The 57,671-nt window shown below is 52.8% G+C and carries 49 protein-coding genes (2 of these 49 cut by a window edge); 16 read left to right on the top strand and 33 right to left on the bottom strand.

Annotation, left to right across the window (positions count from 1 at the left end):
• On the top strand, window positions 1-205 hold the final stretch of the coding sequence (locus SAR116_RS08100) for a HesA/MoeB/ThiF family protein (protein ID WP_013046437.1). Its footprint begins 578 nt before the window's first position; only the last 205 of its 783 coding nucleotides appear in the window; the start codon falls outside the window, past its left edge; it ends in the stop codon at window positions 203-205.
• Between the two features lie 25 nt (window positions 206-230).
• Here the strand turns inward: SAR116_RS08100 and SAR116_RS08105 are convergent, their stop codons facing one another.
• A complete protein-coding gene (locus tag SAR116_RS08105; RefSeq protein ID WP_013046438.1) occupies window positions 231-1,217 on the bottom strand; it encodes a 2-hydroxyacid dehydrogenase in 987 nt (328 codons plus the stop codon).
• A 139-nt stretch (window positions 1,218-1,356) separates the two neighbouring features.
• Between SAR116_RS08105 and SAR116_RS08110 the strand changes: the two genes are divergently transcribed.
• Window positions 1,357-1,890 carry an SH3 domain-containing protein gene (locus SAR116_RS08110; protein ID WP_041860860.1) on the top strand — a complete coding sequence of 178 codons (534 nt, stop codon included), beginning with the start codon at window positions 1,357-1,359 and terminating at the stop codon, window positions 1,888-1,890.
• A gap of 32 nt (window positions 1,891-1,922) precedes the next feature.
• On the opposite strand, the gene katG is transcribed toward SAR116_RS08110, so the two are convergent.
• Both katG and irrA read right to left on the bottom strand, forming a co-directional pair.
• Window positions 1,923-4,055, bottom strand: coding sequence for a catalase/peroxidase HPI (gene katG, locus SAR116_RS08115; protein ID WP_013046440.1), 2,133 nt, complete (start codon window positions 4,053-4,055; stop codon window positions 1,923-1,925).
• Between the two features lie 218 nt (window positions 4,056-4,273).
• Complete coding sequence (gene irrA / locus SAR116_RS08120) at window positions 4,274-4,756, bottom strand: iron response transcriptional regulator IrrA (RefSeq protein ID WP_013046441.1); 483 nt, start codon at window positions 4,754-4,756, stop codon at window positions 4,274-4,276.
• A 282-nt stretch (window positions 4,757-5,038) separates the two neighbouring features.
• On the opposite strand from irrA, the gene fabA reads away from it, so the two are divergent.
• From fabA to SAR116_RS08140, 3 genes are read left to right on the top strand one after another with little or no spacing between them, the layout of a single operon-like run.
• The gene (gene fabA, locus SAR116_RS08130; RefSeq protein ID WP_013046442.1) at window positions 5,039-5,557 is read left to right on the top strand and encodes a 3-hydroxyacyl-[acyl-carrier-protein] dehydratase FabA; all 519 of its coding nucleotides are present in this window, start codon (window positions 5,039-5,041) and stop codon (window positions 5,555-5,557) included.
• A gap of 1 nt (window position 5,558) precedes the next feature.
• Window positions 5,559-6,791, top strand: a complete 1,233-nt coding sequence (fabB, locus tag SAR116_RS08135) for a beta-ketoacyl-ACP synthase I (RefSeq protein WP_041860862.1) — start codon at window positions 5,559-5,561, stop codon at window positions 6,789-6,791.
• Between the two features lies 1 nt (window position 6,792).
• A complete protein-coding gene (locus tag SAR116_RS08140) occupies window positions 6,793-7,608 on the top strand; it encodes an enoyl-ACP reductase FabI (RefSeq protein WP_083775273.1) in 816 nt (271 codons plus the stop codon).
• A 17-nt stretch (window positions 7,609-7,625) separates the two neighbouring features.
• Here the strand turns inward: SAR116_RS08140 and galE are convergent, their stop codons facing one another.
• From galE to tsaB, 18 genes are all read right to left on the bottom strand, one after another.
• Complete coding sequence (gene galE, locus SAR116_RS08145) at window positions 7,626-8,615, bottom strand: UDP-glucose 4-epimerase GalE (RefSeq protein ID WP_013046445.1); 990 nt, start codon at window positions 8,613-8,615, stop codon at window positions 7,626-7,628.
• Between the two features lie 164 nt (window positions 8,616-8,779).
• The gene (gene pnp / locus SAR116_RS08150) at window positions 8,780-10,909 is read right to left on the bottom strand and encodes a polyribonucleotide nucleotidyltransferase (protein WP_013046446.1); all 2,130 of its coding nucleotides are present in this window, start codon (window positions 10,907-10,909) and stop codon (window positions 8,780-8,782) included.
• A gap of 346 nt (window positions 10,910-11,255) precedes the next feature.
• Window positions 11,256-11,525: a 30S ribosomal protein S15 gene (gene rpsO, locus SAR116_RS08155; protein WP_013046447.1), complete on the bottom strand. Its 270-nt coding sequence runs from the start codon at window positions 11,523-11,525 to the stop codon at window positions 11,256-11,258.
• Window positions 11,526-11,542: 17 nt separating this feature from the next.
• Window positions 11,543-12,481, bottom strand: a complete 939-nt coding sequence (gene truB / locus SAR116_RS08160) for a tRNA pseudouridine(55) synthase TruB (RefSeq protein ID WP_013046448.1) — start codon at window positions 12,479-12,481, stop codon at window positions 11,543-11,545.
• Between the two features lie 2 nt (window positions 12,482-12,483).
• Window positions 12,484-12,873 (bottom strand): 30S ribosome-binding factor RbfA, encoded by a 390-nt coding sequence (gene rbfA, locus SAR116_RS08165; RefSeq protein ID WP_013046449.1) that lies wholly within the window; start codon window positions 12,871-12,873, stop codon window positions 12,484-12,486.
• Window positions 12,874-12,989: 116 nt separating this feature from the next.
• Window positions 12,990-15,593, bottom strand: a complete 2,604-nt coding sequence (infB, locus tag SAR116_RS08170; protein WP_013046450.1) for a translation initiation factor IF-2 — start codon at window positions 15,591-15,593, stop codon at window positions 12,990-12,992.
• 84 nt (window positions 15,594-15,677) lie between these two features.
• Window positions 15,678-16,262, bottom strand: a complete 585-nt coding sequence (locus SAR116_RS08175) for a DUF448 domain-containing protein (RefSeq protein WP_013046451.1) — start codon at window positions 16,260-16,262, stop codon at window positions 15,678-15,680.
• A gap of 20 nt (window positions 16,263-16,282) precedes the next feature.
• Window positions 16,283-17,878, bottom strand: coding sequence for a transcription termination factor NusA (gene nusA, locus SAR116_RS08180; RefSeq protein WP_013046452.1), 1,596 nt, complete (start codon window positions 17,876-17,878; stop codon window positions 16,283-16,285).
• A 127-nt stretch (window positions 17,879-18,005) separates the two neighbouring features.
• Window positions 18,006-18,506 carry a ribosome maturation factor RimP gene (locus SAR116_RS08185; RefSeq protein ID WP_041861314.1) on the bottom strand — a complete coding sequence of 167 codons (501 nt, stop codon included), beginning with the start codon at window positions 18,504-18,506 and terminating at the stop codon, window positions 18,006-18,008.
• A 149-nt stretch (window positions 18,507-18,655) separates the two neighbouring features.
• A complete protein-coding gene (gene trmB, locus SAR116_RS08190) occupies window positions 18,656-19,453 on the bottom strand; it encodes a tRNA (guanine(46)-N(7))-methyltransferase TrmB (RefSeq protein ID WP_238531136.1) in 798 nt (265 codons plus the stop codon).
• Between the two features lie 54 nt (window positions 19,454-19,507).
• Entirely contained in the window at window positions 19,508-20,686 is a 1,179-nt protein-coding gene (metK, locus tag SAR116_RS08195; RefSeq protein ID WP_013046455.1) for a methionine adenosyltransferase, read from the bottom strand.
• Between the two features lie 60 nt (window positions 20,687-20,746).
• A complete protein-coding gene (lnt, locus tag SAR116_RS08200; protein WP_013046456.1) occupies window positions 20,747-22,258 on the bottom strand; it encodes an apolipoprotein N-acyltransferase in 1,512 nt (503 codons plus the stop codon).
• 10 nt (window positions 22,259-22,268) lie between these two features.
• Window positions 22,269-23,114, bottom strand: coding sequence for a hemolysin family protein (locus SAR116_RS08205; protein ID WP_013046457.1), 846 nt, complete (start codon window positions 23,112-23,114; stop codon window positions 22,269-22,271).
• Window positions 23,111-23,833 (bottom strand): rRNA maturation RNase YbeY, encoded by a 723-nt coding sequence (gene ybeY, locus SAR116_RS08210; RefSeq protein ID WP_013046458.1) that lies wholly within the window; start codon window positions 23,831-23,833, stop codon window positions 23,111-23,113. Before ybeY ends, SAR116_RS08205 begins: the two co-directional genes overlap by 4 nt.
• Window positions 23,830-24,798, bottom strand: a complete 969-nt coding sequence (locus SAR116_RS08215; protein WP_013046459.1) for a PhoH family protein — start codon at window positions 24,796-24,798, stop codon at window positions 23,830-23,832. Before SAR116_RS08215 ends, ybeY begins: the two co-directional genes overlap by 4 nt.
• Window positions 24,795-26,150: a tRNA (N6-isopentenyl adenosine(37)-C2)-methylthiotransferase MiaB gene (gene miaB, locus SAR116_RS08220; protein WP_013046460.1), complete on the bottom strand. Its 1,356-nt coding sequence runs from the start codon at window positions 26,148-26,150 to the stop codon at window positions 24,795-24,797. The genes SAR116_RS08215 and miaB overlap by 4 nt, the downstream gene beginning before the upstream one ends.
• 116 nt (window positions 26,151-26,266) lie before the next feature.
• Window positions 26,267-26,722, bottom strand: a complete 456-nt coding sequence (locus SAR116_RS08225; RefSeq protein WP_041861319.1) for a GNAT family N-acetyltransferase — start codon at window positions 26,720-26,722, stop codon at window positions 26,267-26,269.
• Between the two features lie 8 nt (window positions 26,723-26,730).
• On the bottom strand, window positions 26,731-27,570 hold the full coding sequence (gene tsaB / locus SAR116_RS08230) for a tRNA (adenosine(37)-N6)-threonylcarbamoyltransferase complex dimerization subunit type 1 TsaB (RefSeq protein WP_013046462.1): 840 nt from the start codon (window positions 27,568-27,570) through the stop codon (window positions 26,731-26,733).
• A gap of 152 nt (window positions 27,571-27,722) precedes the next feature.
• Here tsaB and SAR116_RS08235 point away from each other — a divergent pair, with 152 nt between their 5' ends.
• Window positions 27,723-28,754 (top strand): polysaccharide deacetylase family protein, encoded by a 1,032-nt coding sequence (locus SAR116_RS08235; protein ID WP_013046463.1) that lies wholly within the window; start codon window positions 27,723-27,725, stop codon window positions 28,752-28,754.
• A gap of 166 nt (window positions 28,755-28,920) precedes the next feature.
• On the opposite strand, the gene SAR116_RS13300 is transcribed toward SAR116_RS08235, so the two are convergent.
• The 6 genes from SAR116_RS13300 to mutS all read right to left on the bottom strand — a co-directional run bounded on the left by SAR116_RS13300 (window position 28,921) and on the right by mutS (window position 39,337).
• Window positions 28,921-30,171, bottom strand: a complete 1,251-nt coding sequence (locus SAR116_RS13300; RefSeq protein WP_013046464.1) for a glucosaminidase domain-containing protein — start codon at window positions 30,169-30,171, stop codon at window positions 28,921-28,923.
• A gap of 27 nt (window positions 30,172-30,198) precedes the next feature.
• A complete protein-coding gene (locus SAR116_RS08245; RefSeq protein ID WP_013046465.1) occupies window positions 30,199-30,762 on the bottom strand; it encodes a NifU family protein in 564 nt (187 codons plus the stop codon).
• A gap of 253 nt (window positions 30,763-31,015) precedes the next feature.
• Window positions 31,016-32,035, bottom strand: coding sequence for a tryptophan--tRNA ligase (gene trpS / locus SAR116_RS08250; protein WP_013046466.1), 1,020 nt, complete (start codon window positions 32,033-32,035; stop codon window positions 31,016-31,018).
• A gap of 77 nt (window positions 32,036-32,112) precedes the next feature.
• Window positions 32,113-33,657 carry a murein biosynthesis integral membrane protein MurJ gene (gene murJ / locus SAR116_RS08255; protein WP_013046467.1) on the bottom strand — a complete coding sequence of 515 codons (1,545 nt, stop codon included), beginning with the start codon at window positions 33,655-33,657 and terminating at the stop codon, window positions 32,113-32,115.
• The gene (locus SAR116_RS08260; protein ID WP_013046468.1) at window positions 33,654-36,572 is read right to left on the bottom strand and encodes a [protein-PII] uridylyltransferase; all 2,919 of its coding nucleotides are present in this window, start codon (window positions 36,570-36,572) and stop codon (window positions 33,654-33,656) included. The genes murJ and SAR116_RS08260 overlap by 4 nt, the downstream gene beginning before the upstream one ends.
• The gene (gene mutS / locus SAR116_RS08265; RefSeq protein ID WP_013046469.1) at window positions 36,569-39,337 is read right to left on the bottom strand and encodes a DNA mismatch repair protein MutS; all 2,769 of its coding nucleotides are present in this window, start codon (window positions 39,335-39,337) and stop codon (window positions 36,569-36,571) included. The genes SAR116_RS08260 and mutS overlap by 4 nt, the downstream gene beginning before the upstream one ends.
• A 154-nt stretch (window positions 39,338-39,491) precedes the next feature.
• On the opposite strand from mutS, the gene SAR116_RS08270 reads away from it, so the two are divergent.
• Window positions 39,492-41,756, top strand: coding sequence for an NADP-dependent malic enzyme (locus tag SAR116_RS08270; protein ID WP_238531138.1), 2,265 nt, complete (start codon window positions 39,492-39,494; stop codon window positions 41,754-41,756).
• A 26-nt stretch (window positions 41,757-41,782) separates the two neighbouring features.
• On the opposite strand, the gene SAR116_RS08275 is transcribed toward SAR116_RS08270, so the two are convergent.
• Window positions 41,783-42,766: an adenosine kinase gene (locus SAR116_RS08275; RefSeq protein WP_013046471.1), complete on the bottom strand. Its 984-nt coding sequence runs from the start codon at window positions 42,764-42,766 to the stop codon at window positions 41,783-41,785.
• 204 nt (window positions 42,767-42,970) lie between these two features.
• Between SAR116_RS08275 and SAR116_RS08280 the strand changes: the two genes are divergently transcribed.
• On the top strand, window positions 42,971-43,717 hold the full coding sequence (locus SAR116_RS08280; protein WP_013046472.1) for a hypothetical protein: 747 nt from the start codon (window positions 42,971-42,973) through the stop codon (window positions 43,715-43,717).
• Between the two features lie 32 nt (window positions 43,718-43,749).
• Here the strand turns inward: SAR116_RS08280 and nth are convergent, their stop codons facing one another.
• Window positions 43,750-44,394, bottom strand: a complete 645-nt coding sequence (gene nth, locus SAR116_RS08285; RefSeq protein ID WP_013046473.1) for an endonuclease III — start codon at window positions 44,392-44,394, stop codon at window positions 43,750-43,752.
• 195 nt (window positions 44,395-44,589) lie between these two features.
• Between nth and SAR116_RS08290 the strand changes: the two genes are divergently transcribed.
• The 7 genes from SAR116_RS08290 to cdd all read left to right on the top strand — a co-directional run bounded on the left by SAR116_RS08290 (window position 44,590) and on the right by cdd (window position 51,682).
• Window positions 44,590-45,534 carry a nucleoside hydrolase gene (locus tag SAR116_RS08290; protein WP_148212279.1) on the top strand — a complete coding sequence of 315 codons (945 nt, stop codon included), beginning with the start codon at window positions 44,590-44,592 and terminating at the stop codon, window positions 45,532-45,534.
• A 40-nt stretch (window positions 45,535-45,574) separates the two neighbouring features.
• Entirely contained in the window at window positions 45,575-46,405 is an 831-nt protein-coding gene (locus tag SAR116_RS08295; RefSeq protein ID WP_013046475.1) for an isopenicillin N synthase family dioxygenase, read from the top strand.
• Window positions 46,406-46,490: 85 nt separating this feature from the next.
• Window positions 46,491-47,486 (top strand): BMP family lipoprotein, encoded by a 996-nt coding sequence (locus SAR116_RS08300; protein WP_013046476.1) that lies wholly within the window; start codon window positions 46,491-46,493, stop codon window positions 47,484-47,486.
• Between the two features lie 20 nt (window positions 47,487-47,506).
• Window positions 47,507-49,156 carry an ABC transporter ATP-binding protein gene (locus SAR116_RS08305; protein WP_013046477.1) on the top strand — a complete coding sequence of 550 codons (1,650 nt, stop codon included), beginning with the start codon at window positions 47,507-47,509 and terminating at the stop codon, window positions 49,154-49,156.
• Window positions 49,153-50,292, top strand: a complete 1,140-nt coding sequence (locus SAR116_RS08310) for an ABC transporter permease (protein ID WP_013046478.1) — start codon at window positions 49,153-49,155, stop codon at window positions 50,290-50,292. The genes SAR116_RS08305 and SAR116_RS08310 overlap by 4 nt, the downstream gene beginning before the upstream one ends.
• A complete protein-coding gene (locus SAR116_RS08315; protein ID WP_013046479.1) occupies window positions 50,282-51,259 on the top strand; it encodes an ABC transporter permease in 978 nt (325 codons plus the stop codon). The genes SAR116_RS08310 and SAR116_RS08315 overlap by 11 nt, the downstream gene beginning before the upstream one ends.
• Window positions 51,260-51,682, top strand: a complete 423-nt coding sequence (cdd, locus tag SAR116_RS08320) for a cytidine deaminase (RefSeq protein ID WP_013046480.1) — start codon at window positions 51,260-51,262, stop codon at window positions 51,680-51,682.
• Window positions 51,683-51,963: 281 nt separating this feature from the next.
• On the opposite strand, the gene upp is transcribed toward cdd, so the two are convergent.
• Window positions 51,964-52,593 (bottom strand): uracil phosphoribosyltransferase, encoded by a 630-nt coding sequence (gene upp / locus SAR116_RS08325; protein ID WP_013046481.1) that lies wholly within the window; start codon window positions 52,591-52,593, stop codon window positions 51,964-51,966.
• 412 nt (window positions 52,594-53,005) lie between these two features.
• Between upp and SAR116_RS08330 the strand changes: the two genes are divergently transcribed.
• Window positions 53,006-53,614 (top strand): thymidine kinase, encoded by a 609-nt coding sequence (locus SAR116_RS08330; RefSeq protein WP_013046482.1) that lies wholly within the window; start codon window positions 53,006-53,008, stop codon window positions 53,612-53,614.
• Window positions 53,615-53,628: 14 nt separating this feature from the next.
• Here SAR116_RS08330 and dapB read toward each other — a convergent pair whose 3' ends face one another.
• The 3 genes from dapB to dnaK all read right to left on the bottom strand — a co-directional run.
• Window positions 53,629-54,456, bottom strand: coding sequence for a 4-hydroxy-tetrahydrodipicolinate reductase (dapB, locus tag SAR116_RS08335; protein WP_013046483.1), 828 nt, complete (start codon window positions 54,454-54,456; stop codon window positions 53,629-53,631).
• 95 nt (window positions 54,457-54,551) lie between these two features.
• Window positions 54,552-55,685, bottom strand: coding sequence for a molecular chaperone DnaJ (dnaJ, locus tag SAR116_RS08340; RefSeq protein WP_013046484.1), 1,134 nt, complete (start codon window positions 55,683-55,685; stop codon window positions 54,552-54,554).
• A 92-nt stretch (window positions 55,686-55,777) separates the two neighbouring features.
• On the bottom strand, window positions 55,778-57,671 hold the 3' portion of the coding sequence (gene dnaK / locus SAR116_RS08345; RefSeq protein ID WP_013046485.1) for a molecular chaperone DnaK. It continues 20 nt past the right edge of the window; the window shows 1,894 of its 1,914 coding nt (coding positions 21-1,914); the start codon falls outside the window, past its right edge; it ends in the stop codon at window positions 55,778-55,780.

The following is a 57,671-nucleotide window of genomic DNA, read 5'->3' on the forward strand; positions in this document are numbered from 1 at the left end:
AGTTGGCATTCTGGGGCCTGTTACTGGTATTATTGGGGCGATGCAGGCGCTTGAAACCATCAAGCTATGCCTTGGGCTTGGTACAAATCTGACCGGTAAGCTGGTGTTATTTGATGGCCGCGACATGCGAATGATGGAAATCGCCACCGCCAAAAATCCGCATTGCCCCTGCTGTGGAATCCAACCTTTGCACAACGAAGATTGATAGATGATCGCGCAGGCTGATTATGCTAGAGCATCGCCTCGATCACGCGGTCTGGCGGCGAATGCCCATCCCAGAAAGTCTGCACATTGATGATGACCTTATCACCCATTTCAAGTCGTCCCTCGATTGTCGCCGACCCGATATGCGGCAACAGCACAACATTCTTCAAATTGCGCAGGGTTTCGGGGATATGCGGCTCATTCGCATACACATCAAGTCCGGCACCGGCAATATCACGGGCATCGAGCAATTCGCCCAGCGCTTGTTCATCAACCACTTCGCCGCGCGACGCATTGACAAGATAGGCTGATGACTGCATCCGGCTAAGGCGCTCACGCGATAACAGCATATGGGTGGCAGGTGTATGCGGGCAGTTCACCGAGACAATATCGACACGCGAAAGCATCTGGTCAAGCGAGTCCCAATATGTTGCTTCCAGTTCGGCTTCGGTTTCGGGATGAACGGGTTTGCGATTATGGTAATGGATTGACAAGCCGAAACCACGGGCGCGGCGCGCTACCGCTTCGCCAATCCGGCCCATGCCGATAATACCAAGACGCTTGCCATTGATCCGGTGACCCAGCATGCCAGTAGGCGACCAGCCATGCCATTTGCCCGAACGCGCCAGCGCATCACCTTCGGCAATCCGGCGCGGCACTGCCAGAATCAATGCCATCACCATATCAGCGGTATCTTCGGTCAGCACGCCAGGCGTATTGGTAACCGTAATACCACGCGATTTTGCCGCCGCCAGATCGATATGGTCAACACCGGTACCAAATGAGGCTATTAAGCGTAGCTGTTCACCAGCATAGGCAATCAAATCGGCATCAATCTTATCCGTCACCGTCGGCACCAGCACATCGGCGGTTTTTACCGCTTCAATCAGCGCGTCATGGCTCAACGCCACATCGGTCTCATTTAATGTTGTGTCGAATAATTCCCGCATACGGGTTTCAATCGAATCAGGCAACTTGCGGGTCAAAACAACTTTTGGTTTCCTTTGACTCATTTTAAACCCTCTGGCACACCATTACATGATAGCGTGGTTGGTAACATTACTAAATTGGTCTAATATCTTTAGACGTCGCAACACAGACTTTGTGCTATTAACATCATATATTAACCTAAACTAGCAGAACTATTGTTTCATGACAAAACTTCTTGTTCATCTCCCTGTACTTTGTGTTCTCATGCTAGCGGGCATGCTGGGGCTTGCTATGCCTATATCCACAGCCACGGCACAAGAAGCCAAGCTTAGCGTGCGCGGCAGTGGCCATCCAATACCACGCTTTGTGACGATTAAATTCGAAAAGGCGAATTTGCGCGCCGGGCCAGGCAGTGAATATCCCGTTTTATGGCAATATCGCCGCCTAGGCCTGCCCGTTCTTGTCGATGCTGAATTTGGTGTATGGCGCAAAGTTGTCGATCATGAAGGCACATCCGGATGGATGCGCGGGTCATTGCTGGGTCTGAAACGAAATGCCTTTGTCACCAAGGGTGTGATCAAAATACGCGCCCAGGACAATCAAGAAGCGCGCGTCATCGCTGTCGCCGAACGCGGCGCACTTCTTGATCTTGAAACATGTCCGAAACAATGGTGCCGGGTTGCGCATGGCGACATCACCGGCTGGGTACCCCGCCATTCAATTTGGGGCATTATGGACGGCGAAGTCATCAACTAGGCCGTCCATAGTATAATGTCAAATCCCGCTATCTAGGCTAGATCAAAACGGTCGTTATTCATCACCTTTTCCCAGGCTGCGATAAAGTCAGCAACAAAGCTGTTATCGGCATCATCCGATGCATAGACTTCGGCAAGCGCACGAAGCTGGGAATTTGATCCGAAGACCAGATCAACGCGGCTTGCTGTTCTTACCTTTTCGCCGCTAATGCGGTCTGTGGCTTCATAGCTATTACTGCCTGTTGGCTTCCATTCAACGCGCATATCAAGCAATGTTTTGAAAAAGTCATTGCTTAGCTTGCCTGGTGTTTCAGTAAACACGCCATGTCCATTGGCACTAATGCCAAGCGCGCGCATACCACCAACAAGCACCGTCATTTCTGGCGCTGTCAGACCCAGCAGATGGGCTTTATCAAGCAGCATTTCTTCGGGGCTGAACGAGAAGTCAGCTTTCTGATAGTTACGGAACCCATCAGCATCTGGCTCAAGCACCGAAAATGACTCGATATCGGTTTGCTCTTGCGTGGCGTCACCACGCCCTGGCTTAAAGCCGACCTTGGCACCTGATGCCTGCTCGATACCCACATTACCAGCCAGCACAATCACATCGGCAATCGATGCCCCTGTATCGGCGGCAATGGCTGTCAGCACATCCAGCACACGGCCAAGCTGGTCTGGCTTATTGACTTCCCAGTCCTTTTGCGGGGCCAGACGGATGCGGGCACCATTGGCACCACCGCGCATGTCAGTTCCGCGATAGGTAGAGGCGCTAGCCCAGGCGGTTTCAACCATTTCCTGAACGCTCAGGCCACTATCAGCGATGCGGGCTTTCACCGCCTCTACGTCATAATTGCTGTTACCAGCAGGAACAGGATCCTGCCAGATCAGCTCTTCAGCAGGTACTTCCGGTCCCACATAGCGGGAACGCGGCCCCATATCACGATGTAGTAATTTGAACCACGCACGGGCAAAAGCATCAGCGAATTGATCTGGATTTTTATGGAACCGTTCAGAAATTTCACGATAGCTAGGATCTTCGCGCATCGCCATATCGGCTGTTGTCATCATAGTAGGAACGCGGATTGCGGAATCTTCGGCATCCGGTGCCATATCTTCTTGCTTCTGGTCAATCGCGTGCCAGATATGTGCACCAGCTGGGCTTTTCACCAGCTTCCACTCATAGCCAAGCAACAGATCAAAATAGCCATTATCCCACTGTGTCGGATTCGCCGTCCAGGCACCTTCGATTCCACTGGTGATGGTGTCACGGCCTTTACCTTTGCCATGCGCATTTTTCCAGCCAAAGCCCATCTCTTCAATCGGGGCACCTTCTGGCTCAACCCCAACAAGGGCAGCATCACCCGCACCATGCGCTTTACCGAATGTATGACCACCTGCGGTCAAGGCGACGGTTTCTTCATCATTCATCGCCATGCGGCCGAATGTTTCGCGGATATCTCTGGCGCTTGCCAACGGATCGGGATTGCCATCAGGCCCTTCCGGATTCACATAGATCAGACCCATCTGCACCGCCGCCAAAGGATGCGCCAGATCGCGATCACCCGAATAGCGACCATTCGCCAGCCAGTCCGTTTCAAGACCCCAATAGATATCTTCTTCCGGTGCCCAGATATCAGGACGACCACCACTATAACCAAAGGTCTTGCCACCCATAGATTCGATCGCAACGTTACCTGCCAGAATCAGAAGATCGGCCCAGCTGAGCTGCTTGCCATATTTCTGTTTGATCGGCCAAAGAAGACGGCGCGCTTTATCAAGATTGCCATTATCTGGCCAGCTATTAAGCGGGGCAAAACGCTGGGCGCCTGTACCGCCGCCGCCACGGCCATCACCAGTTCTATAGGTGCCAGCCGCATGCCATGTCATGCGGATAAAGAAGGGGCCATAATGCCCATAATCAGCTGGCCACCAATCTTGAGAATCAGTCATCAGATCGTTCAGATCTTGTTTCAGCGCTTTATAATCAAGCTTCTTGAATTCAGCGGCATAATCAAAATCCGCACCCATTGGATTGGATGCTGGCGAATGCTGATGCAGAATATTCAGATTGAGCGCGTTCGGCCACCAATCGCGGTTAGATGTGCCGCCCGCAGTTGCGTTTGATTGAGGTCCGTGCATTACCGGGCATTTGCTTTCGCCGTCCATTTGTCTCTCCGATAGGGTTGGTATTGTCAAAGTATCACGTAATAATCAGGCTAAAGAAACCATCCGCATATAAAATGCAGATCATCGCATGTTATTTCTTTAGAACGATTACAAAAAACATATGAGGCCAGACGGGCAAGGTCAAGCCTGTTTAGAACGAATATAAATAAACCGTATTTATATTCTTATGGTATTGGCACTACGCGCTGATACTAGGGCTATTTGCTGGTGATACTGATAACCACATCAACCGATGAAATTTCATGCCCGTCGGGCGCTTCCGGCAGTTGCGCCAATATCACATCATCCGATGCAATATCGGTCAGTTTGTCATTATCGGCATCGTAAAAATGATGATGATGGTCAACATTCGTATCGAAAATACTATGTTCATTATGCAGGGTGATACGGCGGAGCAAACCGGCCTCGGTAAACTGGTTCAGCGTGTTATAGACCGTGCCGCCAGCAACATGCGTTCCGGCCTTGGCAATTTCGGCAGTCAGCTGTTCGGGGGACACATGCCGATGGCGACCGTCAAGCAACAAGGCGGCGATCGCAATACGCTGGCGTGTCGGACGTAGCCCCGCTTCGCGCAGACGCGTCGTCAGATCCTGCCCACGATCACCCGTGGGGCCATGTTGACGCTTTTCTTGATCCTTGCCTGCCAGACGAGCACGCGCATTTGAATTTTTTTCAATCATTTGAACTGAAAATGAACCCTCCTAAATATTTTGTCAATATTACCTTGGCTTTGGGGCTTATTTCGTGCTTTCTTAGGCCTATTAATAAAGCCATAGCTAGGCTTGTTTTGACTTAATAATAGGGTTGGTAAATAGGCTGGGTAAATAGGCTGGCGCGTAATGTCACAGGCGTTTTCGGCGGGGTTTGCCAGATTATTGTGCCAGATTATAGTGAATGAAAGCGCCATCAGGCCTTACTGACAAGCCGGATAGTCTCCGGCATTCGTATAAGAGGAAGTTAACATGTCACCAAGCAATCAGAACTCATTCACCTATGACGAGCTTATAAGCTGTGCAAAAGGCGAAATGTTTGGGCCTGGCAATCCGCAATTACCGATGCCACCAATGCTCATGTGCGACCGGATTACACGCATTGATGCCGATGGTGGCGATTTTGGCAAAGGCCAGATCGATGCCGAATTCGATATCAATCCCGACCTTTGGTTTTTCCCCTGTCATTTTGAAGGTGATCCGGTCATGCCGGGCTGTCTTGGTATGGATGCCCTGTGGCAGCTTGTCGGCTTTTTCCTTGGCTGGTCAGGCGGGCTTGGCCGTGGACGCGCTTTATCGGTTGGCGAAGTCAAATTCACCGGCCAGATTCTGCCTAGCAACAAGCTGGTGACATTCCGTCTTGATATGAAGCGCGTTATCATGCGCCGTCTTGTTATGGGCATCGCCGACGGCAAGGTGCTGTGTGATGGCGAAGTTGTTTTTGAAGCCAATGACATCAGAGTTGGATTATTCCAGCCAGAAGGAGCCTGATATGCGCCGCGTTGCTATAACCGGAATTGGCATTGTGTCATCGATTGGCAATAATGTTGCCGAAGTTACCGAATCCCTGCGTGCTGGCACATCAGGCATCGTTGCCGCGCCGGAATATACCGAACTTGGCTTTCGCAGTCAGGTGCATGGCACCGTCAAGATGGATGTGGCCGAACATATTGACCGCAAACAGATGCGTTTTATGGGCGAGGGCGCGGCCTATGCTGTGCTGGCGATGGAACAGGCGATTGCCGATTCCGGCCTTGGCGAAGATGATGTTTCAAACCCGCGCACCGGTCTGATTGCGGGTTCGGGCGGGCCATCAACCGCCAATATGCTCACCGCCTTTGATACGACACGCGAAAAAGGACCAAAGCGCGTTGGCCCCTATATGGTACCACGCTGCATGTCATCGACCGTTTCAGCCTGTATCGCGACCTTTTTCAAAATCAAGGGACTGAACTATTCGATCACCTCGGCTTGTTCGACCTCGGCACATTGCATCACGTCGGGCGCCGATGCGATCCGTAGCGGCAGTCAGGACATTGTCTTTGCTGGCGGCGGCGAGGAACTGCATTGGACATTATCCGTATTGTTTGACGCTATGGGCGCGATGTCCTCAAAATATAATGACGCGCCGGAAAAAGCCTCGCGTGCCTATGATTCGGATCGTGACGGGTTTGTCATTGCCGGCGGTGGCGGCATGGTTGTGCTTGAAGATATGGATCGTGCGATCGCGCGCGGTGCCAAAATCTATGCCGAACTTGTAGGCTATGGCGCCAATTCGGATGGGCATGACATGGTCGCCCCATCGGGCGAAGGTGCGGTGCGCTGTATGCAGCTCGCACTGGACGGGTTCGATGGTAACAAGCTTGATGACAAAGTTGACTATATCAATGCGCATGGCACCTCGACACCAGTTGGTGATGCCAAGGAACTTGACGCGGTGCGCGAAGTGTTCGGCCCACGTGGCTATCTGCCTGTAGTGACCTCGACAAAATCGCTGACAGGTCATTCGCTTGGTGCCACCGGCGTTCAAGAAGCGATTTATACGATGATCATGATGCAGAATGGCTTTATCGCCGCCTCGGCTAATATCGATAATCCTGATCCGGCGATTGGGGATATTCCGGTACCGTCAACCCGCATGGATAATGTTGATATCACGCTGGCCTTGTCGAATTCATTCGGCTTTGGCGGCACTAACGCGACCTTGGCCTTGCGGAAAGTTTGATATGAGCGATACAGCCGATACAGCTATGATGGCACCGGGGTCACTTCTGGCTGGCAAACGCGGCCTGATCATGGGCGTTGCCAATGAACGCTCGATTGCGTGGGGCATTGCCGCCGCCGCCGCCAATCAGGGCGCCGAGCTGGCCTTTTCCTATCAGATGGAGGGTTTTGGCAAACGCTTGCGTCCACTTGCTGAATCAATTGGTTCGGATCTGTTGCTGGAATGCGATGTCGCGCATGAAGGTGCGGTGGCGTCATGTTTTGAAAGCTTGTCCAAAACCTGGTCATCGATTGATTTTGTTATCCATGCGCTGGCCTTTTCCGATAAGAACGAGCTCAAAGGCCGCTATATGGACACCAGCCGCCAGAATTTTGCCGATACGATGATGGTCTCGGCCTTTTCCTTTACCGAAGCGGCGCAGGCCGCGCGTCATATGATGCCGTCGGGCGGATCACTTGTGACCTTGAGCTATATCGGTGCCCAGCGTATCACCCCGAACTATAATGTCATGGGTGTTGCCAAAGCTGCGCTTGAAAGCTCGGTACGTTATCTGGCGGTTGATCTTGGCGGCCAGAATATCCGCGTCAACGGGCTGTCTGCGGGCCCCATGAAAACGCTGGCCGGTGCCGCGATCACCGGCGCACGTCATATCTATCGTCATTCTGAAGAAAATGCGCCGCTTGGCCGCAATCCGGATATCCATGAAGTTGGCCGTTCTGGCCTCTATCTGGTATCTGATTTATCATCCGGCGTTACCGGCGAGATACATTATGTCGATGGCGGATTTAACCATGTTGGCGTTCCGCCCGAGGTCTGATTAGTCCCGAAGCCTGATTAGTCAGGAAATCTGCGTTCCCAGTCGAGCGCGCTTTTGACAATCACATCAAGATCGTCATATTTCGGCACCCAGCCAAGTTTACGTTTCAGCAGACTCGAATCCGCCACCAGATAGACCGCATCGCCTGGCCGCCGCGGGGCTTCGGCAACATTCAGGTTTGATCCCGACACCCGCGCCACTGACGCCAGCACATCGCGCACCGAATTGCCGGTGCCATAGCCACAATTTGCGATCACTGGCGCGCCGCCATCCATCAGATGATCCAGCGCCACCATATGCGCCCCGATCAGATCACTGATATGGATATAGTCACGGATACAGGTGCCATCCGGCGTATCGTAATCAGTGCCGAAAATCTGCATCGCGTCACGTTTGCCACAGGCCAGCTCGCCCGCGATCTTTATCAGATGCGTTGCCGGTTTCGATAGCTGGCCTGATCGCCCCGCCGGATCAGCCCCCGCAACATTGAAATAGCGCAACACCACATAGGACAGATCATGCGCTTTGGTGGTATCTCGCAGGATTGTTTCCGACATTAATTTCGACGCCCCATAGGGGTTTTCCGGCACAGGTAATGCGGTTTCATCGATTGGTTCTTGCGCATGTTCGCCGTAAACCGCCGCCGTTGACGAAAAAATAAAGCGCTTAACCCCGGCCTTGACGCAGGCCGCGATCAGATGCGCCGTATTCAGCGTGTTATTGATATAATATTTCAACGGATCAGCCACCGATTCAGGCACCACAATCGACGCGGCAAAATGCGCGACCGCGTCAAAATCATGGGCGACGAGCAGGGCATCGGTCACCTGCCTATCACCAACATCACCGCGCACAACGGTAACGCCTGCGGGTACCAGCTGTTCATGTCCGGTGGAAAAATTATCCAGAATGACCACGTCATGACCCGCATCAAGCAAGGCCAGCACCATATGGCTACCGATATAGCCTGCCCCGCCTGTTACCAGAATCTTGCGCTTTCTTGTCATGATGGCCTTATCCCTTGGTCACGCGCACAGACAATTGGCATCCGCACTAAAACGGCGCGTCACCCTGCGTGCAAGCCACTTTATATCACATATTATGATTAACCATAGAAAAAGGCGGGGATCGCGCCCCACCTTTATCGTTATATATATTCTAAAGCTTTGGTCTATTCAGCCGCATCGCCTTCGGCCTCAGCCGCTTCTTCCAGATCAGCGCCTGTTTCCTGATCGACACGCTTCATTGACAGCTTGACCTTGCCACGATCATCAAAGCCGATGACCTTGACTTTAACGGTGTCACCTTCTTTACAGATATCGGTGGTTTTTTCGGTGCGGCCATTTTGCAGTTCGGAAATATGAACCAGACCGTCCTTGGCGCCAAGGAAATTGACAAACGCACCAAAATCGACTGTTTTCACAACCTTGCCATCGTAAATCACGCCCAGCTCAGGCTCGGCAACGATATCACGGATACGCGCCACCGCGGCTTCACCCGAAGCCCCTGTAACCGCCGCCACCTTGACCGTACCGTCATCTTCGATATCGATCTTGGCACCTGTGGTTTCACAGATTTCACGAATGATCTTGCCACCAGGGCCGATGATATCGCGGATCTTGTCGACAGGGATATTCAGGGTGGTGATTTTCGGCGCACTGTCAGCCAGCACTTCACGTGCCGAGGTCAGCGCTTTTGCCATCTCGCCCAGAATATGGATACGGCCATCACGTGCCTGATCCAGCGCAATCTGCATGATCTCAGGTGTGATTGACGTGATCTTGATATCCATCTGCAAAGATGTGATACCGGCATCCGATCCCGCCACCTTGAAGTCCATATCGCCAAGATGATCTTCATCACCCAGAATATCGGACAGCACGGCAAAATCGTCACCTTCCTTGATCAGACCCATGGCAATACCGGCAACCGGACGTGCCAGTGGCACACCTGAATCCATCAATGCCAGCGAACCACCACAGACGGTTGCCATTGATGACGAACCATTTGATTCGGTGATCTCGGATACCAGACGCACGGTATAGGGGAATTCTTCCTTAGACGGCATCAATGGACGGATCGCCCGCCATGCCAGCTTGCCATGTCCGATTTCACGACGTCCTGGCGATCCCACGCGGCCAGCTTCACCAACCGAATATGGCGGGAAGTTATAATGCAGCATGAAGTTCGAACGGCCTTCGCCAACCAGCGAATCAATGATCTGCTCATCCTGACCGGTACCAAGCGTGGCAACAACCATCGCCTGTGTTTCACCACGGGTGAACAAGGCCGATCCATGCGCACGTGGCAGAAATCCAGCTTCGGACACAATCGCCCGCACTGTTTTCGTGTCACGGCCATCGATCCGCACACCGGTTTTCAAAATCGCCCCACGGACCACATCGGCTTCCAGCCCTTTGATCAGACCACCAACCAGAACCGCGTCATAATCGTCACCAATTTTGTCCTTGGCTTCACTGCGTACAGCGCCAACAGCGGCTTGCCGTTCGGCTTTATCGGCAATTTTATAAGCTGCTTCAAAAGCACCTTCGAATTCTTTCAGAATATCACTGATGGTGCTGGTTTCAGCTGGTTCTTCAGGCAGGTCACGTGGCTCCTTGGCACATGATTCGGCCAGATCGATGATTGCTTCGATCACCGGCTTGATCGCATCATGCCCGAAATTCACCGCGCCAAGCATGACCTCTTCAGATAGCTCTTGTGCTTCTGATTCGACCATCAACACGCCTTCCATCGTACCGGCCATCACCAGATCAAGATCGCTTTCATCCATCTGCTCAACTGTCGGGTTCAGCACATATTCGTCATTGATCCAGCCAATACGTGCACCGGCAATCGGGCCAAAGAACGGCACGCCTGACAAAGTCAAAGCAGCCGAAGCGCCGATCATGGCGGCTATGTCTGGGTTGTTTTCCATATCATGCGACAGCACGGTACAGATGACCTGTGTTTCGCATTTGAATGATTTTGGAAATAGTGGGCGGATTGGACGGTCAATCAGACGACACACAAGGGTTTCGTTTTCTGATGGGCGACCTTCGCGTTTGAAAAAGCCACCTGGGATTTTACCGGCGGCAAAGGCTTTTTCCTGATAATTGACTGTCAGCGGAAAGAAATCCTGACCTGGCTTTGCTTGCTGTGCGGCAACTGCCGTACATAAAACTGTTGTTTCGCCAAGGGTAACCATAACGGCACCATCAGCTTGACGGGCAACTTTTCCGGATTCCAATACCAGTGGCGTGCCGCCCCAATCCAATTCTTTACGGAATATTTTAAACATTTAGATATATCTCTCTCGTACGTTCTTAAATCAGACACCAAGCTAGCTCTGCATAGGCCAAAGCCAAGCCAGAAAGGTCAGTCAGAAAAAGGTGAAGGTGGGGTTAATATCATGTGCCGTGCACCCAATGTGACAGCTTTACCAACATGGTAAAAGGCACCCACGGTCTCATCTTGTGCCTGATTTATGTTTTTCCTTTTTCGTAGGCATCTTTTGACATGCCATAAGTGAAAAAGCAAATAGAATTACAAAGACAAAACCGCCATCCAGACTGGATAGCGGTTTCACTTTGTTGAGACTGTGATCGCCAATTACATCAATATCTTAGTCGCATCTAATGATGTTGTTAGCGGCGCAGGCCTAGCTTTTCGATCAGCGCTTTATAAGCCGCCATGTCACCTGCTTTGATATAATCAAGCAAGCTACGACGCTGGCCAACCATCGACAGCAGACCGCGGCGTGAACCAAAGTCCTTTTTATGTGTCTTGAGATGCTCGGTCAGGTTGCGGATGCGCTCGGATAAAATCGCGACCTGTACCGCAGATGATCCGGAATCTTTATCATTTTTGCCGAATTCGGTAATCAGTTCAGCTTTGCGTTCATTCGTAATCGACATCAAAACCTCCTATGGTTTTATAGGTTTAAAACACGGACAGGGCATACAGCCCCTGCTTTGATCGCCACCAGCGCCACCGGTGTATCGCCATGCATGGCAATGCCGGTTTGTCCCCCGGCCAGGCCAGCGAACCGCAATTGTGCGGACTGACTCAACGCGCCAAGGGTTTGGCCATGACGAAGCAAGGATGCCTCATCCCCCGAAATGGGTAACGCCGGGATGTCGTCCAGCGCACTCACAACAGGATGTAAATGCTCGAAAGCGGGCGCACTATGCTCCAGATTTTCCAGAAAATCTAGTGAAATCGCCTTATCGGCGTGAAAGCTGCCCACCGACATGCGGCGCAGGCTTGTCACATGCGCGGCACTGCCAACCGCGCGGCCAATATCACGTGCCATCGACCGGATATAGGCACCTTTGCCACAGGCCACATAAAACCGTGCTTTGCTTTCATCATGCGATAGCAATTGGCATGTTTCGATAAAGATCGGACGTGGGGCCAGCTTCACCGCAGGCGCGTCATCATCGGCATCGGCCTTGCGTGCCAGTTTATAGGCCCGTTGCCCATCAACCTTGATCGCCGAATAGGCAGGCGGCACCTGTTCGATATGGCCGGTAAATTGCCCTAGCACAGCGGTAACGTCAGCATCGCTTGGGCGTTTTTCGGATCGATAGGTGACACTGCCTTCGCTATCATCGGTGCTGGTTTCAACACCCCATGCCAGGGTGAATTCATAAGACTTGTGACTACCCATGGCAAACGCCACCGTCTTTGTGGCTTCCCCCAGCGCGATCGGCAGCACCCCACTTGCCAGCGGATCAAGCGTACCACCATGTCCGGCTTTAGCAGCATTGAACACACGCCGCACAATCGCCACCGCCTTGGCCGAGCTGATCCCCACAGGCTTGTCCAGATTCACCCAGCCATGCACCGGCTGGCCATTGTTGCGCGGCATCTTTATTTATCCTGATGCAGGGCGTTGAACAGAACATTCATCCGCGCCGCATTTTCAAAACTTTCATCAAGCAGAAATTTTAACCGCGGCGCACGGCGCAAATGTACACGTTGCGCCACCATGCTTTGAATTTTAGGCGCTAGCCGGTTCAACGCAGGCAGAACAACTTCGACATTCACCCCACCAAGCGGCATCGTATAGACACGCGCATTGCTCAGATCGGGGCTAATCGAAATTTCGGAAATGGTGATTGACACATTTTCCAGATCGGGATCAAAGAAATCTTCCCGAAACAGAATATCCGACAGCGCATGACGCAAGGTTTCCCCAACACGTAGCTGGCGCTGGCTTGGCCCCTTTGCGTTGTGGCTGTTGCGTGGCTTTGATGACATGACAACTTCCTTTCACACAACACCATCTGTCGGTTTGCTTCAGATCACCTATCGGCTGGCAAATAATATCCCGAAGCCGTCCATCATGGTCGGCATGGCAATGTTACATCTAATAACTAGTCGAGGGTACGGGCAATCTCACGGATTTCAAAACATTCGATCATATCTTTTTCCTGAATGTCCGAATAGTTTTCAAAGCCCATACCACATTCAAAGCCTTCACGGACTTCTTTGACCTCGTCCTTGAAACGTTTCAATGTCTTTAGCGCGCCCTCATGGATCACGACATTATCGCGAAGCAAACGCACCTTACAGCCACGTTTGATAACGCCTTCAGTCACCATACAACCAGCAACCTTGCCGACTTTTGACACGCCGAATACCTGGCGGATTTCGGCATAGCCGATAAAGTCCTCTTGGGTATCCGGGCTCAGCAAGCCGCCCATCGCCGCTTTCACTTCATCGATCAGTTCGTAAATAATCGAATGATAGCGGATTTCAACACCATCGCGCTTGGCCAGATCACGTGCCTGCGGAATCGCGCGCACATTAAAACCGATCACAATCGCATTCGATGCCGCTGCAAGGCTGATATCCGATTCACTCAGCGCGCCAACGCCTGATGACAGCATCCGCACCTTGACCTGTTCGGTGCCCAGCTTTTCAAGCGCGACACGGATCGCTTCGAGTGATCCATGCACATCGGTCTTGATGACGACAGGCAATTCTTCGGCTTCACCGGCGGCAATTGCCGAGAGCATCTGTTCGACCGAACCACGCGCACCGCGGGCGGCATCATGATCCTTATTGCGACGTGTCCGGTATTCGGCAATTTCACGCGCGCGCGCTTCGGTTTCGACAACAACACAGTTATCGCCAGCCATCGGCGTACCATTCAAACCCAGTATTTCTACAGGCTGGCCTGGTCCTGCTTCTTTCAGCTTCTGTCCACGGTCATCAAGCAAGGCGCGAACCCGGCCGCTTTCCGCACCAATGACAAAAATATCGCCCTGACGCAACGTACCGCGTTGCACCAGCAAGGTGGCAACCGAACCACGGCCACGTTCGACCTTCGATTCGATCACGACACCATCGGCATTACGATCCGGATTGGCGCGTAATTCCAGAAGCTCGGATTGCAGCATGATCGCTTCTTCGAGTTTATCAAGGCCAAGTCCGGTATGTGCCGAAACATCAACACACAGCACATCGCCGCCGAAATCTTCGGTGACTATTTCCTGCTGTAACAGGTCATTACGCACACGCTGGGGATCGGCTTCGGGCTTGTCACATTTATTGACCGCGACAATAACCGGACAACCTGCCGCTTTGGCATGGTTAATCGCTTCGACTGTCTGTGCCATAACCGAGTCATCAGCGGCCACGACCAGCACGACAATATCGGTAATATTCGCACCACGCGAGCGCATCTCGGTAAAGGCTTCGTGGCCAGGCGTATCGATAAAGGTAATCACATTCTTATTCGCTGTGGTGATCTGATAGGCGCCAATATGCTGGGTAATGCCACCTGATTCTCCTGCCGCTACATCGGTACGGCGAATCGCATCAAGCAAGCTGGTTTTACCATGGTCAACATGACCCATAACCGTAACCACGGGGGGGCGGGGCTGCAGGTTGTCTTCGGCATCGTCATCACCTGTAAGGCCGATTTCGATATCTGATTCTGACACACGTTGCACCTTATGGCCAAATTCACTCACAACCAGTTCGGCTGTTTCGCCGTCGATTGTCTGTGTTGCGGTGGCCATAATGCCCAGCTTCATCAATTCCTTCACCACATCAGCCGTTCGTTCGGCCATACGGTTGGCCAGTTCGCTGACACTGATCGTATCTGGAATGATCACATCCCTGACCTGCTTGACCTGTGGCTGTTCTTCGCGCATCCGCGCCTTTTCGCGTTGTCGCTTGACCGACGCTAACGAACGCTGGCGACGGCTTTCATCACCGGAAAGCGCCTGATTGATTGTCATCTTGCCAGATTGACGCCGGTTATTGGTATCACGGCGCGAAGCCCCTGGACGGCGAGGTGCCATTTCATCAGCGGCCTTGCGGCGGCGTTGCTGGGCTTCACCAATCGGATCCGGCATTTGTGGCGCGGGGGCGGCTGGACTGCGCTCTGGCACCTCTTGGCGTCGGGCGTGCGTATCAGCATGTTTTTTGGCTTCAAAGGCCCGGCGTTCTTCCTCGCCAGCCTCGATTTCACGAAGTTCGGCCAATTCGGCGGCACGGCGCGCTTCAACCGGATCAAGTGGCACTTCTGGTTCGGGTGCGGGGGGAATTGCGGCTTCGGCTACTGGTGCCTCATCAGGCGCATTACCTTCAGGTACAGCTGGCGCGGCATTATCTCCATCTGCGGCCGGGGTTGGTTTCTTCATCCCTTCCTGCAGGGCGCGAACGCGGGCAGCGCGTTCTTGTGCGGTTAGCTTATCATCGGCCGCCGCTGGTGTCGCAGGCGTTGCCACCGGTGCTTCGCTCAACGCTGGTGTTTCGGGCGTTGCTGGCGGGGTCACGGCCTCGGCGCTAGGCTGGCCAGCGCGTGATGGTGCCGCAGGTGCGCGTTTACGGCGCACTTCAACCTGAACCGTTTTACGTCCGGCCACTGAGGGACCTGTCCGCATTTTGCCCGCATCCAAGTTACCCAGTGTTAACTTGCCGCTGGACAAACTCAGTTTCTTTGTTTTGCCACTCTCGTCGCTCATTTCTGACCCTTTCACCGAATCTATGTCTTTACCAATGAGGCAAGCCACAATTCGCAAACATGGCTAGGTGATACACCTGTCAGGCTAGTTCTGACAACCCGTAGCACCATAAAACCCGTCTAAACGCATGATCTCGTCATGCAAATTATCAATCAATGCCACCCCGCCACGCGCGGCTGCACCCCGAAGCCCTACATAGGCAATACTGTCTCGTCCGAAAACCTGGCCTAGTTCCTCGGCGGTCAGTGTCTGGCTGACCCAGGTGACGCCAAGCTTGCTTTCAAGCTTTCTACATTCGCGTTCAGACGCATCCTGAGCTGCCAGAAGTGCATCAAACGAACCATCTACAAGCAATTTTCCGGCTCCGGCAAAGGCAATGCCAGACCGCCGCGCCATCGCCAGCAATGATAATACGCGGCTACGCAACATCGACATGATATGGGTAATGCCATCGGCATCATCGGCCAGATCCACGCCAAGCGCACGCTTGAAATGGCCTTTACTATCAGCTTTGGAAATGCTGGCCGCATTGGCCATCACCCACGCCCCACGACCAGGCAAGCGTTCGGCAAGATCGGCAACCGCGACCCCATCCGGACTCGCAACAAAGCGAATCAGGCTATTGGTGGGAAGTGTTTGTCCCGTTGCGATGCAGGTGCGCGTAACCATGAGGCCGGTCCCAACATGATCTAGCTATCAGATGCGTCAGCAGATATCTCACCTGCTTCTGCCTCTGTATCGGGTGCATCACTATCGCTTGCATCAGCGGCTTGATCATCTTCATCATCAAACCAATGTGCCCGTGCAGCCATGATGATATCGCCCGCTTCAGCGTCGTCACTCAGGCCGTGTTCGCCTAACAGGCTGACCAGCTCCTCATTATCGAGGTCAGCTAGATCATCAAGGGTGAGAATATTATTCTCGGCAAGCGACAGCAGCATAGCCAGACTGATATATTCAAAGGCACGCAGATCATCAGCCACTTTCAGCTTATCAAGAGCTTCATTGATTCTGGTTGTTTCACGCTCGACATAATCAACCGCACGATTTTGCAATTCGGTTGCAATATCTTCGTCAAAGCCCTGAATATTAGCCAGCTCCTCGATTGTGCTTTCGGCGATTTCTTCCGGCAGGACAAAGCCTTCCGCCACCAGCAGATGCGCGATCACATCATCGATGTTCAGCGCTTCGATAAAGCCGGTCGAGCGCGTGCGGAATTCTTCCTGGCGACGTTCCGATTCTTCGGCCTCGGTCAGAATATCAATATACCAGCCTGACAATTGCGAGGCGAGGCGTACATTCTGTCCACGACGGCCAATCGCAAGGCTGAGCTGGTCATCAGGCACGACAACTTCCATCCGGCCAGCCACCTCATCCATCACCACCTTGGCAACTTCGGCTGGTGCCAGCGCATTCACGACAAAGGCAGCAGGGTCATCATTGAACGGGATAATTTCCACTTTCTCACCCTGCAATTCGCCAACAACCGCTTGCACTCGGCTACCCCGCATACCCACACAGGCGCCAACCGGATCAATGCCCGGATCATTCGACAGAACCGAAATTTTGGCACGACTACCAGCTTCACGAGCCACACCTTTGATTTCGATGATGCCATCATAAATTTCAGGCACTTCCTGTGTAAACAGCTTGGCCATGAATTCATTACAGGCACGCGATAGAAAGATTTGCGGGCCCCGCTGTTCTTCGCGCACATCGATAATATAGGCGCGCACGCGATCGCCTTGGCGCAGATTCTCACGCGGGATCATTTCTTCACGGCGAATCACCGCTTCGGCACGGCCCAGATCAACAGTGATCGAATAGCTTTCAGCACGTTTGATTGTCCCAACAACAATCTCACCAACGCGGTCTTTATATTCTTCAAACTGACGCGCACGCTCGGCATCACGCACTTTTTGCGAAATCACCTGCTTGGCAGTCTGCGCCGCAATCCGGCCAAATTCGATTGGCGGCAATGATTGCTTTGAAAATTCACCAAGACCTACTGCAGGGGTCAGTTTGGCACCTTCGTCAACGCTTATCTGGGTCTCATCATCTTCGACCTCTTCGACAACTTCCATCCAGCGTTCCAACCGGATCGCGCCTGATTTGCGATCAATCATGGCCCGGATATCACGCTCCAGACCATATTTTGCACGGCCAGCTTTTTGAATCGCTTCTTCCATGGCCAGCATGACTTCTTCGCGATCGATCGATTTTTCACGCGCCACCACATCGGCGACCTGAATGAGTTCCATACCCGGAATTGATGATGTATCCATTATCGTCTCGACTTATCTGTTTCAAGCCTTTGTCTAAATTCAAAAGCGGGCTTGGTTGTTTGCTGTTAAAGGGTGTGATGACATTGTCATGACCCCGATTATGTTAGTCACTATTTTTACGTGGTTTTTATTTAGCCTTTATTTGGTCTTTAGTTGACATCGCCAGAATTTCTGCTGGGTCGATACGCGCCGAATCTATTTCGTCAAATGCAAATGCAAAGCGTCCGAATGTTGTTTCCAGAACGATCTTGCCTTCATCGTCAAAGCCATTTAGGCGGCCATTAAAGCGGCGACGGCCATCACGCATCATCCGCAGATTTATTTTGGCCAGCTCACCTTCAAACCTTTCATAATCTTCGATTTTGGTCAGCGGCCGGTCAATTCCCGGAGAGCTGACCTCCAGAACATAGGCACTGGAAATCGGATCTTCAACATCAAGCAAGGCCGCAATATGCCGGCTCAGCTTTTTGCAATCCTCGACAGTCATCTCGCGATCTTCAACCGGTTCAGCCATAATCTGCAACTGGTTACGGCCTGAATTGCCGCCCATAAACAATACCCGCACCAGCTGAAAACCCAGGTCTTCAACCGCCGCTTCGATTATCTTGCTTACTTTTGTCTCTACCAAGCTGGTCTCGCTGTTGGTCCAATCGATCCACATATCAGCCAATAAAAAAGTGAGCCCGCGGCTCACTATCTATGCGACAGCTGATTTTGCATATTATATATAACGTAACACGCCAAATGACAAGCGTTTACGTCAGCACCTGTTTCAGCCTAGCTACGGGTAAAAATAAACCAGGCCGGATGGCGTGCTTCATTTTCGGCCTTTTTCATATAGCGTGTCGCTGGCAAGTCTGCTGGTCGTATCTGCCAGTCATCTGCACAGCGCGCGGTCCAGTCAAAGGCCGGATGCCGCATTGCCGCCTGTAACAGCCAGCTTTTTGCCGTTGGATCATCACTGGCCATCACAAGGCTGCCCCCTGGCCGGATCAGCCGCGCCAGCGAATTCATCACATCATCTTGCAGAATCCGGCGTCCAGCATGGCGCTTTTTTGGCCAGGGATCGGGAAACATAACATAGGCACCCGCCAGCGACGCATCGGCCAGCGACGCAAAGATCAGCCGCACATCATCATCCCAGATGCGGATATTATCGATATCGTCATCCTGCATATGCCGCAGCAGACTAGCGACACCATTTATAAAGGGCTCGGCACCAATGAAACCGGCATCAGGCCGTTGCGTCGCCAGTCCGGCGATATGCTCGCCGCCGCCAAACCCGATTTCCAGAAAAACATCCGCACAGGGACTACTGAATTGCGCGGCGGCGTGACGTTCTAGATCAAACCGTACTTCAGGCAATTTTTCAGCCAATAAAGTCTGCATTGTCTGCCGCAATGGACGACCTTTCCGCCGTCCGTAAAAGCGCGGGCCATAAAAACGCGAGGCAGAAAAATCCTGATTATCCATATTTGGTTTTTGAGCGCCTGGTTGTTGAGCATCTGTCTTTTTGGTGTCTGTCTTTTTGGCGCCTATCACTTTTATGACTGTCTCTTTTTTGTCTGATGTCATCGTCACAACCATTCCCAAATCACCAGACATCCTCGCTGTGGATACCTATAAATATTAGGCCAAAGCCGCCGTCAGTGCAGCTTTCAGATCGGTTGCTTCCCAGCTAAATGATCCCGCACCCGCTTCACCAGCCATACGGCCAAAATGGCCATAGGCAGCACTTGATGCGTAGATCGGCTTATTCAGGCCAAGATGTTCACGGATGCCACGTGGTGTCAGCTTCATCGACTGGCTCAAAGCCTGTTGCAAATCAGCATCACTGCCTGCACCGGTGCCGTGCGTATTCGCATAGACCGAAACCGGATCAGCAACACCAATGGCATAAGCAAGCTGAATCGTGCATTTCGTCGCCAGACCGGCGGCCACAACATTCTTCGCCAGATAACGCGCGGCATAGGCGGCAGAACGGTCAACTTTTGTCGGGTCTTTACCCGAAAAGGCGCCTCCACCATGCGGCGCGGCACCACCATAAGTATCAACAATAATCTTTCTGCCTGTCAGACCGGCATCACCATCGGGTCCACCAATAACGAAATTACCCGTTGGATTAACCAGCAGATCATCGGCACCCACCATCCAGCCATCTGGCAGGATATCGGCAATAACCGGTGTCACCAATTTACGTATATCATCTGTTGATGCGCCTTCGGCATGCTGGGTAGATAAAACGATCTTATGCGTACCAATGGGTTTACCATCATCATCATAAACCATTGTGATCTGGCTTTTCGAGTCGGGGCGTAAAATCGAATCCGCATTGCTTTTGCGCATTCCGGCAAGACGTTTTAGAATCTGATGCGAATAGTGTATCGGTGCTGGCATAAGAACGTCGGTTTCGTCACAGGCATAACCAAACATAAGCCCCTGATCACCGGCGCCTTCATCCTTGTTATCGCCTTCATCAACGCCCATTGCAATATCGGCTGATTGCTCATGCAAATAATTCTGAAATTCGAAATGGGCGTGATGGAATTTGTCCTGCTCATAGCCAATATCCTTAACCGCCGCCCGCACCGCAGGTTCAATCTGTTTCATAATACCGGCGATCTGGTCTTCGGGTGCCCGCACCTCACCTCCCAGAATGACGCGATTGGTCGTCGCCATGGTTTCGCACGCAACACGCGCTTCTGGGTCAGCTGTTAGAAACAGATCAAGCACCGTGTCTGATATGCGATCGCATACCTTATCAGGATGCCCTTCGGACACGGATTCAGACGTAAATAGATATGACATGAGAGCCTCTTTATTTTTCGACAGGGTTTTTTGCCTGAACTAGCGGCGCTGGTCAAGCCGTCAGTCAAGCCGCCGATCAAGCCAATATGCAAACCCGGCGGTCAGCATAAGCATAAAGACAAACAACATCTGCCCCATTTTGGCAAGTAACGTTGTTTCCAGCGCGGCAACCACCTGCACATCAAGACTATCGGCAATGCCAAGCTCGATCTGGCCAAGTGGCCGTCCTAGCGGATCAAACGCCCCGCTGATACCAGCATTCGCGGCGCGGATCAATGTCATGCCTTCCTCGACCGCACGCATCTGGCTTTGAGCCAGATGTTGCCAGGGACCTGCCGTATGACCGAACCACCCATCATTTGTCAGATTGACTATGAAATCCGGCTTGTTCTGGCGGTCAACGATCGCCCCCGAAAAAATCACTTCATAACAGATCAATATCTGCGCCCTGCCAACTCCTGGTACAGTGAACAGCTTATTTGTTGTTCCTTTACTGAAATCCTGCGGGCCAGCAATCACATCAATAAGCGGAACCAGGCCACGAAACGGCACATATTCGCCAAATGGCACAAGGTGGCGTTTGTCATAAATGCCTTTGAGCGCACCATTATGCGCATGCAAAACCGCCGCATTGAATAATCTATCCTGTTCGTCACGGCGCGGAATGCCGGTCAGCAGATACCCATCAAACGGCGTCGCTGATGCTACGGTTCGGCGCAACAGCTCCGGTTCGACGCTGGCAAAGCCGGCGAACGCCGTTTCCGGCCAGATCACCAGACGCGGCATGGGAATATGCTGATTTGATAAATCAACAAGTCGTTGCAGATGTTCTGGTCGTTTCGATCTCAGCCATTTTTCCTGTTGCGGTACGGATGGCTGAATGATGCGCACAGTTGGGCTTTGCGTGTTCTGCACCACATCTTGCAGGTGATCGATACGCACGATTCCCAGATATGACAGCAACAATGGCACGATCAGCAGGGCCACCGCAATCTGCCGCGCCCCCACCACCCATAGCGCCAGCACAAAGGCAAACAGAAAGGCGATGATATTCAGCCCGTAAATGCCAAACCAGCTAGCCGCTTGCAAGGCGCCAAGATGAAAGCTGAACAGATAGCCCGGCGCGTTCCATGGAAACCCGGTGGCAACAAAACCACGGGCATATTCTGCCAAACCCAGCATCATCACCAGCCAGATCAGACGGCCTTGTGCTGTGCGACCACAACGCCATGCCACCCATCCGGCTACCGCCCAGAATAAAGCCAGTACAGAGGCAAGGCCAAAAGCGGCAAACGGCATCAACAACCACAAGCCAGGGTCAGAGACATAAAGCGAATGTGCCACCCAATAGGTCGAAAACACAAACCAGCCAAGTCCGGCCAGCATCCAGATAGCAGCTGCCCGCCAGGCTGTGTGTGCCTTGGCTGACGTCAGCGCCGGGAAAGATAACGCAAAAATGGTAAATATAAACCCCAACGGCGGCAGGCACAGGCTGGCAAGGCAGCCAGCCAGAAATGACCCGACATAGGGATTACGGATCACGGCAGCCGCCTTATTCCAGAACCGCGCCATTCCGCGTCACCTAGCTTTGATCATGCTGCGGGACCCGCGCAAGCCCCCTGATTTTTACCAATGTGATACGCCGTGGATCACCTTCCAGCACTTCGAACTGCAACCCCTTTGCATGGCGAACAATTTCACCGCGCGTTGGCACACGTCCGGCTTCGGCACAGACCAGCCCGCCCAGCGTGTCAATCTCATCACGATCATCATCATCAAGCAGAATACCTGTTACGGTTTCCAGCGTTTCGATTTCAAGGCGGGCGTCGGCGATCGCGGTACCATCACCATTGATGTCAAACCGCAAGGCTATCGTTTCATCATATTCATCTTCGATGTCACCAACGATTTCCTCAATCAGATCTTCAATCGTAATCAGCCCGTCAACGCCGCCAAACTCATCGACAACCAAGGCCAGATGACGCCGCTTTAACCGCATCTCATGCAACAGATCCAGAAGCCGGATTGTCGGGGCAACAAACAAAGCCGGACGCAGAAGTGATTTAACTGGTGGCACCTCACCAGCTTGCAAGCTGGCAAAAATATCTTTGACGTGAATAAAGCCGGCAACATCATCCAACGTTTCGCGATATACCGGAATGCGGCTATGCCTGACCTGTGAAATTTGCTTGCTGATCTGGGAAAACTCATTGCGCATGCTGACCGAAACAATATCTGCCCGTGGGATCATCACATCCGATGCAATCTTATCACGAAGCCCAAGCAGATTGCGCAGCAAGGTACCTTCGTGACGGTCAAAAAGCTCACGGTCAGTTGCCGAATCTTCCAGCAATTCGGTCATTTTCTGGCGCCGTGATTCAGGGCGTTCGAACAAGGACTTTATCATGTTTAACAGCACATCGATCATGATGCAGACTCCGTCTTTGGCATTATGCTAGTGGCATCATCATCTGCGGCTTTATTATCCGCCATATCAACCCCGGCTTTATCAACCCCAGCTTTATCAACCCCAGCTTTATCAACATAGGGATTAGCGATGCCCAGCGCCTCTAGCAGGCTGATTTCCAGCGCTTCCATCGCATCGGCCTCGGCATCCTGATCGTGGTCATAACCCAAAAGATGCAACACACCATGCCCGAACAAATGCGTGATATGATCCGAGATTCTGATACTACTTTCTTCAGCCTCGCGCGCGCAAATGCCATAGGCAATGGCGATATCGCCTAGCTCCTGGCGTTGCGGCGCATTATCGTCGTCAGCATCCATAGCGCCCATAGCATAAGGCATATCATCGTCATCTGCGGCGGGAAAGGACAGCACATTCGTGGCTTTATCGATGCCGCGATGATCATGGTTTAACTGCCGTATTTTGGCGTCACTGCATAATAACAGGCTGACTGCACAATCTTTCATGTCATGCGCCGACAGCGCCCTATCGAGAATCTGGCAAAAATGCGCTTTCACATCACCGAGCATAGCCGCTGACCAGCAATCATGATCAGTCATAATATCAATCTGATGCGCGTCTGGCGTGTGCCATTGGCGTGCGTCAAAAGCTGACATGGTGTCACCATGATCAGCACCAGCAGAGGTTAAACTGTCAGGCTCCGGACTGGGGTCAATCATGGCGTTTGTCCCTTTTCATAGGCGTGCAGGATGCGCGCAACAACGGGGTGTCTTACCACATCTTTGCCTGACAGATGGATGATACCAACACCTTTAATATCAGTCAGAATAGATACGGCATCTGCCAAACCTGACGGGTGTCCAGCAGGCAGGTCAACTTGGCTCAGATCGCCGGTAATGACCATACGCGAATCCTGACCAAGCCGGGTTAGCACCATTTTCATCTGCACAGGTGTCGTGTTCTGCGCTTCATCGATAATCACATAGGACGCGCTCAGCGTCCGGCCACGCATAAAGGCCAGGGGCGCAATTTCGATCTCACCGCTGGTCAGCATCCGATCCACCTTATCGGCTGGCATCATGTCATAAAGCGCATCATAAAGCGGGCGCAGATAGGGATCGACCTTCTCTTTCATATCACCGGGCAAAAAGCCAAGCCGCTCACCCGCTTCAACCGCCGGACGTGATAGAACAATACGTTCGACTTCCCGTTTTTTCAGCGCTTCGACCGCGCGCGCAACCGCCATATAGGTTTTACCGGTGCCTGCAGGGCCCAGCCCGAACACCACCTCATCGCGGCGCAACAGATCCAGATACTGGTTCTGGCCAGAGGTTTTGGCGACGATTTTCTTTTTCCATGTATCAATCGATTCGAGTGCTTGTGGTTTTGGCGTGGCTTTGCTGTTGCTTTCCCAGCGTAGCGCATCACTGACCATCGATTTGTCAATTTCCTCAGCGCCCGCATCACGCACTGTCTTATACAGTGTTTCGATAACTTTGCGGGCTTCCTTGGATGCGGCAGAAGCACCAGATATTTTGATGCTATTGCCAAAAGAATCCAGCTTTACATCCAGCGCATCTTCGATCTGCATCAGATTCTGATTATGTTCGCCGAACAACAGCGCCACGGTGGCGTTATCTTCAAAGTCCATCCTGATGGTGAACTTGGCATTTTTGTTGCTCACGCTACCCCCTTCATGGAAGTGATTTCGGCGGTTACACTATTTTGTCGGCCTTCAATAATATCACAGGCAATGATCTGGCCAATCTGATCTTCGCTGCCAGCAAAATTGACCGCCTGCATAAATGGGCTTCGTCCAGCCATCTGGCCAGCGCGGCCACCAGCACGTTCAACCAGAATATCGAGCCGCATACCTTCGGTCTTTTTATTAAAGGCAAACTGCTGGGCATTAAGCAATTGTTGCAAGGCTTCCAGACGATCTGCCTTTACCGCTTCGGGCACCTGCAGGTCGGATACGGATGCGGGTGTCCCGGGACGGGGGCTATATTTGAACGAATAGGCCGACGCATAGCCAACCTTATCGATCAGCGCCAAAGTATCGGCAAAATCCTGATCGCTTTCGCCGGGGAAGCCGACAATGAAATCACCTGACATGGCGATATCTGGCCGCACATGCCGCAGCTTGTCGATGACCTTGAAATATACATCTTTTGAATGCCGACGGTTCATCGCATCAAGCACACGGTCCGAACCCGACTGGATAGGTAAATGCAGATAAGGCATTAATTGCGGCACATTACCATGTGCGGCGATCAATTCATCATCCATATCCAGCGGATGCGAGGTTGTATAGCGGATTCGCTCCAGGCCATCGATCTCGGCAAGCGCATGAATCAGACGCCCCAGCGACCAGACCGACCCATGCCCGTCATCGCCATGATAGGCATTTACATTCTGACCTAACAGCGTGATTTCGCGCGTCCCCCTGCCCACCAGCCGTGTGGCTTCGGCCAGCACGTCTGCGGCAGGCCGGGAATATTCGGCACCTCGCGTATAGGGTACCACACAGAAGGCACAGAATTTATCGCACCCTTCCTGCACGCTCAGAAAAGCAGCTGGACCACGCGGGGCGTGTTCTTCGGGCAATAGATCGAATTTCACTTCCTGCGGAAAATCGGTATCGATGGCACGCTTGCGCACTGACGGATCGATTTCGGCAATCAATTCAGGCAACCGGTGATAGGTTTGCGGGCCCACAACAATATCAACCCAAGGGGCGCGGCGGGTGATTTCGGCACCCTCGGCCTGCGCCACACATCCGGCCACAGCAATGGTCACGGCACGGCCTTGCTGGTCGCGCGCTTTTTCTTTCATCATCCGCAAACGGCCAAGTTCGGAAAACACCTTTTCGGATGCTTTTTCACGGATATGACAGGTGTTCAGAATCACCATATCCGCGCCATCGGGCGTTTCGATTGGTGCATAGCCAAGCGGCGCAAGCACATCGGTCATACGGTCAGAATCATAGACATTCATCTGACAGCCATATGTTTTAATAAAAAGTTTCTTGGTCAATGGTGCGGTATCACTCGAATTAGCGCGGTGTTATTTTCTTTTACCTGTTTGCCGCGAGGCTGGTCAAGACGAAGTTGGCCTATCGTCTAATCTCATCCTTCTGGCAATCGTATTAATCATCTAATGCCTTTTAATGCCTTTGACATGATGATCGCATCCTGCCGGTGCGGTGCGGTGCCATAATATCCGAGGCGGCGTCCACTTTCAACAAAGCCACAGCGTGCATAAAGTGCCCGCGCTGGCCTATTTGCTTCGGCAACATCCAGATAAATACGGCAAACACCTCTCTCCAGCAGCACCGCGCATGTGTCATTCAGCAACTGACAGGCATGGCCTTTGGCCTGCTCCGCGCGCGCTGTGCCCAGCGACAGGATTTCAGCCTCATCCAATACCTGATTCATTAATATATAGGACATAATATCACCAGCCTCATCAACGAGCGCATAACCGGTAAAGGCTGGACTTGCAAACAGACTGGCCAGCGCGTCTGCGGTAAAGGGGCGTTCGAAAAGCGACGCGTCAAGATCGGCAATAGCTGCCTCATGTGCCGGTGCAAGTGTTATCAACGACATCAGCGGCATCAGCCGTGCGCCGCCGGAATGACCTTTGTCTTATTTGTCTCTGGCTCATCTTTCTCTGGCTCATCTTTCTCTGGCTCATCTTTCTCTGGCCCGTCAGTTTTTGCCAGATCTTTGTTTGGCTTTTCTGCTTTTTTGGGGCCCAATTTTGCCGCCGCCAGATAAAGCGGCGTCAGCGGCATCAACGTGCCACTGACGATGTGCCGGTTGGCATCATTAGCAATCATCGCCGCATCAAGCCGGACTGTTTGCGCAGGCTGGATCACGCGCACGCCGTCTGCGGCAAAAATTCGGCCAAGCTGTCCATCATCAAACCCGCCAATATAAAGCGACGCCTCCTCTTCAATGGTGCGACGCAAGGCTGGCAAACCCGCCGGTTCAGCTTCAAAAATCGCACCTTTTGCCTGCCCTTCTGCATCAAAAAACTGGCAATATAGCGCCCCGCGGCGGGTATCAGCTGTGATCAGCATGGGCGCGCCCTCATTATGTCCCTGCCGCGCCGCGTTACTGGCCAGCGCTTGCAGACCCGACACACCAATGCCCACCGCCCCCCAAGCCAGACAAAATCCCTTGGCACAAGACAACGCCACCCGGATGCCGGTAAATGACCCCGGGCCTGTTCCTGCCGCTATATGTGTCAGCATGGCAAAATCGCATGACGCCTGCGCCAGCGCGGCTTGCGCTGTCGGCACAATAGCCTTGGCATGGCCATAGGTCATTTCATGCGACACAAGGCTGGCAATCTTGCCTTTATGATGCACCGCGACACTCAGCAAGGCACCACTTGTTTCCAATGCTAAAATACTGGGCATTATACTGGGATCGGCAATGGGCATTGTCATATGGTATCCAGCTAACAGCGCGGGCTGGCCTCGCTTAGGTTCGGTTTGGTTTTCATTATACGTGTTTTGACGAAGACTTGACTATCACTCACCTAGCTAATGTACTATGAAAAGCTATATCTGCAAATTGCATCTGGATTGAGACGGGAATCATGGGCGCCTTGTTACGCAGTAAATTTTTGAAATTATATATGATGGTGATGCTTGTTATTGCCTATGCTACCGGCGTGGGCGCGGCCTTGGCGGCTGATCATGCCAGCATTCTGATGTATCATCGATTTGGCGAAACCAAATATCCCACAACGAACATCCGGCTTGAACAGTTTGACGCGCATCTTGAGCGACTGCAAAGCGGCGATTTCACCGTCTGGCCATTGCCGCGAATCGTCGAATATTTGCAATCTGGACAGCCGCTTCCCGACCGTACCGTGGCTATTACCATCGATGATGCCTATTTATCGGTATATCAAGAAGCCTGGCCTCGGCTCAAGGCGTTGAATATGCCTTTTACCCTATTTGTGGCGACCCAGCCTATCGATGCCAATCGTTATGGCTATATGACGTGGGATCAGATCCGCGAATTACAATCTGCGGGCGTGACCATCGGCAGCCAGACACGCACACATCCACATATGCACCAAATCAGTATCGAGCGTAGCAAAAGCGAAATTGCCGAATCGAATGCGCGCTTTATCGCCGAACTGGGGTTACGCCCGGACTTATTTGCCTATCCCTATGGCGAATATGATATGCAGGTCATACAGGCTGTCATGGATGCGGGCTTTATCGCCGCCTTTGGCCAGAATTCGGGCATCGCGCATGGCTATAATGGCTTTTATGAACTGCCGCGTTTTGCCATGAACGAACAATATGGCACGCTGAGTCGGCTTGACCTTGCCATCAATGGCCTGCCGCTCAAGGTTGACCAGATCACCCCCGAAGATGTGATTCTTGACCAGAACCCACCGATTTACGGATTCACCTTGGCACCAGATATGGATAAGCCGAAACAGCTTCGGTGCTTTAACAGCATTTATGGCAAGCTCGATGTGACCATAATGGGACGCCGCGCCGAAATCCGGTTGCCAGGTCCTTTGAATGGCAAACGCGCGCGGGTCAATTGCACCATGCCTGGCGAAGATGGCCGCTGGCGCTGGTTCGGCCGCCAGTTTCTGAATCGTTAAGCATCATCCGACCGCAAGGTCGAGAGATGATGCGACATGATTTAAGATACAAGCATCATCCGACCGCAAGGTCGAGAGATGATGCGACATGATTTAAGATACAAGCATCATCCGATCAAGCAGAGCGCAGATCGTTAAGATGATCGTGGCTATGCCACCCGCTAATCTATGACAGAAAGGCGTTTGCGTAAGTGCGCAGCTTGTTCTTGCGCATGACAATTTTCAGATCATTGACATATTTGAGGCCGATTTCGGCATAATTATGCAGATGCCCGACAAGGATATTGGCTTTGTCCTCATTTGGCATTTTAGCATGCTTTTTACGGCTATCGCGCAAACCCTGATAGGCTTGATGCGTGTTCAAATTATGCATATAGGCACGCACTGACCCCAGCAGATTGGGAAAGCTGCGCACAACCGCATTCTTGTTGCTGGCATTCAATGGTTTGATGCCATCATCTTCCTGCCATGCCCATTGCCCGAACAGCGCGTTGCCTTGGCGGGCAAAGCGCGATGTGCCCCAGCCTGATTCAATCGCCGCCTGTGCCAATGCCAGCGGTACCGGAATCACATCGGCACGCGCTAACAGCTCATTCAAAAAGCCCTGCGTGACAACATTTTCTGCTGGTAATTTATAGAGCTTCGCCCATTTACCTAGTGTAACGGCATCTTTTCTGTCATAGGCACGCCGAATCGCCGCGCGTCGTTGCTTGATTTCTTCATTTGACGCCAGAATCAGCGGTAAAACCATTTTGATGAAATTTTCCTTTTGCTCAGATGTGGCCAGCTTGGCATGCGACGCGGGTATCACCCGCACAAAGTTACGTGCAACAGCAATCGGCTGCACTTTTGGTGCTGGTGACGCCGGTTTGCGGGCTGTTGTCGTTTTCAGCGATTCTATAATCGACTTACGCGGGGTTTGCACCTGCGCTAACACCCCAGCATTTGTTTTCGCGGTGTCGGTTTTCACGGTGTCGGTTTTCGCGGTGTCTGTTGTGAGTATAGTTGCGGTTGTTTCGGATGTCTTTGTGTCTGGCACCGTTTCTGGCACCATTTCTCGCACCGTTTCTGACCCCGTTTTTGGCACTATCGGCGCAACCGGATCTTGTTCCTGATTCGTCGGTGTTACCGGCATGGTGCTTAGGCTGTACGCATCGGCACGCTTTGCCATATCCACATCCGGCTTGGCATCTTTATCTGTCACTGGTGTTGTGGATACGGCCACGGACACATCTTTGATTGTCCGATTGTCACTTTCGGTCATAGTGGACATTGCGGTCATTGGGCTTGGCACATGCAACCATTGGGGCGGGCTGACCTTAAACACCCCCGGCACCAGAATGCTGACCACGACCAGCATCATTGTCAGTCTGACAATATTTTTGTCCTGCAAAAGCAAATTCAGTCGGTCTGTCACAATACTACCTGAAACTAAAACGCAAATCTAAAAATCAGCAGCACGAACTTCCCGAACCTGGGGAATATAGTGCTTGAGCATATTCTCAATGCCCATTTTCAGCGTCGCTGTTGAGCTAGGACATCCCTGACACGCGCCGCGCATCTGTAATGTCACTACACCATCATCAAAATCCTGAAACACAATATCGCCACCATCCATCGCCACGGCAGGGCGCACCCGCGTATCTAGCAGATGCTTGATCTGCTTGACGGTATCATCATCTTCATCATCATCTGTATTGGCGTCGGTCATATTACCGGCATTATCTTCGATCACCGGAAGGCCTGACGCAAAATGCTCCATAATGCCTGCCAGAATTGATGGTTTCAGCGCAAACCAATCCATCTCGTCAACTTTGGTAACAGCGATAAAATCACCGCCCAGAAACACCCCGGCAACACCATCAACCTGAAACAGGCGGCGCGCCATTGGCGATGATCCGGCACTATCAGCCGCCGGAAAATCTGCCGTGCCTTGTTCCAGCACCGGCACCCCGGGGATAAATTTCAGCGTCGCCGGATTTGGCGTATCTTGTGTTTGTATAAACATCCATTAATTCCCTAATTGAAGAGCTGGCTACTTCAGGCCTAACGCCCGAAACGCATATATAACGCACATATTTGCGCTCTTTATCAGTAGCCAGCCAATACGCCGGATATCGAATTGAGCTTATTATAGCATATAGATGGTAATCTGTCAGTTTTATGGCAAGGTTTGCCTTATTGTTAATATGGTTGTTGATTTGGTTTATATGGGCCCGTGCCTGTCAGACGTATAATTCTCTATAGCTATTTCACCAGCTCTATTTCACCGGCATGCCCAGAAACCCTACAATCTCATGCACTTCAGCCAGAATGGGCCGCGCGATCGCTTCGGCGCGCACCGCACCATCATCAAGAATCGCATCCAGTTCATCTGGATTTTCCAGCAATTCGCGCATGCGGGCACCAATCGGTGCCAGCTGATCCACCGCCAAGGCGGCCAATGCTGGCTTGAAATCACCAAATCCACGCCCGCCAAATTCACGCAGAACGTCATCAACGGTCATACTGGCCATCGCCGCATAGATACCAACCAGATTTTCGGCTTCGGGGCGACCAGCCAGACCAGCGGCTTCCGATGGCAAAGCATCGGCATCGGTTTTGGCTTTGCGGATTTTTGCCGCGATCGTGTCATTATCATCAGTCAGATTAATCCGCGATAATTCGGACATGTCAGACTTGCTCATTTTGCTGCTGCCATCGCGCAAACTCATCACTCGTGTTGCACTGCCGAAAATCTGCGGCTCGGGCAGGGGAAAACAGTCAACCTCATAATGGCTGTTAAAGGCCTGCGCGATATCGCGGGTCAGCTCAAGATGCTGTTTCTGGTCTTCGCCAACCGGCACATGCGTGGCTTTATATGTCAGAATATCTGCGGCCATTAAAATGGGGTATGAATAGAGACCAACCGAGGCTTGTTCGCGGTTCTTACCGGCTTTCTCCTTGAACTGTGTCATCCGGTTCAGCCAGCCAAGCCGCGCCACACAATTAAAAATCCAGGCCAGCTGGGCATGTTGCGGCACACGCGACTGATTGAACAGAATTGATCGTTCTGGCGAAATCCCCGACGCAATTAGACTGGCTGTCACTTCGCGCGTGCTATTGCGTAATTGGGCTGGATCCTGTGGCACCGTAACCGCATGCAGATCGACAACGCAATAAATCGACTCGAAATCATCCTGCAATGTTACCCAGTTGCGGATCGCCCCAAGATAATTACCAAGATGCAGATTGCCCGTCGGCTGAATACCCGAGAAAATACGGTTCGCTGACTCAGTCATGTTTGCTTCCTTTATAGACCACCCGGATAACGCCCCGGATATCAAGTATCTGGTTATCCCTGCTAGGCGCTGACTGGTCAAGCCCCACGCGACGCCGTTCGCCGCAAAATACCGTCGGGAATTGTTTTCAAGACCACCGAAGCGGCTATGTAAATCACCGCGCCAACAACGACCAGCAAGGCAAGCGCCAGCGCATTGGGCAGATCAGTCATCGCCTGTCGGGTGCCAAGCAAACCGGCCGCCATACAGGCCGAAGCCAGACAAATCTTGCCCAGCACAGCAAACGGCATCTGCACCAGCTTACCACTACGTACCAGCAATATGCCCAGAATCAGCGCAGCCATGACGCCGGAAAACGATGTCGCAATCGCCAGCCCGACATGCCCGAAGATACGCATCAAAAGCAATGATCCGGCAATATTGACCAACACCGCACATAACGACACTTTCAGCACCGTTGTTGGCTGGCCAGCCGCGTAAAAAGCAGGCTGGAATAACCTTGTGGCGACAAACCCAAGCAGACCAAGCGCATAGGCTTGTAATGCCAAAGCCGTAACCGTCGCATCTGCAGTGCTAAACGCGCCATAGGCAAACAACCCGCTAATGATCGGCTCGGCAATACAGATCATTGCCGTAACCGCGGGAATCACAAAAAACCCGCCAAGCCCGATACCGTCATTCAAAATTGCATTCACTGATGCCTGATCCTGCGTGGCTTCGGCTTTTGATAATTTCGGCAATAATGCCGTGCCAAGCGCGATGCCGATAATACCCAATGGCAATTGCACGATCCGGTCAGCGTAATAAAGCCACGAGATCGCCCCGACAGGTAACAAGGATGCCAGAATCAGATCGACCAGCATATTCACCTGCATCGCTGTTGCTGCCAATGCCGCCGGTGTAAATTTGCGCCACATGGCACGCCCAGCCGCCGATAATCGCGGCAATATCCAGACTGGCGTGCCACCAAACCGCCGCAAAATGACAAACATGACAGCCAGCTGAATGATGCCTGCCACCAGCAATGCTACCGCCAGCGGCATGGCTGATGTCACCACCTCGCCAGCCGCCATCACCGGCAAGGCCATCGCCCCGGCGATCAGACACAGATTGAAAAATACCGGCATGATCGCCCCCGCGGCAAAATGATCATGCGCATTGGCAATCGCTGACCATAGCGCGACCAGTGAAATCAATGGCAGATAGGGCATTGTGACCCGTCCCAGCGCAACCGCCGCGGTGAAACGTTCCGGCGTCGCCACAAATCCCGGCGCCAGCAAGCCAACCAGATCAACCATGAAAAATTCGGCCAGACCAACAATCACCAGCAAAACCAGCGTCAGCAGGATCTGCACCTCTGCCGCCAACTGCATCGCCGCGTCATTACCATCTGCCGCGCGTGTTTTTGAAAAACTGGGCACAAAGGCATTGGTCAGCGCTCCTTCGGCACTTAACCGGCGAAACATATTCGGTAATTTGAGCGCCACCAGAAACGCATCCGCCAGCGGCCCCGCCCCCAGAAAAGTGGCAAAGGCCACGTCACGGACAAAGCCCAGTATCCGGCTCATGCCTGTCAGCAACCCAATCTGCCGGAACGCCCCCAATAGCGAATGCTGGCTCATGCGGCATCCCCGCCACGGATCTCATCGGCGTCATTTTCATCACTTGCTTGCAGAACCGCCAACAGCGCGTTGCGGATATGTTGCTGGCGCCTTTCATTCAAAATTTGCAGACCGAAAATGTCTTTCACATAGAACACGTCAACAACGCGCTCGCCATAGGTTGAAATGCTTGACGACTGAATCTGCAATCCAAGACCGACCATACAGCGTGTAATCTTATGCAGAAACCCCGGGAAATCGCGGCCATTCACTTCGATCACGCTATGCGTCTTGCTTATATTATTCGACAACAGCACGCGCGGTGGCACCGGAAACCGGCGAATACGTTTAGGTGTTTGTTGCCAGCGTGCCGATAGCGCATCGGCAATCCGCATCTTGCCAACCGCCGCCTTGGTTACGAAATCACGGATTCGGGTCAGAAGTGCGGCATCATCGACAACCTGATTATCAATCGTTTGCAGATAGAACACATCAAGCACGGTGCCATCACTACAGGTGGTAATCCGCGCACTGGCAATATTGACACCAACCGCCGCCACCGCCCCGGCAATCCGCGAAAACAGCCCCGGATCATCAACAGTAATAACCGTCATTTCGGTGGCTCGCCTGCCTTGATCCGGGCTTAGATCGATCAGCAATGGCGTTTCCAGTTTCTGGAATTGCTGGCATAAAGCAGCATGTTTGCAATGGCTTTCAACGTCAAATCCGGTCCAATAGGTGGACGGGAAATTATCCGCATGCTGTTCAAACGTCGCCGCCGACCATGTAATCGCGGCTGTTGCCCCAGTATTCGTTTCTGTCTTACTCGTTTCTGTCTGGCCCGTTTCTGTCTGGCCAACCAGCTTCTCAAAGGCCAGCGCGCGCGCCATATCGGCATTGCCCTGTGCGATTACCGTCGGATCAGCCCCTTTCAGCACGGCATCGGTGCGGCTGAACAGATCGCGCATCAACGCCGCTTTCCAGCCATTCCATATGGTTGGGCCAACCGCGCGAATATCAGCCACCGTCAAGATCAGCAACAGACGCAATTGTTCGGGCGATTGCACGATCGCGGCAAAATCTTCGATTGTTTTCGGATCATTCAGATCATAGCGAAAAGCAATCTTGCTCATCAGCAGGTGATGGCGAACCAGCCATGCAACAGTTTCGGTTTCGGCAGGTGTCAGCCCCAGACGCGGGCAGACCTTTTGCGCCACTTCCGCCCCCAATATCGAATGATCGCCGCCGCGTCCCTTGGCAATATCATGCAGCAGAACCGCAACAAATAGCGCCCGTCGTGATCCGATTTCGGGCATCGCTTCACTGGCAACCGGCGCAACACCCGTCAGCCCGCCTGTTTCGATCCGATGCAAAATCCCCAGCGCCTTGATCGTATGCTCATCGACCGTATAGCTATGATACATATCGAACTGCATCATCGCGACGATACGGCCAAAATCGGGCAGAAACCGTCCGATAACACCGCTTTCATTCATCAATCGCAAAATACGTTCGGGATTCGTCGATGATGTCAGAATATCCAGAAACAGGGCATTGGCCGCCGGATCGGCGCGCGTTTCGGCATCAATTGATGGCATGGCGCGGGTGATCCGGTGCAATGTCTGCGGATGTATATCGGCGTCATGTTCCTGCGCCAGCTGGAATAATTTCAATATCCGTAATGGCGCATCGCGGAACAGCACATCTTCCGACAGGCTGATCCGCCCGGCCTGAAGCTGAAACTCGCCAATATCGCGCGATACTTTGAAACTGTTCTGGAAAAATTTACGCCGCTTGCGAAAGTCGGTTTCCATCGCCGCACAGAAAATACGCGTCAGATTGCCCACATCACGCGCGGCCAGATAATAGCGTTTCATAAAGCGTTCGACCGCCCGCAAGCCACCCCTATCGGCAAAGCCCATAAGCGGCGCGATCACCATCTGCGCTTCAAAGTCCAGCCGTTCTTCGGGGCGCCCTGCATACAGATGCAGATGACAGCGCACCGTCCATAAAAACCGCTGCGCCGCGGCAAAGCGGCGTGCCTCACTGGCGCGCAGAATCCCCTGATCGACAATATCGATCAGCGATGTGGCACGATAGGCATATTTCACCGTCCATAATAATGTGTGCAGGTCACGCAGCCCGCCTTTGCCATCTTTGATATTGGGTTCGACAACATAGCGCGTATCGCCAAGACGCTGATGCCGCAGATCACGTTCAGCCAGCTTTTCTTCGACAAACTGCAACGGCTTTGTTTTATCAACATACGCACCGAACATGTCGCTTAGTTGCTGTGACAAATTCGCATCTCCGGCAACATGGCGCATTTCCAGCAAGCCGGTCAGGATCGTCTGATCTTCTTTAGCCGCGTCGATACAATCAGCCGCATTACGTGTCGCATGCCCGACCTTCAGCCCCAGATCCCACAGCATATACAGAATATATTCGATCCGTGATTTCAGATTATCGGTAACCTTATTCTTCACCAGAAACAGAATATCGATATCCGAATGCGGTGCTAACTCGCCGCGTCCATAGCCACCCACAGCGACAATCGCCATATCTTCTGATGGCTTGCCGCCGGTGGCGCGCACCGCCTCACGTCGCAATATTTCCAGTAGCTGGTCAATCATCCACGCATTCAGACCAACATAGATCACCCCGTCTTTGGTTTCGGTCAGTTCGCTTTTCTGCTGCGTCCGCGCTGCGGCCAGACGGTCGCGTAACAAGGCCAGCATCGCCGCCCGTCGTTTGGCAGATTTACTTTCGTCAATCGCCGCACAGGCAGCTTCGATCTCGGCCATATCAAGTGGCGGCTCATGCGATTCCATGACTGATACCAGCGGCACAACCCAGCGATGCCAAAGCCCGCGCTTATTGCTGGCCTTATCCGCCGCCGCGGTTTTTGGTGCGCTTATATCTATTAATCCACTCACTTATGATCATCCTTATCCTTGGCGCGCATCGCTTTCAGCTCATATAGCAGATCCATGGCCGCCCGCGGCGTCAGCGTATCGGGTAACATCGCATCAATCGATTCCAGCACCGCCGATGGCCTCACCGCACCGGCTGGTACCCCAAAACCTCTATCATCAGATCTATAGTCAAATAATGGCAAATTATCGGCAACCTGACCGACATCGACCGCGCCATGCTTACCTGCTTCAAGTTCGGCCAGAATCTGTTCGGCGCGCCCCAGCACCTTATATGGCAGGCCCGCCAGCCGTGCAACATGCACCCCGTATGATCGGTCGGCAGCACCCGCAATGACGCGATGCAGAAACACGATATCGCCTTGCCATTCACGCACCTGCATCGAATGGCATAGCAGCCGCGCCTTGGCCTGTTGCAGATGCGTCAATTCATGATAATGCGTCGCGAACAGCGTGCGGCATTGATTGACATCATGCAGATGTTCCAGCGTCGCCCAGGCAATCGCCAGCCCGTCATAGGTGGCTGTTCCACGGCCAATTTCATCCAGAATAACAAATGATCGTGGCGTCGCACGATTCAGAATCGCCGCCGTTTCAACCATCTCAACCATAAAGGTTGATCGCCCCTTGGCCAGATCATCCGACGCACCAACGCGGCTGAACAACCGGTCAACAATGCCGATCACGGCACGGTCAGCGGGCACAAACAGGCCAGCCTGCGCCAGAATGATAATATGCGCATTTTGCCGCAGAAATGTCGATTTGCCAGCCATATTCGGTCCGGTCAGAAGCCAGATTGCCGCCGCATCATCACCATCTGCCCCAAGCTTACAGTCATTCGGGATAAAGGGCGTTTGCGCAGGCAGCATCATTTCGATCACCGGATGCCGCCCCTTTTCAATTTCGAAAATTGCGGCGTCGCGCATATCCGGGCGCACAAACTGGGCATCGCGTGCCAGCACCGCCGACCCGCCTGCCACATCAAGTTCGGCCAGCGCCGTAGCCGCCTCACCAATCGCACTGGCACAGGCCGCAACCGCCGCCGTCAGCGCCTCGAAAATCTCCAATTCCCTGGCCAGCGCCTTACCCGCCGCTGCCGCCATATCGCGTTCCATCTCGGCCAGTTCGGTGGTGGTGAAACGCACCGTCTGCGCGGTGGTCTGGCGGTGGATAAACAGCTCCGATTGCATCAGCTTATCAGCATGCGTGGCGCGCACATCGACATGATAGCCCAGCACATTATTATGTTTGATTTTCAGACTGGCTATTTCGGTCTCTTCGGCATAGCGCGCTTGCAAGGCCGCCATCAGACGTCGGCTTTCATCGCGAAGCTGGCGCACATCATCCAGCCCCTGATCATAACCGAGCCGCACAAAGCCGCCATCGCGTGCCAGAAACGGCAATTCGTCAGCCAGTGCCGGTGCCAGCTTGTCCGCCAGTGCCAGCGGTGCCACCAGCATCTCCAGAAGCGCCTCCATCCTCGCGGGCATAGTGGTAATCAGCGCGTTTGTCCCATTCTGGTTCGTTTGGGGCTGGCTCATTTGGGGCTGGCGGATCAATCCAACCACCGTTTCGGCAATGCGCAATCCGGTTTCCAGCGCCGCCAGATCACGCGGGCCACCATGCCCCATAGTCAGGCGTGTCACCGCCCGTTGCATATCGGGAAGCGCGCGCAACTTATCCCGCATCGCGGTCATCGTTGCTTCATTTTCGATAAACCATGACACCAGATCCTGTCGTGCCACAATCGCGGCCAGATCGCAAAGCGGCGCGGCCAGACGCGCGCCCAGCATCCGGCTTCCGGCGGCGGTCATGCTGCGGTCAACCGCATGTAAAAGACTGCCTTTACGCTCACCTGCCAATGTACGCGTCAGCTCAAGCGACCGGCGCGTTGCAGGGTCAATGTCCAGATACACATTATGCGCAATCGCCTGCAACGGTTGTAACCGCGGCATATTGCCAATCTGTGTTGCCTCGATATAACCAAGCAAGGCACCTGCCGCCGACAGCATCGCCCGCGAAAAATCGCCATAGCCATCAAGGCTGCTAACCCCAAAGAACGCTTGCAATGCCTGTGTACCAAGGCTGGAATCGAACATCGATGGGGCTTGTTCGGTAATACATAATTCATCCGCCCAAGGCCAATGCGTGCAATCTTGGCCTTGCGGCACAATCAATTCGGATGGCGTCAGCCGGACAATGACATCTTCCAGCCCTATATTGGCGCCATTATCATCACTTGCGCCGTCATGACTTAAATCTTCGACAAAAAAGTCGCCCGTTGACATATCTGCCCAAGCCAAGGCCTGACCTGCGCCAGACCGCCCTAGCGCGGCCAGAAAATTATGCGCACGCGGCTCCAGCAAATCATCTTCGGTCAATGTCCCCGGTGTCATAACCCTAACGACATCGCGCTTTAGCGGGCCTTTGGCACCACGTTGTTTCTGTGCTTCTGGGCTTTCCGTTTGTTCGCATACCGCCACCCGGTGACCGGCCTTGATGAGCCGCGCCATATAGGCATCCACCGCATGCACCGGTACCCCGCACATCGGAATATCTTCACCCTGATTTTTGCCACGTTTGGTCAGCGCGATACCCAATATCGCGGCGGCTATTTCCGCATCCTCGAAGAACATTTCGTAAAAATCGCCCATCCGATAGAATAGCAAACTATCTGGATGCGATTCTTTGACGCTAAGATACTGCGCCATCATCGGGGTAGGCGCTTTTACTTTATCCGGAAGTGGTGTAGAAATTTGTGAAGCCATTATATAGCAAAGAATGCAACATCCCCCGAAACAGGACAAGGGGGCTTTGCTCTTTGTGTCCCAAAATGATTATGAAAAACTATCTATCACGCCTATAGTCACCAAAATAGCATCTTTTTTCAATCGACAAGATATCATGTCCCAGAGAAAATCCATGACCTCAAAAAGCAAAAACCTTGATAAAGAAGCGCTCCTTTTTCATTCTAAGGGACGCCCTGGAAAGCTCGAAATCGCCGCGACCAAACCGCTGACAAGTCAGCGTGATCTGTCACTGGCCTATTCGCCGGGCGTTGCCGCGCCTTGTCTGGCGATCGCCGAAAATGTTGATAGTGCCTATGACTATACCGCCAAGGGTAATCTTGTCGCTGTTATTTCTAATGGCACTGCGGTTCTGGGACTTGGTAATATCGGTGCTGCTGCTGCCAAGCCGGTGATGGAAGGCAAAGCTGTTCTGTTCAAGAAATTTGCTGATATTGACGGTATCGATCTTGAGCTGGATACCAGCGACACGGATAAATTTGTCAATGCCGTGGCCTTGCTTGGGCCCAGCTTTGGCGGCATCAATCTCGAAGATATCAAAGCGCCTGAATGTTTCATCATCGAACAACAGCTCCGCGAACGTATGGATATTCCAGTGTTTCACGATGACCAGCATGGTACCGCCATTATCGCCGCCGCGGGTCTGATCAACGCGCTCCATCTAACCGGACGCGATATGAAAAATATCAAGATCGTCAGCAATGGCGCTGGTGCGGCATCGATTGCCTGTGTCGAATTGATGAAAACCATGGGTGTACCGCATCAAAATGTCATTATCTGTGACCGTTCCGGCCCGGTCTATAAAGGCCGTGAAGCCTCAATGAATCAGTGGAAATCGGCTCATGCTGTTGAAACCGAAGCGCGCACGCTTGAAGATGCGCTGGTTGGGGCTGATGTGTTTCTGGGGCTATCGGCGGCAGGTGCCCTGACCACATCGATGGTCACCAAAATGGCCGACCGTCCGATTATCTTTGCGATGGCCAATCCGGTGCCCGAAATCATGCCTGATGAGGCCAAAGCGGTACGCCCTGATGCCATTATCGCCACCGGCCGGTCTGACTTTCCGAATCAGGTCAATAACGTGCTTGGTTTCCCCTATATTTTCCGTGGTGCCCTTGATGTGCGCGCCAGCAAGATCAATGACGAGATGAAAATCGCCGCCGCCAATGCGATTGCCATGCTGGCACGCGAAGATGTGCCGGATTCCGTCGCCGACGCCTATGATGGCCAGACCTTGTCATATGGTGAAGATTATATCATTCCGGCGCCTTTTGATCCGCGGCTTATTTCATCCGTTTCCGCGGCAGTGGCCGAGATGGCCATGAAAACCGGTGTGGCGCGGCGGCCAATTGCTGATCTTGATGCTTATCGCCGCGATCTCTCGGCACGGCTTGATCCCACCGCCTCGACCTTGCAGACCATCTATGACCGCATCAGCGCCAAGAAAAAAACCGTTGTCTTTGCCGAAGGCGAAGAGGAAAAGGTCATTCGTGCCGCGCTGTCATTCCGCAATGCGGGTTACGGCCACCCGATTCTGGTGGCGCGCGAACATCGGGTCAAGGAAACCATTGCCCGCCTTGGTCTTGAAGGTGCCGAAGATATCCCGATCACCAATGCCAAGATTTCCGACCACAATGAAGACTATATCGACTTTCTATATGAGAAACTTCAGCGCAAGGGATCGCTGAAACGCGACTGTCAGCGCATGGTCAATCTAGACCGTAATGTCTTTGCCGCCTGTATGGTCAGCATGGGTCATGCCGATACGATGGTCACCGGCTTGACACGCTCTTTCAAACCCAGCTTTGAACATGTGACACGCGTTATCGATGTTGCCAAAAACAGCCAGTTCATGGCCGCCTCGATGATTGTGTCTCGTGGTCGGACGATTTTTGTTGGCGATGTGTCGGTGACCGAACGGCCAAGCGGCGAAGAAATGGCCAATATCGCCGAAGCGATGGCGGCCAAGGCAAAGCAGATGGGGCATAAGCCGCGCGTGGCGATTTTGTCTTTCACCAATTTTGGCAGTCCTGAATCCGCAATTGCCGCCGAATCGCGTCGTGCTGTCGAGGTTCTCAAAGCCCGCAAGGTGTCTTTTGAGTTTGATGGCGAAATGAGTGCTGATGTGGCGCTTGATTTTGACTTGATGAAATCACGCTATCCGTTCTGCAGCCTATCTGGTCCTGCCAATATTCTGGTCATGCCAGGTCTGCATTCGGCGAATATTTCATTCAAGCTGATTCAACAGATTGCCGAAGGTTCAATCATCGGGCCCATGTTGCTTGGTGGTGAATATCCGTTCCAGATCATCAGCATGAGTGATTCGGCACATGACATCGTTCAGGCCGCCGCCCTTGCCGCTTACGAGACCTTGCGCTAACCCGAAATCATCCTGACAGGCCGTGCCTAGAGTGTGGCGGCCAGTGCCTGCAGATCCATTTGTGGCCGTGCGCCAATATGAACGATCACTTCACCAGCAGCAAGGCTTGCCAGCTTTCCCGACATCTCGATCGAATGGCCATTTGTGCGGCCATAGAGATAGCCAGCCGCAAACAGATCGCCAGCACCCGTTGTATCGATAACCGTCCCTTGTGGCATGGCGGCAATCTCATACTGTTCGTCACTTGTGCCATAAAAGGCCCCTTTGGCCCCGCGGGTCACGATCAATTCCGCAACCATCCCCAGCAAATCGGCAATCGTGTTATCGATTGGTTTCTCACACAGGCTTACCGCTTCATCTTCATTGGCAAACAGGATATCGACATGATCGGTGATAAAGGTAATAAGCGCGTCCCGATGCCGTTCGGCGCACCACGGATCAGATAATGACAGCGAAATCTTGGCATCATGCTTTACCGCCAGTTCGGCTGCACGGGCAAAAATCGCTGGGCCATGCGGCGCATCAAACAGATAGCCTTCCAGATAGATGATTTTTGATGCGGCAATTTCAGCTTCAATCAGATCGGCAGGCTCCACCTCGATACAGGCACCAAGATAGGTATTCATCGACCGCGCCGCATCAGGCGTAACCAGAATGATTGATGACGCGGTGGCCGATCCTTGCTGGTGTGGTGGGTTGGCAAAGCGCACATTGGCGGCGGCAATATCGCGAATAAAGCTGCGGCCAAGCACATCATCACGCACCCGCCCAGCAAAGCCAGCCTGGCCCCCAAAAGCCGCAACACCAACCGCGGTATTCGCCGCCGAACCGCCGGAAATTTCGGTGGGCGCGTCAAGCGCCGCATATAATGTTGCCGAGCGCGTTTCATCGACCAAATTCATCATCCCGCGGCCAATGCCATGCGTGTCCAGAAACGCATCCTCACAGGTCGCAAAGACATCGACAATTGCGTTACCGATGGTAAGCACATCCAAACTTTTATCTGACATATTAACCCTAATTGCGTACCCGTTTGAAAACGTGCCTGCCGATATCACGATCTGCAGGGCAAAAGGAACATAAGCAAGCGATATCTGATAGACAAGGCTAAATGAACCATGAGATAAGCTTGGAACATATATTCAACGTGCAATCCGAACCGTGTTCGGCTTATATACAGCTTATCACTGCCTTTCGGCCAAGGGACTTTATTAATGTATTTGCCGCGTCTGTTTAGCTTGCCTTTTGCCACAATATCCGTGATCCCGCTTATTGCTGTTACTGGGCTTATGTCCGCCTGTCAGCCGCAGAACCTTGCCACAAACGGCACCCCAGCAAACACCACCGCAAGCAGTCAGACGATAACAACAGCCGCCACCGATGACAGCGCGCCTGATCTTATTGTGACCACAACCCAAGATGATGCCCAAAATGTCACCCCAGTCGATACGCAAGATGATACTGACAGCGCGCCGGAAACCACCACCACAATCGCCACCGCCCCGCTTCAATCTACTAACGATGACAATATGGGCGATGACAATATGGGCGATGACAATATGGGCGATGACAAAACAGACAGCGAAAATCCTGACACACCGGAAATCGCACCAGAAATCGCACCAGAAATCGTCATTCCTGCGCCTACGCCTACGCCACCACCACCGCCACCAGCCGAATTCAAGCCGCATACGGTGTTGTCAAAGCCCGATACGGTGCTGTTATCTGTGCTTGGCGCGGCTGATATCATCCGCACCGAAGGCGTGGTCAAAATATGGCAATATCGACTTGATCGCTGTGTGTTTGATTTTTTCCTGACGCCCGATAACAGCCTGAATGCCGATGGCCGCTATGCGGTACGCGACTGGGCCTACCGGGCAACCACACTTGGCGCGACCGCCAATGAATTGATCTGCCGTCGTGCTTTGGCAAAAGACCGGATGATGCCACATAGCGGCTAATCCGAAGCCAGCCTATATTTGCTTCACAGGACTCAGGCCGTCTTGCTTGGAAACAGGCATAGATCAGCAATTTCACAGGCAGCGCAATCCGGCTTGCGCGCTTTGCACACATAGCGCCCATGCAGGATCAGCCAGTGATGCGCGCCCTTTTTCCATGTTTCGGGCACCCGCCGCAATAATTCCTTTTCAACAATATCGACGGTCTTGCCAGGCGCCATGCGGGTGCGGTTTGACACCCGGAAAATATGCGTATCAACGGCAATCGTCGGATATCCAAAAGCTTCATTCAGCACCACATTTGCGGTTTTGCGACCAACCCCGGGCAACGCCTCCAGCGCCGCGCGATCTTCCGGCACGCGTCCATTATGCCGCGTAATCAGCAATTCAGACAGGCGGAACACATTTTTGGCTTTGGTGTTAAACAGGCCAATCGTGCGAATATGATAACTGATCCCCGCAACCCCCAGCGCGACCATCTGATCGGGGGTGTTTGCCGCGGCAAATAGCCCTTTGGTGGCTTTATTCACCCCGACATCAGTGGCTTGTGCCGATAGCACGACCGCCACCAGCAAGGTAAAAGGATCGCTGAATTCGAGTTCGGTTTGGGGGTCTGGCTGGCGTTTGGACAATCGTTCAAAACAGCGTGCCATATCATCAAGGCGCATTTTTTGCGGCATTTTATCCTCTATTTGACCTTTAACGGTGTCTGCAATCTACCAATTTGCCCAACTATTTTTACTGGCCATCTTGAAACAAACAGCAACCCAAGCGTAAAGTGAAAAAAGGCATTCGCCAAGCTTCGCCTAATCCCAAGCGTCATCTAATATATGACGCATCCGTTCATATGATGAGTTCTTTTCATGCGCCAGAAGATGATACAGAAAATTATTATTGATACCGATCCCGGTATTGATGATGCCATGGCCATTCATATGGCCTTTGCCGATCCACGGCTTGACGTGCTGGGCCTGACCACCATTTTTGGCAATGTCACGATTGATAATGCCACGCGCAATGCCTTGGTGCTTGCCGAAATGGCGCATTATGAAACCGTAGTCAGCCAAGGCGCGCTTGTGCCGCGTCGGCGCCCGCCTGAGCCGCCAGCCGATTTTGTCCATGGCGGCGAAGGTTTTGGTAATGTGGCACCGATCACCCCGCAAGGCACAGCCATCAGCCAGCCGGCGGCACGCTATCTATGCGAGACCTGCGCCGCCCATCCTGGCGAGATCATCATCTGCGCTGTTGGGCCTCTGACCAATCTGGCAGCCGCGCTTGATCATGATCCGGCGATTGTTGATAACGTCAAGGCGGTTGTGGTCATGGGCGGCTCGGCAGCCCCGCATGGCAATGTTAGCAACGTGGCTGAAGCCAATATCTGGAACGATCCGGATGCCGCCGAATGTGTTTTCGCCGCCAGCTGGCCGGTAACCATGGTCGGGCTTGATGTGACTGAAAAAGCGCAATGCACGCCTGCCGATTTTGCCACGCTTGCCGAACAGGCTCCAGCTATTGGCGGCTTTCTGGATGCGGCGACGCAATTCTATTTCGACTTTCACGAAAACAAAACCGGCACCCGTTCATGTTTCATGCACGACCCGTCGGCGGTTCTGGCGATCACCGACCCTGATTATTTTGACTTTGAGCGCATGGCACTTAAAGTAATATGTGGTGGCGATGAAATTGGTCGTACCTTGCCCGTTGAAGATACCAGCCGCCCTCAGGTGCAGGTGGCCATGCAGGTCAATGGCGCGGCGGTGCGGGACAAATTTATCGAGCTTGTCGCCAATGCCGACAAGGCACGAGATAGCCGACGTTAGGTCACGTCAACAGATCATAATAAGACAGGGTGGAACGAAAATGCTTATTGAAACCGTTGATTATCAGGCTGAAGATGCGGCGATTGCGCTACAACGCTCCTTGCGCGATACCGGCTTCGCCGTACTCGCCAACCACCCTATTGCACCTGACCGTCTGGCCCGCCTCTATGATCGCTGGGGTGATTTTTTTGCGGGTGACGCCAAACATGAATTCACCGTCCAGCCGCCGCGCCATGACGGTTTTTTTCCATTCCGTTCGGAAAATGCCAAGGATTCGCCAATCAAGGATCTGAAAGAGTTTTTTCATATCTATCCCGACTCGCCAGTTCCCGATGGGCTCGAGGATGAAACCCGCGCCATTTATCGTGAACTGGTGGCACTTGGCACCGAATTATTAAGTTGGATTCAGGCACAGACGCCGCCAGACATTGCCGCGACCTTTACCATGCCGCTTGACGAAATGATGTCTGAAAGCCAGGAAAGCCTATTGCGGATTCTGCATTATCCGCCAGTTGTTGCGCCTGAACCGAATGCCATCCGCGCCGCCGCGCATGAAGATATAAATCTGATTACATTGCTATTATCGGGATCAAAACCGGGTCTGCAGGCGCGCGATGCGGCGGGTGTTTGGCATGACATTGCATGCGATCCGGGGATGATAACGATCAATAATGGCGACATGCTGGCCATGGCCAGTGGCAATTATTATCCATCAACAACGCATCGGGTGATAAATCCTGATGTACATGCCAATCAATCGCGTTATTCTATGCCCATGTTTTTGCATCCGCGATCCGATGTATTATTACAGCCTGGCATGACAGCAGATGATTATCTGCAACAACGCCTAAAAGAAATCGGGCTGAAGTAAGACATTGGCCTGACGTAAGAAATCGGCCTGAAGTCAGGCTGGTGTTAATAAGTGACTATCATTTTAAGGGACTAGGGAGATATAAATGTTGAATAAATTTTTCGGGGCGGCGATCGCCCTCACTATGAGTACAACTGCCTTTGCCGCTGACTTCAAACCTGCTGTCATCTATGACATGGGTGGCAAATTCGATAAATCCTTCAATGAAGGTGTGTGGAATGGCGTCCAGAAATTCACCGCCGAATCAGGTGTTGAAGTGATGGAATTCGAAGTCACCAACGAAACCCAGCGTGAACAGGCCATGCGCCGTATGGCCGAACGTGGTGCCACTGTAATTCTTGGTGTTGGCTTTGCCCAGGCCGATGCGATTTCAAAAGTGGCCGCCGAATATCCGGATCGTCAGTTCTCGATCATCGATGTGGGCTGGCTTGATGCGCCAAACCTGCGCCAATATGTGTTCAAGGAACATGAGGGAAGCTACATCGTAGGTGTTGCCGCCGCCAAGGCGTCACAGACCAACAAAGTTGGCTTTATCGGCGGTATGGATATTCCATTGATCCGTAAATTTGCCTGTGGCTATGTTGGCGGTGTCAAATCAGTCAGCAATAGTGCCGAAGTCTATCAGAACATGACTGGTTCAACCCCGTCTGCCTGGAACGATCCGGCCAAGGGCGCTGAATTAACCCAGTCACAGATCGATCGTGGTGCTGACGTTGTTTATCATGCGGCTGGTGGCACCGGTGGCGGTGTTATTCAGGCCGCAGCCGATGCTGGCAAGCTGGCAATTGGCGTCGATTCAAACCAGAATGGCATAGCACCAGGTAGCGTTCTGACCTCAATGCTAAAGCGCGTTGACGTCGCCGCCTATGAAACATTCCGCGATGCAAAAGCGGGCAAATTCACCTCTGGCGTCGTGACCCTTGGTCTGGCCGAAGGTGGCGTTGACTGGGCATTGGATGACAATAACGCATCATTGGTGACGGCTGACATGAAAGCGGCTGTCGAAAAAGCCAAAGCCGACATCATCGGCGGTGCCGTGACCGTGCATGATTATACAAGTGACGAAAGCTGCCCTTACTAGGACAAGCTGTCACAGCTGATATGACACAATCTAACAAAAACCCCAGCGGTGAGCATATCTCACCGCTGGCTGTTGAACTTAGCGATATTTCCAAGGCCTTTGGCACCGTGCGCGCCAATGAAAAGGTCAATTTGGCCGTAAAGCAGGGGCATATCCACGGCATTATTGGCGAAAATGGCGCCGGCAAATCAACCCTCGTCAGCATCCTTTACGGATTTTACCGCGCCGATTCAGGCCGTATTTCGATTGATGGCAATCTGGTTAATATCGGCAGTTCGGCTGCCGCCATTGCCAATGGAATCGGCATGGTGCATCAGCATTTCATGCTGGTGCCCAATTTCACCGTGCTTGAAAATATTATGCTGGGGCATGAAGGCTATGCCCAGCTTGACAAAGCCGCCATCCACGCACGCGCCGAACTACAGACATTATCCGATACATACGGCCTTGCGGTTGATCCCGACAGTCTGATCGAAGACTTGCCTGTTGGCTTGCAACAGCGTGTTGAGATTCTCAAAGCCCTGTTTCGTGGTGCCCGTATTCTGATTCTTGATGAGCCAACGGGGGTCTTGACGCCACAGGAAACCGATCAGCTATTCGAGATTCTGAATGCCTTGCGCGACCAGGGCGTCACCATTCTATTCATCACGCATAAATTGCGTGAAATCATGGCGATCACTGACACCGTCTCGGTCATGCGACAGGGGCAGATGGTGGCACATCTTGATACCGCATCAGTCACTCCGGCGACGCTGGCTGAATTGATGGTTGGCCGCAAGGTTCTACTTGATGTCAATCATACCGCCGCCACGCCTGGCGACATTTTGCTGACCGCCAACCATCTGTCTTGTGCTGGTGATTCAGGTGAAACACAGCTAGACGACGTGTCCTTTACATTACGCAGTGGCGAAATCATCGGTATTGCAGGTGTGTCTGGAAATGGTCAGTCCGAACTGCTTGATATTCTGGCTGGCATCCGGCCACCACAGTCCGGCAGCTTTACCTTTGCCGGTCAACAGATTGATGCAGCACATCCGCTAGGGCCAGCGTCCTTGCGTGACCTGGGCATTGCGCATGTGCCCGAAGACCGGCACCGGCGCGGCATTGTGCTGAATTTTTCCGCCGCCGAATCAATGCTTCTGGGTCACAGTGAGAATAGGGGTGATCATAGGGACGCGCATATAGCTAACAATCGCAGCGATCATGATCTTGGTGATAGCTGGTGGCTTGATCCACAGAAACTGGCCGCGCATTGTGCCACGCGCATGCAGGCCTTTGACGTGCGCCCCCCTGATCCTGACTATATCAGTGCCAATTTTTCTGGTGGCAATCAGCAGAAACTGGTTCTGGCGCGCGAAATTTCTACCGAGCCTAGCTTGTTGCTTGTTGGCCAGCCAACACGCGGCGTTGATATTGGCGCGATTGAATTTATCCATCAACAGCTGATCGAATTGCGTAACCGGGGCTGTTGCATTTTGCTGGTATCGGTTGAACTCGAAGAAATTATGAGCCTGTCTGACCGCATTCTGGTGATGAATAATGGCAGTATCGTTGGCGAAGTGGCGCGTGCTGATGCTGATGAAAGAACCCTTGGCATGATGATGGCGGGTATCGCCCCGGATAATGCGCCGGATACTAATCCCGCCAGCAAGACAGGACAGCCATCATGACTGTGCAAAAACCCCCACAAAAACCATTGCCGCGCTGGGTTGATATTGGCCTGATTCCTGTCATCAATGTGCTGGTCGCCTTATTTGTTTCGGGCATTGTCGTCGCCTTGATTGGCGAAAATCCCTTTGTGGCGATGCTGGTAATGGTCAAAGGGGCTTTTGTCTATGATGGCAGTCTTGGTTACACTTTATATTATGCCACCAATTTCATTTTCACTGGTCTCGCGGTGGCGGTGGCCTTTCATGCCATGCTGTTCAATATTGGCGGCGAGGGACAGGCCTATCTTGGCGGCCTTGGTGCGGGTCTGATCTGTCTATGGATGGACAGCTTTATGCCTGCCATCCTGTTAATCCCGCTGGCGATCATGGCATCGGCGGCTTTTGGGGCAATATGGGGGGTGATCCCGGGCTATCTGCAGGCCAAACGCGGCAGTCATATTGTGATTACCACAATCATGTTCAATTTTCTGGCCGCATCGATCATGGTGTCGTTGCTGGCGGGGATGCTCAAATCAGGTGGCCAGATGTCGCCCGAAACACGCGCTTTCACAGACGCGGCTAGCTTGCCGATGATTCATGAAATCCTACAGGGACTTGGCTTCAACGTGGCACGATCACCATTGAATCTGTCCTTTGTCATTGCCTTATTGGCCTGTGTTGGTGTCTGGGTGCTGATCTGGCGGTCACGACTTGGCTATGCGATCCGCGCTGTTGGCCAAAGTCCGCAAGCCGCGCAATATGCAGGCATTTCGATCGAACGCATTATCATCATCACGATGGCCATTTCGGGCGGGCTGGCAGGTTTGATGGCGATAAACGAAATTCTGGGGGTGCAACATCGGGTGATTCTGAACTTCACTTCGGGTTATGGCTTTACCGGAATTGCGGTGGCTTTGATGGGGCGCAATCATCCTTTTGGCATTGTTCTGGCGAGCCTGTTATTTGGCGCGCTATATCAAGGCGGTGCCGAGCTTGATTTTGAATTTTCGACCATCACCCGTGAAATGGTGCTGATGATTCAGGGTCTGATTATTCTGTTTTCGGGTGCTTTATCCTTTATGTTCCAGAAACCTCTGCAACGGCTATTTTCAAAGCTGACTGCGGGCGGCAAAACGGAGGTGGCGCATGGGAACTGATCTGTGGTTACAGTTTATTCTGGCACTTGATGCGACCTTGCGGGTGGCCACTCCACTGATTCTCTGTGCGATGGCGGGTATTTTTTCCGAACGCGCCGGCATCATCGATATTTCGCTTGAAGGCAAGATGCTGCTATCGGCCTTTACCGCCGCCGCCACCGCCAGCCTGATGCATTCACCAATGCTGGGCTTGCTGGCAGGCATCACCGTATCGGTTGTGTTTTCGATCATTCATGGATTTGCCTGTATCACGCATCGCGGCAATCAGGTCATTTCCGGTCTGGCGATCAATATTCTGGCATCGGGTCTGACTGTCACTGTCGGCATCGCTATGTTTCGCCAGGGCGGCCAGACACCGAATCTGGCACGCGCCGATCGTTTTGCACCGACCGAACTGCCCTTTGTCGATCTGGTCAGCCAGATTCCCTTTATCGGAACAATCTATCGCGAGCTGATTTCGGGGCATAATATCCTTGTCTGGGTTGGCTTTCTGGCGGTGATTTTCACCTCCTATGTTCTCTGGAACACCCGCTTTGGCCTACGGTTACGCGCTGTTGGCGAAAAGCCCGAAGCGGTTGATAGTGCTGGCATTTCGGTCAGTCTGCTGCGCTATAAAGCGGTGATCATCGCGGGTATCTTATGCGGCATCGCGGGGGCCTATCTATCGACCGCGCATGGCAGTGGCTTTGTGCGTGAGATGACTGCCGGCAAAGGCTATATCGCTTTGGCAGCGATGATCTTTGGCAAATGGCAACCACGCGGGGCCTTGCTTGCCTGTCTGCTATTTGGCTTTCTCGAGGCGATTGCCGCCCGCTTGCAAGGCGTTGAATTGCCATTTATTGGCGCTGCACCCGTCGAATTGATTCTGGCGATGCCTTATTTGATGACAGTCATCCTGCTGGCAGGGCTTGTCGGGCGGGCGGTGCCGCCACGCGCCATTGGCCAGCCCTATATAAAGGAACGCTAGATGAGCGATCACAACCCTATCTCTGACAGCACGCTGATCACCGCGGCCATTGATGCCATGACGCGTGCCTATGCGCCCTATTCTAATTTTGCCGTAGGCGCGGCACTTCTTGATGAAAACGGGCAGATCCATTGCGGGGCGAATGTTGAAAATGCGGCCTATCCGAATGGTATTTGTGCTGAAACGTCGGCGATTGCCATGATGGTCAATGCGGGTGGCACTCAAATTAAACGTATCGCGGTGGCAGGGGGAACGGATGCGGTTGATATCCTCTGCACGCCATGTGGTGGCTGTCGCCAGCGGATTCGCGAATTTGCCGCGCCGGATACAGTCATCATCATCGCCAGTCCCGTTGGCGAGCAGCAACGCTTTACGCTGGCTGATCTGTTGCCGCACAGCTTTGGCCCCGCAAATTTGAACTAGCATCATCCGGCCTGAGAGCAACGAAGGCCGAAAGATGATCGCGGGTTATATAAGCATCATCCGGCCTGAGAGCAACGAAGGCCGAAAGATGATCGCGGGTTATATAAGCATCATCCGGCCTGAGAGCAACGAAGGCCGAAAGATGATCGCGCAAAACACCCCATCATCCGGCCTGAGAGCAACGAAGGCCGAAAGATGATCGCTCAAGCATCATCCGACCGCAAGGTCGTGAGATGATGCGACATATTACTAAGCATCACCCCATCATCCGGCCTATCACCTCAGGTGCCATAGATACGGTCGCCCGCATCGCCAAGCCCGGGCAGGATATAGCCCTTTTCATTCAGCTCGCGATCCAGACAGGCGGTGAAAATCGGCAGATCCGGAAACGCATCATGTACGGCCGCCACACCTTCGGGCGACGCCACCAGACAGGCAAAGACAATATCCTTAACGCCCATTTCGACCAGCTTTTGCATACCCAGAATCGCACTACCGCCAGTGGCCAGCATCGGATCGGCCAGAATAACCTGCCGCGTGGCGATATCGTGCGGTACCGATGTGTAATAGGACACAGGCTGCAATGTATCTTCATCGCGATACAGACCCAGATGCGCGATACTGGCTTCGGGGCATAGCTGACTGAAACCATCAACCAGCCCATTGCCTGCGCGTAAAATCGACACCAGACACGGCGCTGGATCCGCTAGGCTGGCGGTCATCATGGGCTCAAGCGGTGTTTCGATCTGCCGCGGCGTTAGTGTCAGCGCGGCAAAGGCCGGATAGGCCAGCAGCCATGATAATTCTGCCAGCGTTGTGCGGAACAAAGCCGATGGTGTATCTTTATCGCGCAGGATTGCCAATTTATGTGTGGCCAGCGGATGTTCCAGAATATGCAGATTATTCGTCATAAAAACCCTTTTCGTCATGGATAGTGCCGCTATAATCGACAGCACGTTATACAGTATAAAACAAACCGTTCACTCATCCATGAATGCAGACGGCGCGTGATGCACTATCTTAGCCTTGGCTGTCTGCATTTACCATTCACAAAAGCATCATCCGGCTGTAGTGAAACGAAAGCCGCAAGATGATCGCGGAAATAAATAAGCATCATCCGGCTGTAGTGAAACGAAAGCCGCAAGATGATCGCGGAAATAAATAAGCATCATCCAATCGAAGCACAGCGCAGATTGATAAGATGATCGCGGAAATAAATAAGCATCATCCAATCGAAGCACAGCGCAGATTGATAAGATGATCGTGGATATAAATAAGCATCAAGCTTCTTACAGCGTTAGAATAACAGGGTACACAGGTCATATGGCAAAGTTATATTTTTCTTATTCGGCGATGAATGCGGGCAAATCGACGATCCTGTTACAGGCTTCGCATAATTATAAAGAACGCGGCATGAACACCGTGCTTCTGACCGCGCGCCTTGATGACCGGATTGGCCAAGGCGAGGATGGCAAAGGCAAGATTGGCTCGCGCATTGGCTTACAGGCCGACGCCGAAATGTTCGATGATAGCACCGATATTTTCGCTCTTGCCACAGAGCTGTCCCGTGATAGCGACATCGCCTGTATCATGGTTGACGAAGCACAATTTCTGACCATTGCCCAGGTCTGGCAATTAAGTGCGATTGCCGATGAGCTTGGCATTCCGGTCATGTGTTACGGCCTGCGCACTGATTTTCAGGGACAGCTTTTCGACGGCAGTGCCACCTTGCTGGCGATTGCCGATGTGTTGCGTGAAATCCGCACGATATGCCATTGCGGGCGCAAAGCCACGATGGTCGTGCGTCAGGATGCTGATGGCAAGCCGATCACTGATGGTGCACAGATCGAAATTGGCGGTAATGATAAATATGTCTCGCTATGCCGCAGGCACTGGAAAGCGGCGATGGCAAAAGTCGCCGAGTCTGACTGACCGATAGTAACGCGTTAACCGCGCAGGACGTCTTCCATATTATAAAAGCCGGTATCCGCCGTCGCCGCAAAGCGTGCCGCCCGGATCGCCCCTTTGGCAAATACCACCCGGTCAGTTGCCATATGCGTCAGCGCGATACGTTCGGACGCGCCAAAAAAGGTGACGCTATGTTCACCTGTCACATCGCCGCCTCGCATCACCGCAAAACCGATATCGCCAGCTTTGCGCGCCCCAACGCGCGAAGCGCCAGCCTGATCATCACGCACAATATCCGACACATCTTCCAAAGCAACGCCGCGCCCTTTGGCCGCCGCCTTGCCAAGTGCCAGCGCCGTTCCCGATGGCGAATCGACCTTATGATGATGATGCGTTTCCAGAATTTCGATATCCCAGCCTTCGACTAGTTGCGCGGCAACCTGTTCGACAAGCGCGCGCAACAAGGTCACGCCAACCGACGTATTGGCACAATAGACCAATGGAATTTTGGTGCCTATCTCGGCAAGGCGGGCTTCTTGGCTAGCATCAAGGCCAGTCGTACCAATCACCATCGCCATATTATTCTGCATGGCCAGTTCGGCATGCGCCAGACTCACGGCAGGGCTGGTAAAATCCACCATCACATCGCCGCCAACCAATGCTGCTGGATCACTGTTGATCATCACACCATTCGCACCGATGCCAGCCAGCTCACCTGAATCCTTGCCAATCAAGGGGCTTTCGGGACGATCACTTGTTGCATGCAACACCAGATCACTGGCTGCCGCAATTTCACGAATCAGCATATTACCCATACGGCCAGAACCGCCTGGAATCGAAAGCTTGATACTGTCTGCTGTACTCATTGTCCGGAATCCTTTTGACCTGTCATCCAAGACTATAACGTCCACATCCAGATGAACAAGCGCTATGCGTCATGTTCATGGTCGAATATGAGTCTCTAATCTTCGGCCCAGATACGCTTAACGCGTTCCATGAAGCTGGTTGATTCAGGGCTGGTTTCACCTGCTTTTGAAAAGGCTGTCAGCAGTTCTTTTTGCTTTTTGGTCAGATTCGTTGGCGTTTCGATCTGCACTTCGACAATCTGGTCACCTGTGTTACCCCGCCGCAAAGCAGGCATGCCTTTGCCCCGCATGCGGAACCGCCGCCCTGACTGGGTACCGGCATCAATCGTCAGACGCGCCATCTTGCCTGCCAACGTCGGCACATCAATCGTACCGCCCAAGGCGGCTACCGTCATCGGCACCGGAATCTTGGCCATCACATTAGTGCCATCGCGGGTAAAGATCGGATGCGGGTTGATATTGATGAAAATATACAAATCACCTGCCGCCCCACCACGGCTTCCGGCTTCACCTTTACCTGTCAGGCGAATACGCGTGCCATTATCGACTCCCGCAGGCACCGACACTGCCAGCGTCTTTTGCTGTTGCACGCGGCCATCACCACGGCATGTACCACATGGGTTTGAAATCACCTGACCCATACCTTGACAGGCATTACAGGTACGTTCGACAGCGAAAAATCCTTGCTGGGCGCGCACCCGGCCTGAACCACCGCATGTACCGCATGTGCTTGGCTTGCTACCTTCGGCCGCGCCAGATCCCGAACAGCTATCACAGCTGACCGGCACATTAATGCTGATATCGCGCTGCACACCACTAAAGGCATCTTCAAGCGAGATATTCATATCATAGCGCAGATCATTGCCGCTTGTGTCCGGTTGCCGGCCACCACCGGAAAACTCCGAAAACATCTGATCAAAAATATCGGAAAAGCCGCCGCCGCCGCCAAAACCGCCGCCGCCAAAGCCACCGCCACCGCCACCAAAACCACCGCCAGCCGCATTGTCAAAAGCGGCATGACCCATACGGTCATAGGCCGCACGCTTTTGCGGGTCTTTCAGAACATCATAGGCTTCGCTGGCTTCGCGAAAACGATCTGCCGCCGCCTCGTTATCGGGGTTGCGGTCGGGATGATTTTCCATCGCCAGCTTCCGATAAGCAGCTTTTAGGGCTTTCTCATCAGCGTCTTTGGATACGCCCAGAGTCTCATAAAAATCACGTTTACTCATGGTAACTGCCGATGCCGTATAAATTGGGAAAAACGTACAAACTTTAAAACACTGGGGTGTAACCTACCCCAGCGTTTACTTAAGTTTAAGTTTTATTTGCTTTTGGCGTCAGCGTCGCCATCGACTTCTTCGAATTCCGCATCAACGACGGTTTCGTCAGCGGGATCGGCTGACGCGGTTTCTGGCGCGTCTTCCTCATCCTGTCCGGCTGCATAGGCTGCTTCACCCATCTTCATCATCGCCTGTGACAGTTCGGCAGATTTCGATGTGATCGCTTCTATATCGTCGCCTTCTAGCGCCTCTTTCAAAGCGGCAATACCTGCTTCGACTTCGGCCTTGGCATCCGGATCCGCCTTATCGCCAAGATCATCGATCGCCTTTTGTGCGCCATGTGTCAATGCCTCGCCCTGATTGCGGGTTTCGACCTCTTCACGACGTTTCTTATCAGCTTCGGCATTTTCTTCGGCTTCATTAACCATGCGGTCAATTTCGGAATCATCCAGACCACCTGAGGCCTGAATGCGGATTTCCTGTTCCTTGCCTGTTGCCTTGTCTTTGGCGCTGACTTTGACAATACCGTTCGCATCAATATCAAAGGTCACTTCGATCTGCGGCACACCTCGCGCCGCTGGCGAGATGCCTTCCAGATTGAACTGGCCAAGATGCTTATTATCTGTCGCCATCTCACGCTCGCCTTGATAGACCGAGATTGTGACCGCTGATTGATTGTCATCCGCGGTTGAAAAGATCTGGCTTTTCTTGGTCGGGATTGTCGTATTGCGATCGATCAGACGGGTAAAGACACCGCCCAATGTTTCGATACCCAATGACAATGGTGTCACATCAAGCAGTAAAACGTCTTTCACGTCACCGGTCAGAACACCTGCCTGAATCGCCGCACCTGATGCCACAACCTCATCCGGATTCACGCCGCGATGCGGTTCGGTGCCAAAAAATTCGGTCACCGTCTCAATGATTTTAGGCATCCGGGTCATACCACCAACCAGAATGACTTCGTCAATCTCGCTGGCTTTCACCCCGGCATCTTTCAAAGCCGCTTCACATGGCTTCAAGGTACGCTGAACCAGTTTGCTTACCAGCTGTTCCAGATTGGCGCGGGTCAGCTTGATATTCATATGTTTAGGGCCTGACGCATCCGCCGTGATAAAGGGCAGATTCACATCGGTTTGCAATGATGAAGACAGCTCGATCTTGGCTTTCTCGGCCGCTTCTTTAAGCCGTTGCAATGCCAGCTTATCCTTGCGCAGATCAACACCATCGCTTTTCTTGAACTCATCCGCCAGATAATCGATGATGCTATGATCGAAATCCTCACCACCAAGGAATGTATCACCATTGGTTGATTTGACTTCAAACACGCCATCACCAACTTCCAGCACAGACACGTCAAACGTACCACCACCAAGGTCATAAACCACGATCAGGCCGGATTCCTTACGGTCAAGCCCGTAGGCCAAAGCGGCCGCAGTTGGCTCATTGATAATGCGCAGAACTTCCAGACCGGCAATCTTGCCTGCATCTTTGGTGGCCTGACGCTGGGCGTCATTGAAATAGGCCGGTACGGTGATCACCGCCTGGGTAACGCTTTCGCCCAGAAAGGCTTCGGCATCTTCTTTCAGCTTGCGCAGAACAAAACCTGAAATCTGGCTTGGTGAATATTCTTCGTCCTTGACCTTGACCCAGGCATCACCATTTTTGGCAGCCACCAAATCATAAGGCACCAGCTTGGCAAAATCCTTTGTGACCTTGTCACTATTACGGCGGCCAATCAGGCGCTTGATCGCAAATAATGTATTTTCTGGGTTGGTCACGGCTTGGCGTTTTGCCGACTGGCCGATCAGTCTTTCTTCATTATCGACAAAGGCCACCATCGAAGGTGTTGTGCGTGCGCCCTCGGCATTTTCAATAACGCGGGCTTCGGAACCATCCATCACGGCTACGCATGAATTTGTTGTCCCCAGATCA

Origin of the sequence: Candidatus Puniceispirillum marinum IMCC1322 (assembly GCF_000024465.1) — a bacterium.
Lineage (GTDB): Bacteria > Pseudomonadota > Alphaproteobacteria > Puniceispirillales > Puniceispirillaceae > Puniceispirillum > Puniceispirillum marinum.

What these genes read in the sequence shown, in the direction of transcription:
- SAR116_RS08105 (WP_013046438.1), bottom strand. Translation starts at nt 1,217, where the DNA reads ATGAGTCAAAGGAAACCAAAAGTTGTTTTGACCCGCAAGTTGCCTGAT.
- SAR116_RS08110 (WP_041860860.1), top strand. Translation starts at nt 1,357, where the DNA reads ATGACAAAACTTCTTGTTCATCTCCCTGTACTTTGTGTTCTCATGCTA.
- katG (WP_013046440.1), bottom strand. Translation starts at nt 4,055, where the DNA reads ATGGACGGCGAAAGCAAATGCCCGGTAATGCACGGACCTCAATCAAAC.
- irrA (WP_013046441.1), bottom strand. Translation starts at nt 4,756, where the DNA reads ATGATTGAAAAAAATTCAAATGCGCGTGCTCGTCTGGCAGGCAAGGAT.
- fabA (WP_013046442.1), top strand. Translation starts at nt 5,039, where the DNA reads ATGTCACCAAGCAATCAGAACTCATTCACCTATGACGAGCTTATAAGC.
- fabB (WP_041860862.1), top strand. Translation starts at nt 5,559, where the DNA reads ATGCGCCGCGTTGCTATAACCGGAATTGGCATTGTGTCATCGATTGGC.
- SAR116_RS08140 (WP_083775273.1), top strand. Translation starts at nt 6,793, where the DNA reads ATGAGCGATACAGCCGATACAGCTATGATGGCACCGGGGTCACTTCTG.
- galE (WP_013046445.1), bottom strand. Translation starts at nt 8,615, where the DNA reads ATGACAAGAAAGCGCAAGATTCTGGTAACAGGCGGGGCAGGCTATATC.
- pnp (WP_013046446.1), bottom strand. Translation starts at nt 10,909, where the DNA reads ATGTTTAAAATATTCCGTAAAGAATTGGATTGGGGCGGCACGCCACTG.
- rpsO (WP_013046447.1), bottom strand. Translation starts at nt 11,525, where the DNA reads ATGTCGATTACGAATGAACGCAAAGCTGAACTGATTACCGAATTCGGC.
- truB (WP_013046448.1), bottom strand. Translation starts at nt 12,481, where the DNA reads ATGCCGCGCAACAATGGCCAGCCGGTGCATGGCTGGGTGAATCTGGAC.
- rbfA (WP_013046449.1), bottom strand. Translation starts at nt 12,873, where the DNA reads ATGTCATCAAAGCCACGCAACAGCCACAACGCAAAGGGGCCAAGCCAG.
- infB (WP_013046450.1), bottom strand. Translation starts at nt 15,593, where the DNA reads ATGAGCGACGAGAGTGGCAAAACAAAGAAACTGAGTTTGTCCAGCGGC.
- SAR116_RS08175 (WP_013046451.1), bottom strand. Translation starts at nt 16,262, where the DNA reads ATGGTTACGCGCACCTGCATCGCAACGGGACAAACACTTCCCACCAAT.
- nusA (WP_013046452.1), bottom strand. Translation starts at nt 17,878, where the DNA reads ATGGATACATCATCAATTCCGGGTATGGAACTCATTCAGGTCGCCGAT.
- trmB (WP_238531136.1), bottom strand. Translation starts at nt 19,453, where the DNA reads ATGACATCAGACAAAAAAGAGACAGTCATAAAAGTGATAGGCGCCAAA.
- metK (WP_013046455.1), bottom strand. Translation starts at nt 20,686, where the DNA reads ATGTCATATCTATTTACGTCTGAATCCGTGTCCGAAGGGCATCCTGAT.
- lnt (WP_013046456.1), bottom strand. Translation starts at nt 22,258, where the DNA reads ATGGCGCGGTTCTGGAATAAGGCGGCTGCCGTGATCCGTAATCCCTAT.
- SAR116_RS08205 (WP_013046457.1), bottom strand. Translation starts at nt 23,114, where the DNA reads ATGATCGATGTGCTGTTAAACATGATAAAGTCCTTGTTCGAACGCCCT.
- ybeY (WP_013046458.1), bottom strand. Translation starts at nt 23,833, where the DNA reads ATGATTGACCCCAGTCCGGAGCCTGACAGTTTAACCTCTGCTGGTGCT.
- SAR116_RS08225 (WP_041861319.1), bottom strand. Translation starts at nt 26,722, where the DNA reads ATGTCGTTGATAACACTTGCACCGGCACATGAGGCAGCTATTGCCGAT.
- tsaB (WP_013046462.1), bottom strand. Translation starts at nt 27,570, where the DNA reads ATGACAATGCCCATTGCCGATCCCAGTATAATGCCCAGTATTTTAGCA.
- SAR116_RS08235 (WP_013046463.1), top strand. Translation starts at nt 27,723, where the DNA reads ATGGGCGCCTTGTTACGCAGTAAATTTTTGAAATTATATATGATGGTG.
- SAR116_RS08245 (WP_013046465.1), bottom strand. Translation starts at nt 30,762, where the DNA reads ATGTTTATACAAACACAAGATACGCCAAATCCGGCGACGCTGAAATTT.
- trpS (WP_013046466.1), bottom strand. Translation starts at nt 32,035, where the DNA reads ATGACTGAGTCAGCGAACCGTATTTTCTCGGGTATTCAGCCGACGGGC.
- murJ (WP_013046467.1), bottom strand. Translation starts at nt 33,657, where the DNA reads ATGAGCCAGCATTCGCTATTGGGGGCGTTCCGGCAGATTGGGTTGCTG.
- mutS (WP_013046469.1), bottom strand. Translation starts at nt 39,337, where the DNA reads ATGGCTTCACAAATTTCTACACCACTTCCGGATAAAGTAAAAGCGCCT.
- SAR116_RS08270 (WP_238531138.1), top strand. Translation starts at nt 39,492, where the DNA reads ATGACCTCAAAAAGCAAAAACCTTGATAAAGAAGCGCTCCTTTTTCAT.
- SAR116_RS08275 (WP_013046471.1), bottom strand. Translation starts at nt 42,766, where the DNA reads ATGTCAGATAAAAGTTTGGATGTGCTTACCATCGGTAACGCAATTGTC.
- SAR116_RS08280 (WP_013046472.1), top strand. Translation starts at nt 42,971, where the DNA reads ATGTATTTGCCGCGTCTGTTTAGCTTGCCTTTTGCCACAATATCCGTG.
- nth (WP_013046473.1), bottom strand. Translation starts at nt 44,394, where the DNA reads ATGCCGCAAAAAATGCGCCTTGATGATATGGCACGCTGTTTTGAACGA.
- SAR116_RS08290 (WP_148212279.1), top strand. Translation starts at nt 44,590, where the DNA reads ATGATACAGAAAATTATTATTGATACCGATCCCGGTATTGATGATGCC.
- SAR116_RS08295 (WP_013046475.1), top strand. Translation starts at nt 45,575, where the DNA reads ATGCTTATTGAAACCGTTGATTATCAGGCTGAAGATGCGGCGATTGCG.
- SAR116_RS08300 (WP_013046476.1), top strand. Translation starts at nt 46,491, where the DNA reads ATGTTGAATAAATTTTTCGGGGCGGCGATCGCCCTCACTATGAGTACA.
- SAR116_RS08305 (WP_013046477.1), top strand. Translation starts at nt 47,507, where the DNA reads ATGACACAATCTAACAAAAACCCCAGCGGTGAGCATATCTCACCGCTG.
- SAR116_RS08310 (WP_013046478.1), top strand. Translation starts at nt 49,153, where the DNA reads ATGACTGTGCAAAAACCCCCACAAAAACCATTGCCGCGCTGGGTTGAT.
- SAR116_RS08315 (WP_013046479.1), top strand. Translation starts at nt 50,282, where the DNA reads ATGGGAACTGATCTGTGGTTACAGTTTATTCTGGCACTTGATGCGACC.
- cdd (WP_013046480.1), top strand. Translation starts at nt 51,260, where the DNA reads ATGAGCGATCACAACCCTATCTCTGACAGCACGCTGATCACCGCGGCC.
- upp (WP_013046481.1), bottom strand. Translation starts at nt 52,593, where the DNA reads ATGACGAATAATCTGCATATTCTGGAACATCCGCTGGCCACACATAAA.
- SAR116_RS08330 (WP_013046482.1), top strand. Translation starts at nt 53,006, where the DNA reads ATGGCAAAGTTATATTTTTCTTATTCGGCGATGAATGCGGGCAAATCG.
- dapB (WP_013046483.1), bottom strand. Translation starts at nt 54,456, where the DNA reads ATGAGTACAGCAGACAGTATCAAGCTTTCGATTCCAGGCGGTTCTGGC.
- dnaJ (WP_013046484.1), bottom strand. Translation starts at nt 55,685, where the DNA reads ATGAGTAAACGTGATTTTTATGAGACTCTGGGCGTATCCAAAGACGCT.